This window comes from Nostoc sp. (assembly GCF_036917095.1).
In the GTDB taxonomy this organism is placed as follows: domain Bacteria; phylum Cyanobacteriota; class Cyanobacteriia; order Cyanobacteriales; family Nostocaceae; genus Nostoc.
In genome coordinates this window covers 57,672-115,131 of sequence record NZ_JBALFH010000034.1, presented here as the reverse complement: position 1 = coordinate 115,131, position 57,460 = coordinate 57,672, and the positions used below count along the sequence as shown (strand labels likewise).

General features: G+C 40.9%; 57 protein-coding genes, 3 tRNA genes and 4 pseudogenes (1 of these 64 running past the window's edge). 28 read left to right on the top strand and 36 right to left on the bottom strand.

Annotation, left to right across the window (positions count from 1 at the left end; translation table 11 throughout):
• A protein-coding gene (locus tag V7L01_RS17835; protein WP_335036919.1) for a type II toxin-antitoxin system HicB family antitoxin crosses the window boundary here: on the bottom strand, window positions 1-143 show its 5' portion. Its footprint begins 67 nt before the window's first position; 143 of the gene's 210 nt are visible here — the first part of the coding sequence; the start codon lies at window positions 141-143; its stop codon lies beyond the left edge, outside the window.
• Between the two features lie 103 nt (window positions 144-246).
• On the bottom strand, window positions 247-450 hold the full coding sequence (locus V7L01_RS17830; RefSeq protein ID WP_335036917.1) for a hypothetical protein: 204 nt from the start codon (window positions 448-450) through the stop codon (window positions 247-249).
• A gap of 239 nt (window positions 451-689) precedes the next feature.
• On the opposite strand from V7L01_RS17830, the gene V7L01_RS17825 reads away from it, so the two are divergent.
• Window positions 690-1,112 (top strand): hypothetical protein, encoded by a 423-nt coding sequence (locus tag V7L01_RS17825; RefSeq protein WP_334696642.1) that lies wholly within the window; start codon window positions 690-692, stop codon window positions 1,110-1,112.
• 144 nt (window positions 1,113-1,256) lie between these two features.
• Here the strand turns inward: V7L01_RS17825 and V7L01_RS17820 are convergent, their stop codons facing one another.
• Window positions 1,257-1,751 (bottom strand): hypothetical protein, encoded by a 495-nt coding sequence (locus V7L01_RS17820; protein WP_335036915.1) that lies wholly within the window; start codon window positions 1,749-1,751, stop codon window positions 1,257-1,259.
• 176 nt (window positions 1,752-1,927) lie between these two features.
• On the opposite strand from V7L01_RS17820, the pseudogene V7L01_RS17815 reads away from it, so the two are divergent.
• The 3 genes and pseudogenes from V7L01_RS17815 to V7L01_RS17805 all read left to right on the top strand — a co-directional run bounded on the left by V7L01_RS17815 (window position 1,928) and on the right by V7L01_RS17805 (window position 3,162).
• A pseudogene (locus V7L01_RS17815) lies at window positions 1,928-2,344 on the top strand (XisH family protein).
• On the top strand, window positions 2,332-2,673 hold the full coding sequence (locus V7L01_RS17810) for a XisI protein (protein WP_335036913.1): 342 nt from the start codon (window positions 2,332-2,334) through the stop codon (window positions 2,671-2,673). Before V7L01_RS17815 ends, V7L01_RS17810 begins: the two are co-directional and overlap by 13 nt.
• Window positions 2,674-2,691: 18 nt before the next feature.
• Complete coding sequence (locus V7L01_RS17805; RefSeq protein WP_335036912.1) at window positions 2,692-3,162, top strand: hydrogenase maturation protease; 471 nt, start codon at window positions 2,692-2,694, stop codon at window positions 3,160-3,162.
• A 26-nt stretch (window positions 3,163-3,188) separates the two neighbouring features.
• Here the strand turns inward: V7L01_RS17805 and V7L01_RS17800 are convergent, their stop codons facing one another.
• From V7L01_RS17800 to V7L01_RS17790, 3 genes are read right to left on the bottom strand one after another with little or no spacing between them, the layout of a single operon-like run.
• Window positions 3,189-3,563 (bottom strand): hypothetical protein, encoded by a 375-nt coding sequence (locus V7L01_RS17800; protein WP_335036911.1) that lies wholly within the window; start codon window positions 3,561-3,563, stop codon window positions 3,189-3,191.
• A gap of 18 nt (window positions 3,564-3,581) precedes the next feature.
• On the bottom strand, window positions 3,582-4,868 hold the full coding sequence (locus V7L01_RS17795) for a nitroreductase family protein (protein ID WP_335036910.1): 1,287 nt from the start codon (window positions 4,866-4,868) through the stop codon (window positions 3,582-3,584).
• The gene (locus V7L01_RS17790) at window positions 4,855-5,319 is read right to left on the bottom strand and encodes an ankyrin repeat domain-containing protein (protein ID WP_335036908.1); all 465 of its coding nucleotides are present in this window, start codon (window positions 5,317-5,319) and stop codon (window positions 4,855-4,857) included. The genes V7L01_RS17795 and V7L01_RS17790 overlap by 14 nt, the downstream gene beginning before the upstream one ends.
• Before the next feature lie 649 nt (window positions 5,320-5,968).
• Between V7L01_RS17790 and V7L01_RS17785 the strand changes: the two genes are divergently transcribed.
• Complete coding sequence (locus V7L01_RS17785; RefSeq protein ID WP_335036907.1) at window positions 5,969-6,178, top strand: TOBE domain-containing protein; 210 nt, start codon at window positions 5,969-5,971, stop codon at window positions 6,176-6,178.
• Between the two features lie 144 nt (window positions 6,179-6,322).
• Here the strand turns inward: V7L01_RS17785 and V7L01_RS17780 are convergent, their stop codons facing one another.
• From V7L01_RS17780 to V7L01_RS35480, 13 genes and pseudogenes are all read right to left on the bottom strand, one after another.
• Window positions 6,323-6,631, bottom strand: coding sequence for a FeoA family protein (locus tag V7L01_RS17780; RefSeq protein ID WP_335036906.1), 309 nt, complete (start codon window positions 6,629-6,631; stop codon window positions 6,323-6,325).
• 47 nt (window positions 6,632-6,678) lie between these two features.
• The gene (locus V7L01_RS17775) at window positions 6,679-6,978 is read right to left on the bottom strand and encodes a 2Fe-2S iron-sulfur cluster-binding protein (RefSeq protein ID WP_335036905.1); all 300 of its coding nucleotides are present in this window, start codon (window positions 6,976-6,978) and stop codon (window positions 6,679-6,681) included.
• Window positions 6,979-7,169: 191 nt separating this feature from the next.
• Window positions 7,170-7,541, bottom strand: a complete 372-nt coding sequence (locus V7L01_RS17770) for a HesB/IscA family protein (protein WP_181928157.1) — start codon at window positions 7,539-7,541, stop codon at window positions 7,170-7,172.
• Window positions 7,542-7,655: 114 nt separating this feature from the next.
• Window positions 7,656-8,462 carry a HesA/MoeB/ThiF family protein gene (locus V7L01_RS17765; protein WP_099099962.1) on the bottom strand — a complete coding sequence of 269 codons (807 nt, stop codon included), beginning with the start codon at window positions 8,460-8,462 and terminating at the stop codon, window positions 7,656-7,658.
• A 10-nt stretch (window positions 8,463-8,472) separates the two neighbouring features.
• Window positions 8,473-8,790, bottom strand: a complete 318-nt coding sequence (gene nifW, locus V7L01_RS17760) for a nitrogenase-stabilizing/protective protein NifW (RefSeq protein ID WP_334717879.1) — start codon at window positions 8,788-8,790, stop codon at window positions 8,473-8,475.
• Entirely contained in the window at window positions 8,787-8,987 is a 201-nt protein-coding gene (locus tag V7L01_RS17755; protein WP_185580868.1) for a CCE_0567 family metalloprotein, read from the bottom strand. The genes nifW and V7L01_RS17755 overlap by 4 nt, the downstream gene beginning before the upstream one ends.
• Window positions 8,988-9,071: 84 nt before the next feature.
• On the bottom strand, window positions 9,072-9,548 hold the full coding sequence (locus V7L01_RS17750) for a NifX-associated nitrogen fixation protein (protein ID WP_118163723.1): 477 nt from the start codon (window positions 9,546-9,548) through the stop codon (window positions 9,072-9,074).
• Window positions 9,545-9,958, bottom strand: a complete 414-nt coding sequence (nifX, locus tag V7L01_RS17745; RefSeq protein ID WP_292819426.1) for a nitrogen fixation protein NifX — start codon at window positions 9,956-9,958, stop codon at window positions 9,545-9,547. The genes V7L01_RS17750 and nifX overlap by 4 nt, the downstream gene beginning before the upstream one ends.
• Window positions 9,959-10,310: 352 nt before the next feature.
• Complete coding sequence (nifN, locus tag V7L01_RS17740; protein ID WP_335036904.1) at window positions 10,311-11,648, bottom strand: nitrogenase iron-molybdenum cofactor biosynthesis protein NifN; 1,338 nt, start codon at window positions 11,646-11,648, stop codon at window positions 10,311-10,313.
• A gap of 130 nt (window positions 11,649-11,778) precedes the next feature.
• Window positions 11,779-13,161, bottom strand: a complete 1,383-nt coding sequence (nifE, locus tag V7L01_RS17735; protein ID WP_335036902.1) for a nitrogenase iron-molybdenum cofactor biosynthesis protein NifE — start codon at window positions 13,159-13,161, stop codon at window positions 11,779-11,781.
• 155 nt (window positions 13,162-13,316) lie between these two features.
• Window positions 13,317-13,664, bottom strand: a complete 348-nt coding sequence (locus V7L01_RS17730) for a Mo-dependent nitrogenase C-terminal domain-containing protein (RefSeq protein ID WP_335036900.1) — start codon at window positions 13,662-13,664, stop codon at window positions 13,317-13,319.
• A 158-nt stretch (window positions 13,665-13,822) separates the two neighbouring features.
• Window positions 13,823-15,358, bottom strand: a complete 1,536-nt coding sequence (gene nifK / locus V7L01_RS17725; protein ID WP_292819415.1) for a nitrogenase molybdenum-iron protein subunit beta — start codon at window positions 15,356-15,358, stop codon at window positions 13,823-13,825.
• Between the two features lie 206 nt (window positions 15,359-15,564).
• A pseudogene (locus V7L01_RS35480) lies at window positions 15,565-15,732 on the bottom strand (nitrogenase molybdenum-iron protein alpha chain); the annotation flags it as partial.
• 225 nt (window positions 15,733-15,957) lie between these two features.
• Here V7L01_RS35480 and V7L01_RS17720 point away from each other — a divergent pair.
• The 4 genes from V7L01_RS17720 (at window position 15,958) to V7L01_RS17705 (ending at window position 19,183) form a co-directional block, all read left to right on the top strand.
• Window positions 15,958-17,259 (top strand): site-specific integrase, encoded by a 1,302-nt coding sequence (locus V7L01_RS17720; RefSeq protein WP_442936987.1) that lies wholly within the window; start codon window positions 15,958-15,960, stop codon window positions 17,257-17,259.
• A gap of 89 nt (window positions 17,260-17,348) precedes the next feature.
• Window positions 17,349-17,612 carry a hypothetical protein gene (locus V7L01_RS17715; RefSeq protein WP_335036898.1) on the top strand — a complete coding sequence of 88 codons (264 nt, stop codon included), beginning with the start codon at window positions 17,349-17,351 and terminating at the stop codon, window positions 17,610-17,612.
• A complete protein-coding gene (locus tag V7L01_RS17710; RefSeq protein WP_335036896.1) occupies window positions 17,613-18,077 on the top strand; it encodes a type II toxin-antitoxin system VapC family toxin in 465 nt (154 codons plus the stop codon). It begins immediately after the preceding gene.
• Window positions 18,078-18,385: 308 nt separating this feature from the next.
• Entirely contained in the window at window positions 18,386-19,183 is a 798-nt protein-coding gene (locus V7L01_RS17705) for a hypothetical protein (protein ID WP_335036895.1), read from the top strand.
• 46 nt (window positions 19,184-19,229) lie between these two features.
• On the opposite strand, the gene V7L01_RS17700 is transcribed toward V7L01_RS17705, so the two are convergent.
• Both V7L01_RS17700 and V7L01_RS17695 read right to left on the bottom strand, forming a co-directional pair.
• A complete protein-coding gene (locus V7L01_RS17700) occupies window positions 19,230-19,799 on the bottom strand; it encodes a Uma2 family endonuclease (RefSeq protein ID WP_335037005.1) in 570 nt (189 codons plus the stop codon).
• Window positions 19,800-19,900: 101 nt separating this feature from the next.
• On the bottom strand, window positions 19,901-20,503 hold the full coding sequence (locus V7L01_RS17695) for a hypothetical protein (RefSeq protein WP_335036893.1): 603 nt from the start codon (window positions 20,501-20,503) through the stop codon (window positions 19,901-19,903).
• Between the two features lie 173 nt (window positions 20,504-20,676).
• Between V7L01_RS17695 and V7L01_RS17690 the strand changes: the two genes are divergently transcribed.
• Window positions 20,677-21,093, top strand: a complete 417-nt coding sequence (locus tag V7L01_RS17690; protein ID WP_335036892.1) for a XisH family protein — start codon at window positions 20,677-20,679, stop codon at window positions 21,091-21,093.
• A pseudogene (locus V7L01_RS17685) lies at window positions 21,081-21,440 on the top strand (XisI protein). The gene V7L01_RS17690 and the pseudogene V7L01_RS17685 overlap by 13 nt, the downstream one beginning before the upstream one ends.
• A gap of 65 nt (window positions 21,441-21,505) precedes the next feature.
• Here V7L01_RS17685 and V7L01_RS17680 read toward each other — a convergent pair.
• Window positions 21,506-22,045 (bottom strand): DUF2267 domain-containing protein, encoded by a 540-nt coding sequence (locus tag V7L01_RS17680; RefSeq protein WP_335036890.1) that lies wholly within the window; start codon window positions 22,043-22,045, stop codon window positions 21,506-21,508.
• Between the two features lie 263 nt (window positions 22,046-22,308).
• On the opposite strand from V7L01_RS17680, the gene V7L01_RS17675 reads away from it, so the two are divergent.
• Entirely contained in the window at window positions 22,309-23,106 is a 798-nt protein-coding gene (locus tag V7L01_RS17675) for a dienelactone hydrolase family protein (protein ID WP_335036888.1), read from the top strand.
• Window positions 23,107-23,394: 288 nt separating this feature from the next.
• Window positions 23,395-23,697 carry a hypothetical protein gene (locus tag V7L01_RS17670; protein WP_335036886.1) on the top strand — a complete coding sequence of 101 codons (303 nt, stop codon included), beginning with the start codon at window positions 23,395-23,397 and terminating at the stop codon, window positions 23,695-23,697.
• 174 nt (window positions 23,698-23,871) lie between these two features.
• On the opposite strand, the gene V7L01_RS17665 is transcribed toward V7L01_RS17670, so the two are convergent.
• Together V7L01_RS17665 and V7L01_RS17660 are read right to left on the bottom strand one after the other, a co-directional pair.
• On the bottom strand, window positions 23,872-24,519 hold the full coding sequence (locus V7L01_RS17665; RefSeq protein ID WP_335036884.1) for a class I SAM-dependent methyltransferase: 648 nt from the start codon (window positions 24,517-24,519) through the stop codon (window positions 23,872-23,874).
• 449 nt (window positions 24,520-24,968) lie between these two features.
• Complete coding sequence (locus tag V7L01_RS17660; protein WP_335036882.1) at window positions 24,969-27,158, bottom strand: ATP-binding protein; 2,190 nt, start codon at window positions 27,156-27,158, stop codon at window positions 24,969-24,971.
• Between the two features lie 557 nt (window positions 27,159-27,715).
• On the opposite strand from V7L01_RS17660, the gene V7L01_RS17655 reads away from it, so the two are divergent.
• A complete protein-coding gene (locus tag V7L01_RS17655; protein ID WP_335036880.1) occupies window positions 27,716-27,883 on the top strand; it encodes a hypothetical protein in 168 nt (55 codons plus the stop codon).
• Window positions 27,884-28,313: 430 nt separating this feature from the next.
• Here the strand turns inward: V7L01_RS17655 and V7L01_RS17650 are convergent, their stop codons facing one another.
• Together V7L01_RS17650 and V7L01_RS17645 are read right to left on the bottom strand one after the other, a co-directional pair.
• Entirely contained in the window at window positions 28,314-29,273 is a 960-nt protein-coding gene (locus V7L01_RS17650) for an orange carotenoid protein N-terminal domain-containing protein (protein ID WP_335036878.1), read from the bottom strand.
• 598 nt (window positions 29,274-29,871) lie between these two features.
• Window positions 29,872-30,627, bottom strand: coding sequence for a TraX family protein (locus V7L01_RS17645; protein ID WP_335036876.1), 756 nt, complete (start codon window positions 30,625-30,627; stop codon window positions 29,872-29,874).
• Window positions 30,628-30,987: 360 nt separating this feature from the next.
• Between V7L01_RS17645 and V7L01_RS17640 the strand changes: the two genes are divergently transcribed.
• The 8 genes from V7L01_RS17640 (at window position 30,988) to V7L01_RS17605 (ending at window position 40,782) form a co-directional block, all read left to right on the top strand.
• The gene (locus tag V7L01_RS17640; RefSeq protein ID WP_335036874.1) at window positions 30,988-31,566 is read left to right on the top strand and encodes a hypothetical protein; all 579 of its coding nucleotides are present in this window, start codon (window positions 30,988-30,990) and stop codon (window positions 31,564-31,566) included.
• An 863-nt stretch (window positions 31,567-32,429) separates the two neighbouring features.
• A complete protein-coding gene (locus V7L01_RS17635) occupies window positions 32,430-35,222 on the top strand; it encodes an ATP-binding protein (protein WP_335036872.1) in 2,793 nt (930 codons plus the stop codon).
• 12 nt (window positions 35,223-35,234) lie between these two features.
• On the top strand, window positions 35,235-36,524 hold the full coding sequence (locus V7L01_RS17630) for a sensor histidine kinase (protein WP_335036870.1): 1,290 nt from the start codon (window positions 35,235-35,237) through the stop codon (window positions 36,522-36,524).
• A 178-nt stretch (window positions 36,525-36,702) separates the two neighbouring features.
• A tRNA-Met gene (locus V7L01_RS17625) sits at window positions 36,703-36,778 on the top strand.
• Window positions 36,778-36,852, top strand: a tRNA-Met gene (locus tag V7L01_RS17620). Before V7L01_RS17625 ends, V7L01_RS17620 begins: the two co-directional genes overlap by 1 nt.
• A gap of 458 nt (window positions 36,853-37,310) precedes the next feature.
• Window positions 37,311-38,360, top strand: coding sequence for a retron St85 family RNA-directed DNA polymerase (locus V7L01_RS17615; RefSeq protein ID WP_335036868.1), 1,050 nt, complete (start codon window positions 37,311-37,313; stop codon window positions 38,358-38,360).
• Window positions 38,361-38,576: 216 nt separating this feature from the next.
• A tRNA-Ile gene (locus V7L01_RS17610) sits at window positions 38,577-38,649 on the top strand.
• A gap of 609 nt (window positions 38,650-39,258) precedes the next feature.
• Window positions 39,259-40,782: a slipin family protein gene (locus tag V7L01_RS17605; RefSeq protein ID WP_335037003.1), complete on the top strand. Its 1,524-nt coding sequence runs from the start codon at window positions 39,259-39,261 to the stop codon at window positions 40,780-40,782.
• A gap of 30 nt (window positions 40,783-40,812) precedes the next feature.
• On the opposite strand, the gene V7L01_RS17600 is transcribed toward V7L01_RS17605, so the two are convergent.
• Window positions 40,813-41,280: a GNAT family N-acetyltransferase gene (locus V7L01_RS17600; protein WP_335036866.1), complete on the bottom strand. Its 468-nt coding sequence runs from the start codon at window positions 41,278-41,280 to the stop codon at window positions 40,813-40,815.
• Window positions 41,281-41,522: 242 nt separating this feature from the next.
• On the opposite strand from V7L01_RS17600, the pseudogene V7L01_RS35475 reads away from it, so the two are divergent.
• From V7L01_RS35475 to V7L01_RS17575, 6 genes and pseudogenes are all read left to right on the top strand, one after another.
• A pseudogene (locus tag V7L01_RS35475) lies at window positions 41,523-41,663 on the top strand (hypothetical protein); the annotation flags it as partial.
• A 216-nt stretch (window positions 41,664-41,879) separates the two neighbouring features.
• Complete coding sequence (gene ppk2, locus V7L01_RS17595; protein ID WP_335036864.1) at window positions 41,880-42,803, top strand: polyphosphate kinase 2; 924 nt, start codon at window positions 41,880-41,882, stop codon at window positions 42,801-42,803.
• 22 nt (window positions 42,804-42,825) lie between these two features.
• Window positions 42,826-43,425, top strand: coding sequence for a hypothetical protein (locus tag V7L01_RS17590; RefSeq protein ID WP_335036862.1), 600 nt, complete (start codon window positions 42,826-42,828; stop codon window positions 43,423-43,425).
• Window positions 43,426-43,728: 303 nt separating this feature from the next.
• A complete protein-coding gene (locus tag V7L01_RS17585) occupies window positions 43,729-43,929 on the top strand; it encodes a hypothetical protein (protein WP_190939051.1) in 201 nt (66 codons plus the stop codon).
• A 345-nt stretch (window positions 43,930-44,274) separates the two neighbouring features.
• Window positions 44,275-45,708: a DNA methyltransferase gene (locus V7L01_RS17580; RefSeq protein ID WP_442936984.1), complete on the top strand. Its 1,434-nt coding sequence runs from the start codon at window positions 44,275-44,277 to the stop codon at window positions 45,706-45,708.
• A gap of 11 nt (window positions 45,709-45,719) precedes the next feature.
• Complete coding sequence (locus tag V7L01_RS17575; protein WP_335036858.1) at window positions 45,720-46,688, top strand: type II restriction endonuclease; 969 nt, start codon at window positions 45,720-45,722, stop codon at window positions 46,686-46,688.
• Between the two features lie 353 nt (window positions 46,689-47,041).
• Here V7L01_RS17575 and V7L01_RS17570 read toward each other — a convergent pair whose 3' ends face one another.
• From V7L01_RS17570 to nifB, 9 genes are all read right to left on the bottom strand, one after another.
• Window positions 47,042-47,815, bottom strand: coding sequence for a hypothetical protein (locus V7L01_RS17570; protein ID WP_335036856.1), 774 nt, complete (start codon window positions 47,813-47,815; stop codon window positions 47,042-47,044).
• A 241-nt stretch (window positions 47,816-48,056) separates the two neighbouring features.
• Complete coding sequence (locus V7L01_RS17565) at window positions 48,057-48,440, bottom strand: hypothetical protein (protein ID WP_335036854.1); 384 nt, start codon at window positions 48,438-48,440, stop codon at window positions 48,057-48,059.
• A 411-nt stretch (window positions 48,441-48,851) separates the two neighbouring features.
• The gene (nifD, locus tag V7L01_RS17560; protein ID WP_335036852.1) at window positions 48,852-50,234 is read right to left on the bottom strand and encodes a nitrogenase molybdenum-iron protein alpha chain; all 1,383 of its coding nucleotides are present in this window, start codon (window positions 50,232-50,234) and stop codon (window positions 48,852-48,854) included.
• A 150-nt stretch (window positions 50,235-50,384) separates the two neighbouring features.
• Window positions 50,385-51,278: a nitrogenase iron protein gene (gene nifH / locus V7L01_RS17555; protein WP_190730906.1), complete on the bottom strand. Its 894-nt coding sequence runs from the start codon at window positions 51,276-51,278 to the stop codon at window positions 50,385-50,387.
• 349 nt (window positions 51,279-51,627) lie between these two features.
• Window positions 51,628-51,984, bottom strand: a complete 357-nt coding sequence (locus V7L01_RS17550; RefSeq protein ID WP_094327393.1) for a globin domain-containing protein — start codon at window positions 51,982-51,984, stop codon at window positions 51,628-51,630.
• Between the two features lie 222 nt (window positions 51,985-52,206).
• Window positions 52,207-53,106: a Fe-S cluster assembly protein NifU gene (nifU, locus tag V7L01_RS17545; RefSeq protein WP_069073113.1), complete on the bottom strand. Its 900-nt coding sequence runs from the start codon at window positions 53,104-53,106 to the stop codon at window positions 52,207-52,209.
• Window positions 53,107-53,231: 125 nt separating this feature from the next.
• Window positions 53,232-54,440, bottom strand: coding sequence for a cysteine desulfurase NifS (nifS, locus tag V7L01_RS17540; RefSeq protein ID WP_335036850.1), 1,209 nt, complete (start codon window positions 54,438-54,440; stop codon window positions 53,232-53,234).
• A gap of 34 nt (window positions 54,441-54,474) precedes the next feature.
• Window positions 54,475-54,831, bottom strand: a complete 357-nt coding sequence (locus tag V7L01_RS17535) for a 4Fe-4S binding protein (RefSeq protein WP_334843529.1) — start codon at window positions 54,829-54,831, stop codon at window positions 54,475-54,477.
• 118 nt (window positions 54,832-54,949) lie between these two features.
• Window positions 54,950-56,401 carry a nitrogenase cofactor biosynthesis protein NifB gene (nifB, locus tag V7L01_RS17530; RefSeq protein WP_334897350.1) on the bottom strand — a complete coding sequence of 484 codons (1,452 nt, stop codon included), beginning with the start codon at window positions 56,399-56,401 and terminating at the stop codon, window positions 54,950-54,952.
• Window positions 56,402-57,460 lie beyond the last annotated feature (1,059 nt).

Here is a 57,460-nt window from a genome sequence, read left to right as displayed (position 1 = left end):
AGCATCTCAATAACTTCACGCAAATTTTCCTGCAATTCATCCAAGGTTTCACCTTGAGCATGCGCTCCAGGAAAGCCAAGGACATAGCCAACATAGAACTTAGTGTCAGGATATCTTTGAGCGATCGCAGTAAAAGTTTTCATACTCATAATCATAGACAAGGCACACTTTACAGCTTACTAGATTGGTCATCAACCTGAGCGTAGGCGTAGCCCCTCGTAGACATCGCTCTTAATTTAGTCAGACCTAATCTTCCTGTTTCAAGGCTTGCATGAGAATTTCACCTGCACCAAACGAATTGTACGGTGTAGGCAAATCATAGGTTTTAAATGGTTCGAGAGATGAAATATCTTTGTTGGTATCCAATTCTTCCGCCAAAATGCGGATTAGCTTAATTTTTTCTGATATAGAGAGTTTTCTGACAGCAGGAAGTAGCTCAGTGAGTGTCATGTTTCGCGCTCCATTTCTCCAACTAGGGTTACTTACAGCTTACTGGATTAACCATCTACCTAAGCGATTGCCCAAAAGATAAATTTGGGGAAAATGAGGGATAAATAACCTATTCCTAATGTCCTATTCCCAATGTCTTATATTCAAAACTCGTAGCGTAACACACTAAAACTTATAGAAATAGTGGGTTAGGCTTGCGTTAATGCATTTGCATAAACAGCAATTTACACGGTAAGCTTGTGTCTGATTTAGCGCTACATAATTATCTCCCTCGCGTTCCCGATGCAGCATTGCAAGAATACATAGAATGGTGTGTTTTAGAGCAAGCTCAAGCCGCAGAATGTAACTTTACTCCTGATAGAAGTAAGTTAGATAATTTGCCACCAGAAGACTACGTTCCTAAACTTGTCGAGCAGTTCATGAAAGTAAAACCAGACCCAATCAAAGCTGGTTTAGTGGCTGCGATCGCTGGCAAAGAAGCTGACAAACATGCTTTATCTGGTTTAGCGATCGCTGCTGATTTTGTATCTCTTTATGTCAAGTATTTAATTCCTAAAGAGGGAAGTACTAAAGAACAGGCTGAAGAGATATTAACTCAAGCATCACAACATCAGTATGAGAAGCTGACTGAAGTTGCCAAGAAACATGGTGTAGCTTTATAGTTTCCTGCTGATAAATTCTTTTTCAGAGGCTTTGTCTGTATTATTAGTCAAAGCCTCTATTTTAGTCACTACTAATTGCCTGAATTACAAACTTTACTTAGCGTTAATTGTTGAATTGCGATCGCTCTATAAATAAATTTCCACTTACACCCCACGTAAAGTAATACCAGTTAGATGCTGAAAACAAAATACTAGAACAGTCAAAATTACACTGTATAGAAACATTACAATTGCTTCGTTTAAAGCTTTTTCAACCCATTCAGGTGACTTTTCAGACAGATATTGACGTAAAAGCAACAAGATTGGAATGAATGAAAAACTTATCCAGCCAGCTACACCACCAATTAAAGGAGTCAGGAGAGAAGTTAAAATGCTTATAATACTTCCTCCCAGGAAGACAAATACCCAGTTTAAAAATTTTAGGGTGCCTATTGCAGTTAAAATACCTAGAGCGAGGATACTGCCTAGAATAACACCTCCAAGTCCGAAAAAAATCACACAGATGACTACTGTAAATATTGAATCTCCAACTCCAGCATAATTTGAGAATACAAAAAATAAACCTGCTAGAATGCCCAAGCCCATACCTAGCTTAAATCCCCAAATTGCTCCCTTTTTTAGTGCATCCAAAGAATCCATAATCTTAAGTTCTTGAAATTAGTAAAAGTCAGTAAGCTGACTACATTATTCCCAAATCTAGCAGAGATATAACTAGCTAACTGGCTGTCTTCACGCTTCTCGTCTCACCAGCAACCTCACAATTACATGTACACTGTGGTATTGCTAGAATATACTTACTATAATTTTGTGACTCTATGCCCGCTAGGGATCTCTATCATAATTCTGTAAAAGCAGCCCTCATCAAAGACGGTTGGATAATTACAGATGACCCTTACATCATCAAGTATGAAAATACTAAGCTATTTGCTGACCTAGCGGCTGAGAGAACACTTGCAGCTGAACGCAACGGAACTAAAATTATTGTTGAAATTAAAAGCTTCCTGGGAAAATCGCCAATAAATGATTTTGAAAATGCTTGAGGTCAATATATTCTTTATCGTAATCTGATTAAGGTTACAGAACCTCAATATCAACTTTATTTAGCAATCAAGCAAAGCACTTATGAAAATTTTTTCCAGCTAAAAGCAATTACATTAGTAGTTCAGCAGAATCAACTATTATTAATGGTTGTAGATGTCGAAAGTGAGGTTATAGTTCAATGGATAAACTAAGTCACTACAGAAATATTATTAAAAATATTCTCATAGAATATGACCGCATCTGCAACAGCTCGCCTGATGACGATTTAGAGAGCCTTTTAGCACTGGATGATAAACGCGATCAATATCTATGGTTTCAGATTGGCTGGCAAAAAAATCGCCGAATTAAAGGTATTACTGTACATATTCGGATTAAAAATAACAAAATTTGGATCGAAGAAGACTGGACTGAAGAAGGTATTGCCACCGAATTATTAAACGCCGGGGTTCCCCAAAGTGATATTGTGTTAGCTTTCCATCCTCCCAGCGATCGCGCTTTAACTGAATTTGCAACTGCTTAAACAATTAAATCTCATCCCATGCTAACTATTATTGGTTGCGGCAATCTCAATCGCAATGACGACGCTGTAGGCGTAATCATTGCCCAACGCTTACAAAAATATCTAGCTGAAAATCCTCATCCTCATGTGCGAGTTTATGACTGTGGCACCGCAGGGATGGAAGTAATGTTTCAAGCTAGAGGTAGTAAAGAATTAATAATTATTGATGCAAGTTCAACTGGTTCTGAACCTGGTGCTGTGTTTAAAGTTCCAGGAAAAGAACTGGAAGCTTTGCCAGAACCTAGTTATAACTTGCATGATTTTCGTTGGGATAATGCTTTAGCCGCCGGACGGAAAATCTTTCAAAATGACTTTCCTGATGAGGTGACAGTTTATTTAATTGAAGCGGCAAATCTTGGTTTGGGACTAGAGTTAAGTCCTGTTGTCAAACATTCTGCTGATTTAGTTTTTGAAGAGGTAGTTGCACTTATAAAGCAGAATATTAATTAATCCAAAATCCAAAATCTAAAATCTAATCACGCCCAATCGCGATAAACAGAAAGTTCATCTACCCTCATTTCAAAAGGTACGCCTTGACTCTCTGGCGGACAAACACGGATTTTAGCACTGCTAACAATTCCATGTAGCAATGTCCCCATTGGTACGATTTTTTGCAAAATACGCCAATTAGTAACTTGATCGGGACATTCAATAACCAATGTTAGAGCATTGGCATGAGTTGTGACATACCACCGACAATTAGATAGAAGATTTTGAATTGTGCGATCGCAAGCGTCATAAAAGTATCTACTAATAGAATACTCTAGTTGCTGCCGTAGTATAATATCTGCCGATGTCGGTTGTATCGGATGTGAGTCATCACCATTAAAGTAATACATCTTTCTAGCCATCTCTCTTTAGCTTCCTGCTTATATTCCAATCACCATTCCATAAAGTACATCTTTATTTGTTTCTAATAATTCTTTGGTTTCGTCATCATAATAAGCACCAATCCCACTACACTGAATTCCCAAATAATTACTAGTTAAATAAAGCTTCTGTCCAAGAAAACCAGCTATTTGCATAGCAGTTTGATAATTTAAATAATCTGACACAAAAAATAAAGTTACAGCGCCATCTCTAGCAATAGCTTGATTAATACATAAGTAACCTGTCTTTTCACTAAAGTTACCTGCTTTAACCAGATACGTACCTTTATATAACCCAGGTGTCATTCCTTGTACTCGATGCACCACTGAGTAAATTTCTATTTCCTCATAATTTTCTGTCGGTATTGACTGCTGAAGTTGTTGCACTACATATAAATAATCTTCTTGAGAAATAGACTCTTTCCGGAAACGTCTAATAGAACGTCTATTCAAAACAGTTTGATAAAATTTATCCCGATCGAAGTCAAATTGAGGATACTCTAATTTCTGCTGGCGACTCTTTTGGAGAGCAGTTGCTTGATAGGCATCTTCAATAAATTGATTGGGTTCAAAATAATCAGTACCAGACACAAAAGGAACTTTCAGCCTTAAGCTTCTGATTTTTTTGTCTTGTACTTCTCCTGACACTGCACAAGCCGCGATAAACTCCTTATTCTCAAATCCCAAATCCGAATTGAGAGCGAATTTATCAAAGTCGAAAATTAGTTGTATATCTCGGTTGTGGAGAAAAGCTGAAGCTGCGATCGCACCTAAATGGTGTCCGCTATCTAAGAAGCAATATCTCATGCTTCTATTTTGATATTTCCAGCTAGACCTATAATAAACACAACTAATTAAAAAGATGAATCCATTGATACTTTTTCCCGGTATAATATAATTCTCCAACCCATCATCAATTAATTCATAGATGAGAGTTAGACAATTATTCTCAACTTCTAGATGGTATATACCATCTATCATTCCCTCAATTCCGCGAACCTGTACGTAAACTTCCGTAGGATACAGAGCGCCTGCTGATGGATTCACCCGCAGTTTATAGGGGCCATCTTTATATACTTTTTCTAGTGTTATCGCACTGGTTAACGAGATAAAAGAATGAACAGGATTATTGAGATTTAATTTCACTCTCCGATAAAACTTGGGATAAACTTTAAATGGAGATGGCTGTGTTGAAGCATCTACATAATTGGGATCGATTTGTACTGATAAGTAAGAATGTTTGGTAGCGTCATGATAATCTTTCCCTGATATCTTACCTTGTGGCATTTTTAAGTATCCTTAAAACTTCTACATTGCTGGCAAAATCGATAGCTTTATAGTCGTCTAAGTTTTTCAAATCTAAATTAGGATGATGTTGTAAAAGTAACTTGACGACTTCTGTCTTTCCGGCTGATGCTGCATACATTAAAACGGTTGCACCGTTATCATTTTGGTTGTCAATGTTGATGTTGACAGCCAACAGAAAATTAATTAAATCGTAGTGATTGCCAAAACAGGCAAACCACAAAGCATTGTTGCGATCGCTATTTCGAGCATTGATATCCGCACCTGCATCAATCAGTTCTTTGACGACTGGATACACTCCCTCTCTCGTAGCTTTCATCAAAGCTGTATCGCCATTTTCACCTGGCTGATTTAAATCCCTAGCACTGTAGCCTTTCGCTATTAGCCATTGGGTTGTTGCTTCACTCAAATTCTGACTATTTACTTGACTCATAATTTTTATTGAAATGTCACAAAACTAAGCAATTCTCAAGCAGAAATTTGCTTGAAAAACTTAATGGTGGGCATTACCCACCATTATTTTAAGATGCTATATGAGGAACTGAAGTCTAGTAGTTTACCAAAGCAACGTTGCGAGATATTCAAAAGTTAGGTAAACAAAAAATCTTTCCCCATTGCCGATTTTCTGCCTTCACCTAGCAATTTTGGGTTGCTCAAGTACTAAGTTGACTAGCAACAATTTAGCTTAGTTATATATTATCACTATGATAAATTTTAATTATGAATAATTTATAAATATCCCCAGATATATCTAATAAAAAATATTGAAATAGAATAAAAATGCAGTAATTTTTACAATTTTATTTTACAATTTAGACTAATAGCAGATATAACTTTAGCGTCAATATCCGCTAGTGCATTGTTGCGGAAGTTTATTTAGCGTTAACAATTTCTTCAAGCCCATTGTCTTGCTCAAATTTGATTTGACCTTTCCATTAAATCTTGTGTTTAATAAAACAGGTCTATTATAGTGAAGTTGCCTTTATATGCATGGTACTTATTAAGAAATCTGAAATATTTTCCTTTTTCAATCAAAATTTGCTAGTTTATTTAAGTAAAAACAAGTAAAACACAGACGGAAAATGGAAATTAGCGCTCGTAATTCTCTCAAAGGCACTATAAAAAAAGTTGTGCCTGGTACAGTTAATACTGAGATAACTTTAGAAGTGGCACCAGGAGTAGAGTTAGTGTCAATAATCACAAAATCATCAGCGGAAAAGCTGGGACTTGCAGAAGGTAAGCAAGCTTATGCCGTAATTAAATCATCAGATGTGATAGTTGCTGTTGATTAAAAAATAGGCAAGTTGTCTTTTCTTGCAAGCGGCTCTATCCCTAATACCAAATTGCATTCATATCTATAAATTGAGTGACCTCACTCCTATATTTAATTAGGAAAGGAGTGAGGTCAAGAAGATATTATATAGATGTCAATTAATTCAATTATCAATAATACGGACATAAATAGCACGAGTACTTACTATATCTAGTGCTACAGATGTGTTTCCTATTTTAATACTTAATGATGGAAAGCTTTGTTCTAAAGTTATAGTAGTTCCTGGCGTTACACCCATCGATCTCAGTTTTGCCAAGATTGTTTCATCTTGAGTTTTACAGAAAGTTACGATTCCTTGCTCTCCCGTTCTCAATAATTCTAATGAACAGCCAGTCACACTAAAGCGGGTAAACATTTTAATTATAAATAATGAATTGAGAAGGGAAGAAGGAAGTATATTTTCATCCTTCATCCTTCATCTTTTATTTGATTGCTTAAGGCAGCAACCAAAATAATAGTTTAGACGAGATAGGGTTCTTGATGTGTCTTAATTGTGCAATTAGAACGAGGATAAGTGACACAAAGTAGAGCAAATCCTTTAGAAATTTGCTCGTCATCTAGGAAGTTTTGATCTTCTTGATTAATTTCACCTTCAACAACCTTGCCTACGCAACTAGAGCAAGAGCCTGCTTGGCAAGAAGCTGGCAAGTCAATATCGTTTTCGTGCGCTGCGTCTAAGATGGTAGTCTCTTCGTCAACTTCAATTGTGGTGTCGAGGTCTTCTTTTTTGTTGATTAATCTAACTTGGTAGGAAGCCATTTTCCGATTCTCCTCAAACGTTATACAGTTGGTCTAATTTCCGAATTTTTTGAGCAACCTATCCTACTTTTTGCTTCCCTATAGGAGTAAGGGATGCAACCCGAACTAGAAGCTACCTCAAGGGCATTTAAACTCTGCGGAGTGCGTCTATGGGAAGCCTCTATAACTGACCTAGCGCTAACGCAATGATGTTAGCTGCAAGGTACACCAGTAGGCGTACCGTCGTCTGTTTTGAAGGACTTTCCACAACCGCAGGTATCAGTTGCATTGGGGTTGATGAATTTGAAACCGCTTTCCATCACTCCTTCAACGAAGTCAACGATAACTCCATCTAATAAGGGCGCACTTTTGGCATCAACGTAAACCAGCACTTTGCCTTGCTGACTTACCAAATCATCTGGTTGGGGCTTGCTGGTGATATCGATCGCATATTCATAGCCACTGCAACCACCATCTCTTACAGAGATGCGGACACCTTTAGTTGCACCATTAGCATCGGATGCGGAACCTTTAAGGAATGCCCGCAGATGAAATTCTGCTTTTTCTGATAAAATAACGGCCATGAAGTCTCCTGATTTGTAGCGATTAGTTGTTCTGATTTCAGGTGTGGGTTGTCATTTGTCAGTTGTCCTTCGTCATTTGTCCTTTGTTATTTACTAATGACCAATGACTAATGACTAATGACTATTCTGTGTAATACCTGTGGGTTCCATCGAATTGGATTGTGCGTGTCTCCAAGGCGCACTATTGCCGCATACTGGACAAGAGCGATCGCGGTGAGAACGGCGTTTAGCAAATTCCATCCGATTCAAGTCGATTGTCAGCAATTGCGACAATAGAGGCTGACTAAACCCGGTGATCAGCTTGATAGCTTCCAAAGCCGTTAGACAAGCTAGTGTCCCAGAAACAGCGCCTATAACTGAAAAGCCGCGCTGATCCCAATCAGGCTTTTCTGGAAACAGACAAGATAAACAAGGAGTCACACCAGGAATAATCGTCGTTAGATAAGCCTCCATCCCATTCATTGCGGCTTCCACCATCGGCTTACGCGATCGCACACAGGCTTCATTTAACAAATTGCGCTCTGTAAAATTGTGGGCGCAATCAAGAGCCATATCAGCCGACTGCACTAACGAATCTACATTTTCCGGGGTGATGTAATCATGAACAGCTTCCACTTGGACATCAGGATTAATCGCATCCAGAGTTTCTTTAGCTTTGAATACCCTTGGCTTACCTACCCAATCATCAGTCATGAGAACCTGACGATTCATATCATCTTGCCGCAAATCACCACCCCGGACTAAGATTAGCCGCCCAACGCCTGCTACTGCTAAGTAAAGCGCCGCCGTACCGCCTAATCCCCCCACACCTGTAACCAAAACTGTCGCTGACTTCAGGCGTTTCTGTGCTGTTTCGCCAAAATTTGGAAGCATCATTTGGCGACGATAGCGTTCTAATTCGGTAGGCGTCAGGTTAACCAATTTATACCTCCTAATCAGAAGTGATTTCTGTCAGTGTGACTACATTTTTCGGCTTGTCGTTAAACACTTTGAACAGCTTTTGTTCATAAGCCGTCGATTCGGTAAATAACTGATAAGCTTTTTGCAAAGCCAAAGAATATTGATTTAATTTCTCTTCTGGACTCAAGTCAGGAGAATTATCATCAATTTCCTGCATGTGCTGAGAAAACTTTTTCAGAATATGTAGACGATGCACATTCACAACTTCTAAGTCGTAGGACATATTAAAGAATTGAAAAAATTCTTCTGCATCTACGAGCTTCTTGAATTCATCAATAGTTCCAGTCATTTGGCATTCTCCAATTGTTTCAGATGTTGCTTAAGTTCATCTAACTGGCGATAGATTTCATAAGTTGCAGCGGCAACATCCATAAGTTGTGTATAATCTGTTGGCAGACCTTCAGCTAAATCATGCAGATCCATTTTCATTTGACCTGCTTTGCTGTTGAGGCGTCTGATTTGTCCCTGTAGTTCCTCAATTGTCATTTGTCCTTCGTCCTTCGTCCTTCACCTTTTGTCATTAGTCATGTGTCTTTTACTAATGACCAATGACCAATGACTAATGACTAATTAAATTTTGCCAACTTCAGGAAAGCGCTTCGCCAAATCAAGACCTTTTTTGACGTAGTTTTCTCCCTCTTCTGCCAGTTTCTCTAGCGAGTCAAAGCCAAAGCGATGAGCATCTCGCAAGGTTTTTACAGCTAACAAAAGACGACCAGAAAAAACTAGCGCCCAGCCAAATCCTTCATGGCTCAAATCAACTACAACTTGGGATATCAAACCTGTTTCTTGTTCAATCCCAGCAGCTACAGCCCGAAAAAATGCCATAATCCGGGCTTGAGTTACTGCATCGACTTCGCCCTCAACGGAGATTTCCCGTTTCTTTTGTTTGGTGACAATAAAGGGTTTGAGAATCAACTCATCCGACCAAGTACGATAAACTCCATAGCTGTCTTGACCACGAATTTGTTTGATTAATACCTTAAGAAAAGGTGAGTTCAAGACTTCAGTTGTAGCGGTTCCGTTAACACTATTATTTGCGGTCATACTGTTGCTTCGTCTTCAATTTCATCAGCAAAGTTTGTGGTTTTTGGCTGCAAAGCTTTACGCAACCAAGGTGGAGGATTACCTTTGAGGGTTTTTACTAGCTTATTTAGCACTTCACTAATTTCTTCTTCTTCCGATCGCGCCTTCACTGGGGTGACACCTTTCTTGATTAACCGAGCGGCGGCGCTACCACCAATTGCTGTTACGTAAACAATCGTACAGTCGCCTATTGCCTCAAGTTTTGGGTTGATTTTATCTTCATTACCATCTTCCTTGAGTTCCCCTTCAAAATTGAGGGTTTCTACGAAGTGATATCCCTCATCGGTAATTTCGTAAACATCAATCATTTTTGCCCATCCGAAGTGAGCATTAATATGAACTCGGTCACTCGTCGTGAAGGCTATTTTCATTGTAATTCTCCTCTCTAAAGTTTTGAATTTTGAAGCAATACGGTTCAGTTAGTGATATTTAGCCTCGGAAGATCCCCCTTAAAAAGCTACGGTGTATACACAAGTTGGAAATAGCTGATTACTGATTAACCAAGGTTTTACCCCACCCTAACCCTCCCCTTATAAAGGGGAGGGAACTAGATTTAATTTATTGTTTCCCCCTTATAAAAGGGAGAAAACTAGATTTGATTTATTGTTTCCCCCCTTTATAAGGGGGGATTAAGGGGGGTAATTCGACTTGTGTATACACGCCTTAACGAGGGTTAGGGAGGATCAATTCTTAACTGAACTGTTTTGAATTTCAAGTGTGAATTCAAAACTCTGCGCTCACAGTTCCGAACTCTTGGAACTGCTTAACTCTCGCTTCTTCTGCCTCTAAAAACAGGTTGCCTATGCCAAACAAAAGTTCCATCGTGCCTCGATAGCCAACTTTGGTAAATTGACCATTACCTAAGCGGTCATAAATGGGCAATCCTAAACGATAAAGAGGAATCGAGAGGCGTTTTGCGATCGCACCCACATTCGAGTTACCAATCAGCAAATCAGAACCGCCCGCTAAACCCTCAAAGTCTTCCAAATCGCCGATGGTGATACTTTTTACCGGGAGTTGTTCTAGTAAGTGCGATCGCGTGGTTGTCACCGCCGCATGAATTTGCGCCCCCATCGATTGCAGGAAATGCACTGTTGACCACAACAAATCTGGTTCCAGTGCTAAGGAAACTCGTTTTGCACCGAAGTAAAAGTGGGTGTCCAGCATCGCATCTTGCAACTGACGACGTTGGCGGCGGTATTTTTCGGGTACGCTATTACCGCTCAGAATCGCCAATGCTTGGATAAACTCATCTACTGGTTCTAATCCTGTCAGTTCGCCAAACACCTCATAAGGTGTGCCAAAGCGTTCTTCCAGAATCTTGGCAGCCCCCCGCATACTTTCACCCAATGCCAGGGTAAAGGCAGAACTACCTACTTCTCGTAGCTGTTTTAAGGTAGTTCCACTGACTGTAACCGCACTATAATTATCCTCTAAATGTCCATCTAGAGAAGCGCCAAGGTCAGGTACAAAGATCGGCACTAATCCAAAGGACGTGACTATCTCTTTGATTTCCTGTACATCCCCAGGTGTGAAAGCAGAACCCGCCAAAACGGTGACTTGTTCAGTTCTGAGTCCACCCGCGCGAGGAATTTCCTTAACTATGCTTTCCACAGCAACGGCAAAACCATCTTGCAACGCACCTTTAAAATCTGGGGTAGGTGCAAAAACGATCGCTAAATCATTCAATTCGGGATGGCGATCGCGGATTTCCTTCAGAAAACCCTCGATGTCATCGCCTCTAGTTTCAGTCAATCCAGTACTACATAAACCAATAATTTCTGGATTAGCCTTTTCCACCAGAGTCAGAATTGCTTGCTCCACATTCTCTTCACCACCCAAGATTGTAGTGACTTCCGTCATCGCTGTGGTAGCTAAAGGAATCGCTTCCCGGAAATGCCGCACGAGGACAACTTTGGCGAAAGCAGTACAACCTTGGGAACCGTGGAATAAGGGCATTGTCCCTTTCAATCCCAAAAAGGCTAAGGTTGCGCCCAAAGCTTGACTTTGCTTGAGGGGATTAACTGTCAGTGCTTTGTTAGTAACGGTAACGATCGCCATTAAACTACCTCCTCGCCCCATGTCCTACATAATTGACTCTGCGCTCTCTGCGCCTCTGCGGTTGAAAAATGATTTTTTTGAACCACAGAGGACGCAGAGGACACAGAGAGAAAAAGATGAGAATTCGCCATTAAACTTCTTCCTCTTCTTCCCAAGGAGCGGGTTTGCGTATTTGTTCCCAAATTGGGCTGTAGAGAGCTTCGTACAGTTCCCGCGCCATCTCAATCATTCCCACATAACCTGCATAAGGATGATGGCGTTCTTGGTTGATATCAAGGAAAGGAATCCGAGCTTTCAAAGCTGTGTATTGGTTACGTCCACCAGCAATCAGCATATCTGCGCGAGTGTCTTTAACCAGTTGTAGCAATTCTTGAGCGTTGCCTTTCTCTAGCATGATGCCATCGTTGCCAATCAACTTCTTGATTTTGGCTTTATCTTCCTCAGTACTTTTCCGAGTACTGGTAGCAACAACTTCAATGCCTAAGTCTCTAGCTGCCGAAATAATCGACCAACTCTTGACACCACCTGTATACAACACAACTCGCTTACCTTTGAGTCGAGCGCGATAAGGAGCAAGTGCCAAATCTAAAGTCGCCGTTTCTTCTGCAATTAGCTTTTCTGTGCGTTCTTGTAAATCAGCGTCGCCTAATTTAGCAGCGATATTTCGCAGACAGCGATTCATATCATCGATGCCGTAGAAAGACTCTTCAATGTAGGGGATGTTGTAACGCTCCTCCATCTTTCTCGCCATATTCAGCAACGCTCGTGAGCAGATCATGACGTTGAGCTTGGCGCGGTGGGCGTAGCGAATTTCATCGTAGCGAGCATCGCCCGTAATTTTAGACAAAATACGGATGCCTAATTTTTCTAACAGTGGTGTTACTCCCCACATTTCACCGGCGATGTTGTATTCACCGATTAAGTTAATATCATAAGGCGTTGTATGTTCCGGTTCTGCTGTTCCGACAACATATTCTAATAAAGCTTCACCGCCAAAACGGTTGCCGAGATTTTTACTGCCAATAAATCCTGGGGCAATGACGGGAACAACAGGAATACCAATTTTCTCAGCCGCCGCTTTGCAGACAGCATCCATATCATCGCCAATTAAGGCTGTAACGCAAGTGGCATAAACGAATACTGCTGCTGGTTGGTAGCGCTCTTTGAGTTCCAGAATCGCTTTGTAGAGTTTCTTTTCGCCACCGAAGATGACATCATTTTCACCCAAGTCAGTGGTAAAGCCCATTTTGTAGAGTAGAGGGCCAGACGACAGACTACCACGACTGCCCCAGGAATTACCAGCACAGGCGATCGGCCCGTGGACTAGATGCGCTGCATCTGCGATCGGCACTAGGGAAATCATTGCACCATCAAAAGCGCAGCCCCCTTGAGCCGCGCCAGGTTGTGCCTGTTGAGCGCAAGACTTGTTTTTCTTTTCCGTTTGTTTGTGCTGATTATGCTCGCATCCTGTCTCAGTCAGCAGCTCGTTGATTTTGCCTTGGGTGCTTTTCATCTCTCTTCTCTTAATTGTTAATTGTCCTTTGTCATTTGTCATTTGAATTGACTATTGTACAGACGCGTAGACGCTCGAAGAGCGGCTTCTCGCAGAGTATAATCGCGTCTCTACCAATGACTAATGACTAATGACTAATGACCAATGACCAATGACTAACAAATGTATCTTGTGACATCCTCTCCACATACATCAGCGAGGTAAGATAGAGCGCGGAAACGCAATCCTACAAATTCGTCATATAAAGGATTGAGTTTACATAGTGGTGGAATATCAATAGACTTCCCAAATAATTTAATTTGTCGCTCAAAGGGACAACAACAAGGAATTGTTTGGCAAATTAGATGAGCGAAGCGATTATTTTTAACCTGAATTCCATCCACTACACGCCGCAACGGATTAAGAAGATTGTGTAACCACCCTGGTTTTTTCTGATTAGGTGGATGGTAATTAGGATGAGGATGAGTGTGAGTGTGTTCGTGAGTGTGATTGATGGTTTCCATTTATCAATTCCTTGGGTAAATGCTATCAAGAAAAAGGGGAGTTGGGGATGGGAATTGGGGATTGGGCATTGGGTTTGGATATTTCCCTATTCCCTATTCCCTATTCCCTACTCCCCTTCTTTACCCTTTAATTAACACGTTGTGTTTCTACGCAATTTCTAACGAATCAAGTCGTAGGAAATATCTGTCTTAGAAGGAATGTTGGTGTTGCGATCGATTTCTTCAAACAGGGTGTTTACAGTCCAGTTGAGGAGGTTGATTATACCTTGATAACCAATGGTGGCGTAGCGGTGTAGGTGGTGGCGATCCATGATGGGGTAGCCGATTCTCACGAGGGGAATCTTGGTGTCGCGCCACAGGTACTTACCGTAGGTGTTACCAACTAAGAAGTCTACTGGTTCTGTGAACAACAATGAACGCATGTGCCACAAGTCTTTACCAGGCCAAACAGTTGCATGTTGACCGAAGGGGCTAGAAGCAAGCAATTCTTTGATTTCTGCTTCAAATACTTCGTTGCTGTTGTGAACCAAGACATGCACAGGTTCAGCACCCATTTCTAGCATAAAGCCAACTACGCTGTATACTAAATCTGGTTCGCCGTAGATAGCGAAGCGCTTGCCGTGAATCCATGAGTGAGAGTCAGTCATGGCATCAACTGCACGACCGCGTTCGATTTCCAATTCTTGAGGAATGGGGATACCACTCAATTCGCTGAGTTTCATCAAGAACTCATCAGTACCCTTAATGCCCCAAGGACGGGAAACTGAGGTTGGTTGCTTCCACTCTTTTTCAATATACTCGCGGGTTTTGAGGGTAGAGTGTGCTTGCAGAGCGATCGTCGCTTTAGCATTGATTGAATCTTCTGCATCTTCCAGCTTTGTACCACCTGGGTACATATCGAACTCACCTGTGTTGGGTGAATCCAAGTAGTCGCTGTTGTCGGCTAGAATTGTGTAGTCAAAGCCGAACAGCGAAGCAATCCGCTTGATTTCGCGGTTGTTGCCTACGTAGGTGTCAAAACCTGGGATGAAGTTGATTTTACCATTGCTGGTTTCTTTCTTATGACCTGCGGTCAAGTTAGAAAGAATTCCCTTCATCATGTTGTCGTAACCAGTGATGTGGGAACCGACAAAGCTAGGGGTGTGAGCGTAGGGTACTGGGAAATCTTGAGGAACTGAACCAGCTTCCTTGGCGTTGTTGATGAAAGACTGCAAGTCATCACCAATTACTTCTGCCATACAGGTGGTGCAGACAGCGATCATCTTGGGCTTGTAGAGTTGGTAAGAGTTCGCCAACCCGTCAATCATGTTTTGCAGACCACCAAACACGGCTGCATCTTCAGTCATTGAAGAAGATACACCAGAGAATGGTTCTTTGTAGTGACGGGTTAAGTGGGTGCGGAAGTAAGCAACGCAACCTTGAGAACCTTGAACGAAAGGTAGAGTACCTTCAAAACCAACAGCAGCAAAGATTGCTCCTAGTGGTTGACAACCTTTAGCAGGGTTAACGGTTAAAGCTTCACGAGCGAAGTTCTTTTCACGATAATCCCAACCCTTTGTCCACTCTGCAACCCGTGTTACTTCTTCGGGTTCGTGACCATTTTCAAACTGCTTTTTGTTTTCAAATAGCTGTTGGTACTCTGGTTGGTGGAATAACTCAACGTGATCTTGAATTTTTTCTGGATTCTGAGGCATTTCTGGATCTCCAAGCTTACTGAATTCTTTTACTGATTAAGGAATAAGGATTTGAGGCGGGGGTGGGAGATGGGAATATGATTCAAAATTCAAAATGCAAAAATCAAAAGAAATTTTTAATTTTTCAGTTTTGAATTTTGGATTCCCAACTCCCCCCTGGGGTTTTAGCCCCAGGTTATCCTTACTTATCGCTCTCTCCCATTTCCCTAGACGGCAGCCTTAGCCTTAGCTTCAGCCTTTTTAGCCTGAGCTTTTTCATTCCAAGGAGCGCCAATTAATGACCAGGTTGGGCTGTTGAGTGCCAAGTCCATATCACGAGCGAAGATGGCGAAGCCGTCATAACCGTGATAAGGGCCGGAGTAATCCTTTTTGTGGTTTAATTCTTTTCAACTGTCTAATGTTTGCAGTAAGCAATGTCTCTGCTAAACATTGTTTTCTGAGAACACATTTATTTTTAGCCTAAATATAGGCTAAAAACACAGCGATGCATAATCAGGTTTAGGACTCACCCATCATCTAAATGTTGTCCTGAGCCAAGGCGATTAAAAAATCGCCCATTTTTTTGCTCATCTCTGCAAGCACAGCAGCAAAAAGAACACATGAGAACGAAAGTACTACTAGAATTAGAGAAAGTTAATCTGCGTTTGAAGTCTGCAAAGGCAAAGGTGACAATTAGAGAATCGAATGGAAGTCTGCAATTACGGGCGACGTTACCAATTAAACCGGGAGACAAAGATAGTAATGGTACTGGCAGAAAACAATATAATCTCAGTTTGAATATTCCCGCTAACTTAGATGGACTCAAGACGGCTGAGGAAGAAGCTTATGAATTAGGGAAGTTAATTGCTCGTAAAACTTTTGAATGGAATGATAAATATTTAGGTAATGAAGCAATTAGAAAAGATTTTCAATCTATAGGGGAATTACTTGAAAAGTTTGAAGAAGAATATTTTAAAACTCACAAACGCACAACTAAAAGCGAACATACTTTTTTTTATTATTTTTCGCGTACCAAGAGATTTACCAATCCTCAATATTTGGCAACTGCTGAAAATCTGATAAGTTCAATTGAGCAAATCGATAAAGAATGGGCTAAGTATAATGCAGCTAGAGCGATCGCAGCATTTTGTGTGACATTTAAAATCGAAATCGATTTATCTAAATATTCCAAAATGCCGGAGAATAATTCCCGAAATATACCGACCGATGCAGAAATATCTGAGGGAATTATCAAGTTTGAAGATTATCAACATAATCGAGGTAATCAAGTTAATCAAAATTTTCAAGATAGTTGGCAACTTTGGCGCTGGACTTATGGAATGTTAGCAGTTTTTGGTTTACGTCCACGGGAACTTTTTATTAATCCTGATATTGATTGGTGGTTGAGTCAAGAAAATTTAGATTTGACATGGAAAGTTGATAAAGATTGTAAAACTGGTGAGAGAGAAGCATTACCATTATATCGGCAATGGATTGAGGATTTTGATTTGAGAAATCCGAAGTATTTAGAGATGTTAAGGGGTGCGATCGCTAAAAAAGATAACACTAATCATGCTGAGATAACGGCGTTAACACAGCGAGTTAGTTGGTGGTTTCGCAAGATAGGATTGGATTTTAAGCCTTATGATTTACGTCACGCCTGGGCAATTCGGGCGCATATTTTGGGGATACCAATTAAAGCGGCGGCGGATAATTTGGGGCATAGTGTGCAGGTTCATACGCAAACTTATCAGCGTTGGTTTTCGCTAGATATGCGGAAGTTGGCGATTAATCAGGCGTTGAGTAAGAGGAATGAAGTTGAGTTGATTAGAGAGGAGAATGCAAAGTTGAGGATGGAGAATGACAAATTGAGATTGGAGGTTGAAAAGTTGAAAATGGAAATGGTTTATAAACAAAGTTAAACTTACTGATAAATCATACCAATTTTAGATAATTTGCTATGATTTATAGGTGAAAAATCATCAAGAATAGAAATATACATTACAAAAGTATGGCAATAGAAACTCTGAACCAAATACTTCAGCAGCTTGAGACACTTGAACTAAAAGAGCTTCAGCAGCTTAATCAGACAATTCAAAAGTATCTTGCTAATAAAGAAGAAACTGTTAAACAAGCAGCATTCCACCAAGCCCTGATCGATTCTGGCTTAGTGAAGCAGATCAAGCATCCTGCTTACGAGCCAATAATTGAGCGACGAGTAATTCATGCTGAAGGAAAGCCTGTTTCTGAAAGTATCATTGAGGAACGCCGTTAGATGGCAGTTTATTTTCTAGACAGTAGCGCATTAGTTAAGCGTTATATTGTCGAAACTGGATCAGTTTGGGTTCTGGGGCTATTTGATCCGGCTCTCAACAATGAAGTATTTATTGCTGCAATAACTGCTGTAGAAATTATAGCGGCAATTAGCAGGCGATCGCGTAGTGGAAGTATTAGCATTACAGATGCGACAATAACACGCAATCAGTTCAAACGTGATTTACAGAAAGACTATCAAATTGTTGAAATCACAGAAAATATCATTAATTCTGGAATGGTATTATCTGAAACTTATGGTTTAAAAGGTTATGATGCTATCCAACTAGCAGTAGGTCGTGTAGTCAACACCATTTCCATTGCTCATGGATTACCTCCTATTACCTTTGTGTCCGCAGATAATGATTTGAATGCAGCAGTTGTAAGTGAGGGACTAATGATTGAAAACCCTAATAGTCATCCATAATGCAGACTCACTTATGATATTTGCTACTGAGATTGATGTAGTGCGTTCTACTATACGGCAATAATATTGACTATTTAGGAAAGACAAGTATTAATATTACATCAATAAATGAATTGAAGATTTTGATTTGAGAAATCCTAAATATGTAGAGATGTTGAGAAGTGCGATCGCTAAAAAAGATAACACTAATCATGCGGAGATAACCGCGTTAATACAACGAGTTAGTTGATAGCTATGTATAAATGAATCCATACATTATTAGTAGCCATTATCCTGAGAGAGTTAGCTTACTAGTTTCTTTATTTACAATGAAATCTAAACAGCCATGTGCATACTGTGGTCGTACAGATACAAAGCTTACCAAAGAACATCTTTGGGCACGTTCTTTGCATCAACGGCTCCAGAAGTCGAGAGGAGATAAGCAGCACTCTTTCTGGCTTTCCCGATTGGATAAAGTAGTTGAGACTGAACCCAAACTTAGAGATGTTTGTGATGTTTGCAACAATGGTGTATTGTCTCAACTTGATGCTTATATATGTGCTTTATGGGATAAATATTTTTTTCGTATTCATGAGCGTGGAGAGTTCGTAAATTTCTCATACAATTATGATTTACTATGTCGATGGCTTTTAAAGCTGTGTTACAATTCGGCACGAATCCATAAATTTGATGATTTTGTATATCCACCGCTAGTTCCATACATACTTAATGCCTCTAGTCCTGTAGTTGAATTCGAGCTTTTTCTACAAATTGTACCTCCTGGCTTCCTCTCGGTATCGGAACTTAAGGAAATGGGATTACCAGACGACAAAGCATTGCGCTGGGAACCGGATATCCATAGAATTGGTTTTGCACAGTTTATATCAAATGATGGGCGCAAAAAAATTCTTCGTGCGATTCATTTGAGATCGTATTCTTTTTTCTTAGCATTTTTTCAGCCAGGAACCACAAAATCTGAAATCAACGAGTTCATCTCGATTTTTTTACTGCAAAAGCAGGAGGTCAAACACATATCACCTAGATCAGATTCTGTTGTATTGCTTTGCGATGGTATGGATGCACTAGAATCTTTTCAAGGTTCTCATAGTAAGTTTATAGCCGGATAACCTGCGATCGCACCCCTCCCAAAGCATACATCGTCACAAAGCTGATTTACTCAAAAACAACGCCGCGATAAATTTCTGCCATCGGCAATTCAATATTAACTGAATCCAAAGAAATAGATAGCTCTAAACCGCTAAAATCACTGATCAACCAACCTTCAGCTTGTTTACTATAGCGTTCCACAAAAGGTTCATCCCGCTCGACTAATAAATATTCGCTAAAACTTGGAATTGATCTATACATCCGAAATTTACTTTGTCGATCGCAATCTGCGGCAAAAGGAGATAGAACTTCAACAATCAGTACGGGATTTAATACTTCATCTAAACGATCGCCATTTAGTTGCGGTTCGCCATCAAAAATCATTACGTCTGGATATACCCCGCGTCGATATTCAGGAATCCACACCCGCAAATCGCTGTTAATTGGCTCGAATTGAGTATCGCGCAGCACAATACTAAAATAAGTCAGAATGTTCCGACCAATACGGCTGTGTTTGAGTGTTCCTCCAGGCATGGGTACAATTTCTCCATCTCGATATTCGCTGCGTCCTTCGGCTTTTTCTTCGATCGCACGATATTCATCCAAGCTGTAGCGGCGCGAGATGGTAGAAATCATAGGTTGTAAGCGATCGCATTGGCTATCAAACAACAATATTATTTTGTCACATATTTGCTTGTGAGGTGATATCATGCTGCAATGCCATGCCTACGTATCTATCAACTGTTTTGAACCATCCAAACTAAAAATCCGAGAATTTGTTCCACAGGTGGAAGGGGATAATCCGTCAAGTCGATGGTGACAAGATTATCCTCCAGCTTCAGGAATCGCCATTGTGTACCACTGCTAATAGAACCATAGATTACAGCAACAGGACGATTTTTGGTGACGTTGAATCTTTGTGCAGCAACCATTTCTGCAATACATTGTCCAAACCCAGTTCTTAAATCTGCTTTTTTTGCTTCTACAATCACAATTGCAGGTGCTTCAATTTCTAGCACTTCCGGCGAACGACTTAAAAGAAAATCACACATTCCATTAAGTCCAACTGCCTCATCAACTGTAAAATCTTCCCCAGAGAATAAGCTAATTTGGCGATTTAATATTCGTCTAACTTCTAATAATACTGGGTAAATAATTCCTTCTGAACGCGCTTTTTCACTTGCTGAAGAAACAAGTGGCAGACTTTCTTCAAGATATGCCGTCAGTGTAGCAGATACTTCAATTGGTTCAATAACAGGAATAAATCGCCCACCTTCTTGCGTTTTTAACCCGAAAGCTTCTTTAACTTTACTGATAGTTGTAAATTGACTATAAGGCATAATTGGTAGAAATCATAGGTCATAAGCCTTCGCATAGCCCGCCGGAAGCATAGCATTAGCTATAAAACAACAATATTATTTTCTCACAGATTTACTTGTGAGGTGATATAATCCTCCGCTATATATATTCTTTTTTCTACAAAAGACTTTATCCTTCTGGTTAGCTGTCTACGATGTCTGCAAGAGATAGGTTTCATGAACTGGTTAGAACTGCCCTTGAGAAAGAAGGATGGCTAATTACTCACGATCCATACCACATTGATTTGGGGTTTGTTGATTTTTATATCGACTGGGGTGCAGAACTGTTGCTAGCAGCGACAAAGGATGAGGAAAAGATTGCTGTTGAAATCAAAACATTTTTAGCACCCTCAACAATTTCTGAGTTTCATACTGCAATTGGACAATTTATTAACTACCGCATTGCTTTGGAAGATGATGATCCAGAGCGGTGGTTGTATTTGGCAGTTCCGCTCGACGTTTATAAGCGATTTTTCAGATATCCATTTATTCAAACGGTTATTGTCCGCAACAAAATTCCCCTTTTGGTGTACGACACAGAAAAACAGGAGATTGCAGAATGGATAAGCTAATTTTGTATCGTGAACTAATTCAGAAATTATTGACGGCGCGAGGAAAGTTACGTTCTGAGAGCGATCCCATAGAAAGTCAAACAATTTTTGATACTACAAAAGACCACTATCAGCTTGTGCATGTGGGATGGAAGGATAGTAGTACCCGAATTTACGGCTGTGTGCTGCATATAGATATTAAGGATGGGAAGATTTGGGTGCAGCATGATGGAACGGAGGATGCGTAGGCGTAGCCCGTCGTAGACATCGCAGATCAACTCGTGAGGGAAGGAGTGCCTAAGCAAGATATTGCGATCGCATATCATGCACCTCATGTACGGCAGTATACAGAATTTGCTGTAGGCTAAACCTATTTAAAAAGCCTGTTTGCGATCGCTACTCGCAAACAGACTTAACTTTTTCACGTTTCTAATTAAGCTTGCTCCCAAAGCTGACGTACATAATCAGGGAGCGCACCAGCAATTTCTTGAATCCGCTCTTCGGAAAGTTCGTCTTTGGTAGCAGAAAATACCGCTTTAACTGCCTGTTCTGCCTCGACTGATCCTGGAACTCCTCCTTCATTAGCAACCCGCGTTAGAAAGAGCTTGGAATCAATTCCAATGGGAGCCGGGCCTTTTAAAGGTTGACGGATTTTACTTAAAAATCTCACAATGGGATTGGTGTCTTTCCAGAGTTCAGCCACTTCAAACTGGAGTGCTTTTTCATCTGTAGGTATAGCTTCTGTATGCAGTTCTGACTCGACGCGATCGATTGTGTCCGCAGTCATTAAGTCACGCATAACGCGATACACAACTTCGGTAAAGTCTCTTGCGTCATACAAATCCGCAAATCCGCTCCGAACCATGACTTTTTCAAGAAATGAGTGATGTTCGTCAGCGATCGCAGTTCGAGTATCTTCAATCTCTGTTGGGTCAACTTCTGGAATATTTGTTCTAAAACTTTGATCTGGCATTGTTTTTCTTGTGGTTATTAATTTTGAGTCTTTATGCTTACTTTATGTAAGGTCGCACAAATCAAAAACCCTTGGGATCTCCCAGAAGTTTGAGATACCATCTATTCAAAAGTTAGAAATTCATCTGCTCTCAGATGTAAAGTCATGGTTGAGGGTAAGTAATTTACCTTCATTGAGGAGAGCAATACTTCTGATGTTTGTGCCCGTCTGTGTCGAAAACCAGTCAAAATAAATGAGTTGGTATAAAATCAGGCGAAACGAAGATGGTAGAAACAACAAACGTCGAAATTAAAACTGCAAAAGTCAAAGTACCCAACGATGGCTTAGAAATCGATGCTTACTTAGCTCAACCAGCACAAAAGGGAACCTTTGGCGCAGTTATAGTTTTTCCAGAAATTTTTGGAATTAATAGTAATATTCGAGATATCACCGAACTAATTGCTAAACAAGGATATGTAGCGATCGCTCCGGCGATGTATCAACGTATTGCTCCCGGTTTTGAGGCTGATTTTAGCGCTGAAGATGTTGGGTTTAGTCCAGAAAGCTATAGGTTGGGGTTGGAATATTATCAACAAGTAAAGTATCAAGATATCTTAAGTGATATTCAAGCTGCGATCGCCTACCTTAAAAGTTTACCCAATGTCAAAGATGATGCGATCGGTGTGATTGGTTTCTGTTTTGGCGGTCATGTTGCTTATATGGCTGCAACTTTACCGGATATCAAAGCCACAGCTTCGTTTTATGGTGGCGGGATTACCACTCCTAGTTATGGTGAAGACACTCCAACCATTAATCGCACCTCAGAAATTAAAGGTACTATTTATGCATTTTTTGGTACAAGAGATACATTAGTTTCTCAGGAAGAAAACGAGCAAATTGAAGCAGAATTAAAGAAACATCAAATCAATCATCGTGTATTTCGATACGATGCCGGACATGGATTCTTTGCCGGATTTTTCAAAGACAAGTACCCATTTATGGAACAACACCCAAGTTACAATCCTGAAGCTGCTCCTGATGCTTGGCAACATGTTTTAGAACTGTTTCAAAATCACTTATAAAACTAAATAATGTAGATTGTGGTGTCTTTTTATCAAGTGTAACGCACCACAATTTTAGAGGTAATTTGTAAATGAAATCTAAAGATAACTGAAGATTGATTTAGTCAGCGATAGGCTAAAGTTAGTGTATTTGTATAGTATTTTCTGCTAGTATAATTTATAATAAATGTTGTTATGTAAGCAAAAATTTTTAATTTATTTTAAAAAATAAGGAATTTATAAATAATTGGTTCTCTTATTTTATTCTTTATCTCGGTACTAATAATTCCCTTTGTTATTGCTCTGATTATGCCTAATATAAAGTGGCTAATAGCTTATGCTATTTTTTTTGGGACTTTAGCTATTTGGCTGTATTATGAGCATATAACAACGCCAAGCTATCGCCAAGGAAATGGTTTTTCTCACCTGTTTGGAATAGTAGCTGCTTGTTTATTTGATACATCAATAATTGTAGGGATTATTAATAAAGCTATTGTGTTATATTTTAACTCAGAAAGTTATACAATTAACATCTGGCTTATAGTTAGCTTAGTTTTCCTCGATCTGATGGTTATTGTACTAATTTTTCCTGCATTGTTGACAGTCTATTAATAAAGTAAATATTAAGTAGATTATGTTACGCCTATGCAAGGATTTGAGAGTTTGAGAAAGTCAGGATTAGCCGTAACACACTAGATATGTTGGTGCGTTAAGCATTGCTATAACGCACCTTACAGTTTAAGGTTTACTACAAAACAAAATTACAAGACTGCGATCCTGTTGGCTTTAAGCTTTGGAATTTTTCAGCAGTAATTGACAACCACATAAAAATGGGTTTGGACTTTCTATGCGATTGTCCGCCAGCACTTCAATGGCAAGCTTGCTGTTGTAAATCAATTCGTCATAATCCATCAATGCATCCCACTTAATTTTGCCAGTGGGGAAACCTAGCTGTGAACTACTATCAGCGATTAATTCTTGCCATTTTTGAATCTCTGGATCTTGCGATTTACAGTAATCGAGAATGGCAATAAATGCGCCAGGCTTGGTAACTCGTAGAATTTCCTTAAGAGCAAGAACTGGATCGTCAACGACACAGAGGGTAAATCCCGACGCTGCTGCATCAAAGCTATTATCAGGAAAATCAAGATTGCAGATATCCGATACCTTGAAGCTGATGTCTGCGGATACGCGCTTTTTACGTGCTTCATCCAGCATCTTCTCAGAAAGATCGACACCGACGACATGCACGCCTTCAGGATAGGCTGAAAGGTTAAGACCTGTTCCTACCGCAGCATCTAGTACAGTTTGTCCTGACTTAAGCTGCAAAGAAGCAATTAGAGGTTCGCGCTCGATGTGCCAGTAACGCTTCATAATTGCGTCATAATCAACTGCTCCGCGATCGTAGGCTTCAATTACCTGGTGTATTTGCATAGATTTTTTAACAAACAGAACTGCTGATTTGAACTATCTGTTCAACTGTATAATCTGTTAGCGCCCAAAACTTGTATATTCTCTTACCAACAAAAAAACTTCATTGTATATTCTTTGACCAATAAAATAACTTCATAATAGATATATTCCCTGATATACTTTGACCGAACAATATCTATAGCAGCAAAGTGACAAGAGCAGTTGGTGTATTATCAAAAATAGCGATGCCTCCGGCGGGCTACGCCTACGCACCAATGGCACTGTTGTGATAATGCAGAGTGATTCCTCCTAAACAGGATTGTTCAAGCTTCATAAATTAGTAAAGGTATTGTTACTTACAGCACTTTACAAGTCAATGAAGTATAGCCCTTCTCAACTTAAAATCTGCTGTATAATCCAAAACTCTCTACATCTTCCTGTTCCCCCAAGCCTCAGCCATAATTCATAGTTCAACCATTCGTGAGCCGCAGAGGAATCTGAATGATAAACTCGGTTCCTTTTCCAGGAGTTGAGAAGCACTCCAGTTTGCCGCCATGTTTTTCTGTAATGATTTGATAGCTAATAGACATACCCATTCCGGTTCCTTTGCCAACGGGTTTAGTGGTGAAAAAGGGATCGAATATTCGTTGCTGTAAGTCTTTGGAAATACCGATTCCGTTATCTGCGATCGCCACTTGTAACCACGTTGAATTAACTACCGATGTGCGAATCCTAATTCGACTGGGATTTTTCTCGATATCCTGATAAGTACGCTTGATATTGCTTTCTTCTAATGCATCAATTGCATTGACTAAAATATTCATAAATACCTGGTTGAGTTGTCCGGCATAGCATTCTACTAGGGGTACATTGCCATACTCTGTAATCACCTCAATTTCAGGTTGCTCCGGTTTAGCTTTGAGACGGTTTTGCAAAATCATCAGGGTGCTGTCGATGCCTTCATGAATATCGACCCTTTTGAATTCTGCTTCGTCCATGCGGGAGAAGTTTCGCAGCGATAGTACAATTTGGCGAATGCGATCGGTACCGACTTTCATGGAAGACAAAATTTTCGGCAAGTCTTCTTGCAAAAACTCCAGATCCATATCTTCGGCAGCGGTATGAATTTCAGGAGTAGGGTTAGAATCATGCTCCTGATACAACTGCACAAGCGCTAATAGATCCTGGGTATATTCCTGCACATGGTCGAGGTTGCCATGAATAAAGTTGACTGGATTATTAATTTCGTGTGCGACTCCAGCAACTAGTTGTCCGAGACTAGACATTTTTTCACTTTGAATAACTTGAGATTGAGTGCGCTGCAATTCCCCTAATGCATTTTTGAGTTCAGTGGTGCGCTCTTCTACCCGATCTTCTAGTTCTTCCTTGCTTTTCTCTAGGGCAGTAAACGATTCGTGCAGTTGCCCTGCCATGTGGTTGAAAGAGTTGGACAGGGTATTAAGTTCTTGAATGCTGCTAGTTTCTACTGTCTGATCTAAATTGCCGGATGCCATTGCCTCACTTGCCCAATTCAAGCGCAGAATCGGGCGTACAATCCAATGAGAGGTGAATACGCCCATTACCGAGGCAAGAACCAATGCGCCAAAACACAGTGCGATCGTAATATATGTGTTGGCGTTAATTTGCGCCATGAATGCGTTTTCTGGCACACTCACTACTACCAACCAATCTAAGCCATACTTGTCACGCCAAGGTGCAACATCGACAAAATACCGTTTTCCTTGCACCTCAAGCTTAAAATCTGTGTCTTGATTAATGGATGCAAACCCGTTGAAGGTTTGGAGGTGTCTGGCAATGTTCTGTATCATTGGGTTGGGGCTGTCGATCGCCCGCAATCTCTGAACTTTTTGATTAACGATCGCAAAGGGTTTCTCTGTGCCGGAACTGGCGACTAACATCCCATCCCGCTCTAAAAGGAATACTTCCCCAGACTGACTGACATCTAAACTGCGTAAAAAATCGCTGAGTTTCAACAGATGAATATCGCAGGCAATCATTCCTAGCAAGCGATTTTGTGGATCGTAGATCGGACGACTAGCAGAGGCGGCAATGTAGGGGCCCGTGGGATAATTTCCAGTTACAATCTTTGCCCAAATAGGTTTACCTGCGGTAATGGGTTGAGTATACCAAGATTCTTTAGAATTTTCCCAATTCCATCGAGCATTTACCTGAGTTCGATTACCTTGATTATCGGTAGCGTAGGTGTAGGTATTGTCTGGAGGCTTGGCAGTCCAATCATCAATGGTAATTGTCTTGCCATCATAACGAGCAGCACCTAGTCCCTCACCCGTAGTTAGTCCGATGCCAATATAAGTAAGTTCATACACGCGGATCTGATCCCAGAAATACTTCCCAATGGTTTTGCGATCGCGCACATCTAATATTCCCCTGCGGATGGCATCTGCGTTCATCTGATTAAGGGTTTGTGGAATAGAAAGATGAGACTTCAAATGTTCATCCACTACCTCGCTGGTGCGATCCATCAAATGCTCTGCTAAGTCGTTAACTGCTCTTTGTCCATTTTTAAAGGACAAATAACCCACTAAACTGACCGCTCCAAAAATTTGGATAAGGAAGGGAACAACAAGAACAATCTGTAATGGCAAGGCCTTAGCTTTGCTGAGGTAGTGAGTCTTCATTGCTGGAAGCTGAAACTTGTGCTACTTTGATTTGCTTATATAGTTCCCAAGATGTTCGGATACTTACGTTTGTTTAAATTTTTTTGCCAAGTAAGGGAACTCCAAATAAAAAAATACTCAACTACTTTTTGTGGGGTGGGCGACACGATAGCCCAAGGCTTGGGGCGGACAAGATGTCTACCCCACAAGATTGGATAATTTATTTGTTGGAAGTCCCTAAAAGGCGGCTTTAGGGAGAATGGTACTTTCTTAAGCAAAAATTGCTGTCCAAATCCCGAACTTCTGCAAGATGTCACTTACTAAATCCAGCGATTTAGTAAGTGACATCTAGATTTAGAGTGCGTTGTCTCAGGCTGTTGGAAACGATCCATTAGTACGCTCAACAGTCAGGCGAGGAATTCCCAAGGACATCGTTTATATTATTTTTCCAGGTTCTGGGAATAGACAGCCAAGAACAATTTCAGAGATAGAAGCTAAAACTAAACAGTTCTTTAAAATATGGGGTGGTGTAGAACGGATCGAGCCTCTATAAAAGTGTACCTGATGGAAAATCTTAGGTGCGATCGCAGCAAACAATCAAAGCTACCCCTGCTGATAAAATTGCAAATAATCTCTCTAAAGCTCAAGCTGAAGCAGTTAAAAACTGTGAAAAAGAACTTGGATTGATGAGTTTAGCACAACTATGGAAAGTACCCAACTTAGACGAGACTGGATGCAGAGAATAGGCGAAGTCGATCGTGTAAAGCAGTCAGATGCACTAAACTTTTTACGATAAGTTGTTGTGAGCCAAAATTGACGGAGAATAACGCGGCAGCATAACGTTTTTTTAAATCAGCAAGACTGGGGGAGGTGGTTGACGTTGATTTGAGTGAACAGCCAATTTACACTAGTTTGCCTACATTTGACTGAAGCTCGGTTCTACGTGAACCGAGCTTCAACCGAGGTTTATTTGATACTCGTTGTGTTGCTTAGAGGATGTTTTAAAAGCCCCGAAAGTTATAATTTTCCAGTTGTAGCATGGGCTAAGTACAACGCCAAATTAAGGTTTTAGCTATGTACTAAGGTGCAATGCTTTGCTAACTATAAGAGCAAAAAATCCTTTTAAAACATCATCTTAGATAAACACGATTGCTTTTGTATTAAGACAAAGAAATTTTACTTGCGAGTTAGATTCAGCAGTTCTTTGGGAGAAGCAAGTAAATCAATAGCCACAAAGTAAATTTGACCTTGAGGATCGAGTAAAAATCGCCAAGCAATGTTCATCCCAACATTACCTCCAAACCAAGGAGTTTCGACTGTACCAGTAATTTTATGCTGTGTATAACCATCTTCTATAGTTTCTGAAACCCCTTTGGTTGGCTTCATCACTAACCCTTGTCCCTCATCTCGTAGATAAGAAGTGATCGCTTCTCGACCAACAATTGGCTTTTGGAAAGGTGGTTGCAGCGCACCGTTGTTAGCAAATAAAGCAACAGCAGCTTCAAAGTTATCTGCATTCATAGCTTCAATGTATTTCAGCACTGTTGGCTCTGTAACTCCCTCAATAGTAAATTGAGGACTTAGGGATGCACGGGGGAACTTAAAGTTTATGACTTCTGCCTGTTGTTTATCAGCCAGAGACGGATCGAATCCCATATTTACTACAGTATTGCGTAGTACAGTAATTTGCTGACTCTGATCGATTCTCTGAACAGCTTCTAGCACTGCTTTAACTTGGGTTGACATTTGATAGCCTGCTGGCATAGGAGCGACGATACCCTGTTTCATCCACTCTCCTAACTGCCACCAGAATCCCAATTTGGCGTTGACACCAAAGTATGCATAAGAACGGCTGATAGGAGTGTCAGCATTACTCGCTAAATCTCTCATTAATTGCGTTTGTTCTTCATGAGACATCCGCTTAATATCGTTGAATATACCTTCCATTAATTGGAGATTTGCTTTTCCGGGAGCAGCTGGAGTAATTGTCCGACCTAGTTCAGCGTAAGCATACCAAAGAAATGCCAATTGATCGTCAATGTTGAGTTCAGCAAACATTGCTGTAGTGGCTGGAACAGCATCTGCTACTTGAGTGCTAGAAAAAATATTCCGTGCGGATTCGATAGTATAATTCATGTTTGTTACCTTAAATATTTACCTATTTAGTAGTTGCTTTCGGCTACATTTGACAACTTGATGGATAAATCTAGGACATTTTTATTTGATGACACAATTATCCCTAGATATCCAAATTTGAATTATTATCATTCACTACTCTGGTATCATAACTGGCAAACGTTAACAAAAGACTAAAATTTATAAGATTTATCTGATGAATATCATTGAATCAAATGTATATCTACTATTTATTTTTCAAGCTTTGAGTGAATAAAAGTAGTTTTTGGAAAAGTATATCTTCCTTTAGGAAGATATTTAACGATATATCATCTATATATATAAATATATCTACGTTTTGAACTTTTTCGGAATAAAAATAGAATTTATTAATTGCTTAAATTAGTTTTTTTAATTACTGTATATGTTGCAGCAGGTTTATCTTTAGCCGTAGGTTGAGCTAAATAAACTGAAGTCTGTCTAATGCAAGCCGTTGGTTAGTTTATTAGTAAGACGTAACTTAGAAATTTTTTGCGATCGCCATTTGTTTAAGGGATGACTTTGCCTCAATCCGTGCAGACAATCGCCTGGAGGTTATGTGTAGGTCAGTTGCTCAATCCTACCTAGACTGGATTAAATAATTGATTACACCTAAAATTATTAAATGGCCCGGGTAGAACACATAAAACCATCTAGCCCGCGAACCTTGTCTACCATTGAATTGAAAAACAATCAATCCTGCAAAAACTGCCCAAATTTGAAATATATAATTAATCGATAGAATTACTAAAATAAAGTGCAAGATGCACCAGTAGAGCAACCATACACCGGGTCTCAGTTTGTCTATTAAAGACATCAATAAAATTACTCCAATCCCATATCCTCCATACTCAAAGCCCAAGACCTCAGAAAGTGCTGCACACAATCCAGTAATTATTAATTGTTGCCATAATTGCGGGCAAAGCTTTACTAAGCGCAACATCACAAGTCCAAGAAGAAGCGTGAAGAGAATATTAAACGAGTACTTTTGGAAAACAAAAGTATAGATTGGCTGAGATATAATCGCTGTAATTAATAGCCTGCTTCCATAGCGGTATACATTTTGGGTGTGTTTTTCGCCTTTAGCCAGAAGCCATGCAAAGAGGGGAAAGCTCAATCGCCCAAAAAAGTGCAATATTAAGAAGTCTGGCATTAGCAAATAGCACACATGATCCATAACCATGAACACTGCTGCTAAAACTTTAATGTTGAAAGCTGAAACTTTAATCATAACGCTGAGTTTTACCGTCAAAATTGCCAAATAGGTTCTTAACGATCGCTTACAGGTTCCAAAAATATCCTGAGTGAAATCTTCCGCTTCTTGGGAGTTGTCCAAACCTTCAACGTCAGTCCGCCGCCGAAGGAGAATCTTAGCTTGCTGGGCTGATTGTGGCTCCCCAACCTACCCATATATTCATAAACCCAATGAAAATCAAGGTTTCTAATTTTTATTTGGTAAGCTAAAAAACATCTAACTTGCATAATCGAGTTAAATATAACTCTTGTGGGGTGGGCATCCTGCCCGCCCAGTATATGCAATTTAAATGTGGAACAGCTTAACAGTAATAAAAGAGCGCTACTAAATACTAGCAATTTGATAACATTAACAAAGTTGATGATTGTCTACGATCCAAATAAGGCGATGTCTACGACGGGCTAACGCCTACGCCCACTTCAGCAGATTGGCAAAAACACTATGGCAAAGCGTAAGAAAAGCAATCTCCAGTGGATAAAAGAAACGCTTGAACTAAAACCCGATCATCGCTGGGAATCTCCATCAGGCTACAAAATATTTGTAGGAGATCGAGGCGCTATTCGCTTGAATGTTCCCCAGGACTGGGTTTTGGAGCCACAAGAAAAATCTTTCAAGTTCCTCGATAAAAAACCGCCTAACGATGATTGCTGTCTGGAAGTATCTTTCAATCGTCTGCCACCCAATGACTGGAGCCAGTTTCCGCTAAAATCCACGTTGAAGAAAGTCCTGGAAGACGACAGCCGCAACATCATTGCCAAGGGAGAAATTATTACCGTCAAGCGCCAAACTGCCAGAATTGTCTGGACAGAGATGAAGTTTATTGACACTCAGGAAGAACCACGGGAAGCTTTTTCGCGGACTTGCATTGGTTTGGGGTCAAATGTTCAATGCTTAATTACATTCGATTATTGGGCAGATCAAGCAGAACAATTAATACCTGTTTGGGATGAAGCAATCCGTAGCCTCACGCTAGGGTTGTATATTCGTGACCCCATGACTGGTTTGGCTTTTCCAGACTGAAGCCCAAGAATGATTTGTCACACTCACCGACATCCCGCCCAAAACTGAAGTTCAGGGCTGATAGCTGAAGTCCACTCAAGTGGACTGAATTAATTATTTAGTCTAATACGCTTGGGTTAAGAAGAATCGTAGGTTGGGTTGAAGCTTTATTTGTTAGCCTTAACCCAAGCGTATTGTCATTTAGTCCACTTGAGTGGACTTGGGCTATGAGACTCTGAATTTATTCCGAGGCGGGATAGAAACGCAGTGCGAGATTTATTAATTTATTAATAAAGAAAGATATGGCTGCGACAAAACTTGTGTATACACGGTAGCCGTAAGCGGGGAGGGGTGTTAGGAACATATATGCAGTGTTGCGTTGTCGTTCGTGCAACGCATCCTAGCTAACTACGATTCTATCCAATTCATTTTGAACCATTTATTACTGAACTCTTCATTAATTAGAGTGGTAATTCTATCTCCATAGGGTTCCGCATTATCTAACAAATAAACAAAGACTTCTTGGCATTCTTGTTCTTCATGCTCATCTGGATAAGATATATAGCAATCTGATTTAATTTTTGAAAAAATACTGCACACCTGAAAGCAAGAGGCAATTAATCTTTATCTATTGCCTATTTTCCATTGCCTCACTCTACATAGAAGTTTTAATGTATAGCGATCGCCCCAGCATAACAATTACTCTAATCCTGTGTTCTCTGTGTGACTAAGCTTAAGTAATTTCTGTGAGTTTCCTCTTCAGTCTGGGTATTCTAAAGAAGGTTTTTTCACAATTTCATCTAAGAGTAGGGAATGAAGAGTTAGGGATTTTCTGATTATCGCCCTGCAACTACAAATAAAAAGTGTTGATTGGAGTTTGTTTTATGCCCCTTGCTAATCATATACCTCACAGTCAGCGGCGATGCCTACGGCGGGCTGCGCCAACGCTCCGTACTTGGCTAGTGGTTCCTTTTGTGCTACAAATCTTTACTGCTGTGGGATTAGTCGGTTATCTGTCATTCCGCAACAGTCAACAAGCGGTGAATCACCTAGCTCATCAGTTGATTCGAGAAGCCAGCTTACGAGTCGATCAACATTTAGATACCTACTTAGCAAGTTCTTATCAAATTGCCCGCAGCAATGCTGAATTAGTCGAGTCAGGGTTACTTAACCGACAAGATTTAGACCTGGTTGGCTATCAGTTTTGGCAGAAAGTGAAATTGCATCAAAAAATCAGCTATATGCACTTTACCCAAACTAATGGCAATTATTTAGGAGTTGGGCGATGGTTGCCGGGTGAAGGAATCACAGTCGATGAAGTTTCCCCTCGAACGAAGGGAAAAAACGTTGTCTATAAAATTGATAGTCAAGGAAAGCGAACTCAGAAAATTGGTGCTTATGACTTTAATCCGCTGACTTATCCTCCATTCGTCCGAACCTCACAATTGCGTAAACCCAATTGGTCGCCTGTGAAAGTTTTGCAAGAAATTGACGGATATGTTGCTCTTGTTTTTGGTCATCCAGTTTACGATCGCAACCAAAAATTCATCGGTATGATGGCAGCCGATCTCACACTGTCTCAAATCGGTGACTTCCTTCAAGATTTGCAAGTCAGTCCCTCTGGAAAAATTTTCATTATTGAGCGGGATGGAATGTTAATTGCTCACTCAGTAAAACAGCCGATTCTCAAAGCAACTGCTAAAGATAAGCAACGCCTGAATATTTTGGAAGATCCCGATCCGCAGATTAAAGCAACTGTGCAATATTTGCAGCGTAAATTTGGCAGCTTCGAGCAAATCAAGAATGCACAAGAATTTGATTTTCAAGTAGGTGGCGATTCTTCTTTACTGACACAAAGCGAACGTCAATTTGTACAAGTGACTCCGTGGCGCGATAAATTTGGTCTGGATTGGTTGGTAGTCGTGACGATTCCCGAATCAGACTTTATGAAACAAATTAATGCCAACACTCGCACCACAATTTTACTAAGTTTGGCTGCTTTGTTTATTGCCACAATGTTTGGAATTTTTACGGCTCGTTGGGTAACTCAACCCATCCTCCGCCTCAATCAAGCCGCCAAAGACATCGCCAAAGGAAATTGGCATCAAACAGTTGAACTCAATCGCACCGATGAACTAGGAGAGTTAACCATCTCTTTTAACCAAATGGCAGGCCAACTCAAAGAATCATTCGAGACACTAGAACAGCGAGTTAGCGATCGCACTGCTGCATTAGCTGAATCCAATCACCAGCTAGAACACGCCAAAGAGAAGGCAGAAGTGGCAAATCAGGCTAAAAGTTCTTTCATTGCTAACATGAGTCACGAACTCCGTACCCCTCTCAACGGCATACTGGGGTTCGCTCAACTAATGACTCGCAGCAAAACTCTGTCCACCGAACACCAAGAAAATATCAGCATCATTACTCGTTGTGGAGAACATCTATTAACGCTAATCAACAACATCCTGGATTTGTCCAAAATTGAAGCAGGAAAAACTACACTCAACCTCAAGCATTTTGATTTCTATCGCTTGTTGAGCGATTTAGAAGATATGTTTCGCCTCAAAGCTGAAGATAAAAGATTACAAATGTTGTTTGAATATCTACCAGATGTGCCGCGCTATGTGGAAACTGATGAAGTGAAACTGCGCCAAGTTTTAATTAACTTAATTAGTAATGCAATTAAATTTAGCGATGAAGGTGGTGTATCGCTGAGAGTTAAGGCCATTGCTTCCTCTGAAGCATCACCCACGCACACTCTATATTTTGAGGTAGAAGATTCTGGCCCCGGCATTGCTGCTGATGAACTTGATAAGTTGTTTGAAGCCTTTGCTCAAACCCAAACCGGCAAAAATGCCCAAGAAGGAACAGGATTAGGATTACCCATCAGCCGCAATTTTGTACAACTTATGGGTGGCGAGATGAATGTCAGTTCTCAAGTAGGGTATGGCACGCTTGTTAAATTCCAGATTCAGGTGACGGCTGTTGAGGCAGCTGATGAAGAAACTGTGCGGTTCAAGCGACAGATTATTGCTTTGGAATCCAATCAACCCCGTTACCGCATCTTAGTTGTGGATGATAAAGATATCAATCGCCAGATTCTAGTAAAGTTGCTCAGTCCCTTGGGCTTTGAAGTGAAGGAAGCCGAAAATGGTCAAGAAGCGATCGATATTTGGCAACAATGGCAGCCCCACTTGATTTGGATGGATATGCGAATGCCAGTGCTAAATGGCGTAGAGGCCACACAATACATCAAAGCCCAAGCCAACGGCAACAGCCCAAAAATTATCGCCTTGACTGCTAGCAGTTTGGAAGAAGAACGCGCTGCAATTTTGGCAGTCGGTTGCGATGACTTTATGCGAAAGCCGTTTCGAGACTACGAAATTTTCGACGCGATGGCAAAGCACATTGGAGTGCTATATGTATATGAAGAAACTCAAAATCAGCCACAAGTGTATTTGCCCACGGCTAAATTGCAACCATCCGATCTCAATAGCATGTCTAGCGAATGGCTGAGTGAATTTCACGCTGCTGCTACCGCCGGACGGGATCAACGACTGATGGAACTGATCGAAAAAATTCCTGAGCAAAACTCAGCGATAGTACAAACTCTCAAGCATTTGGTCGATAACTTTGAGTTTGATGCACTGATTGAACTTACTCAATCTATTTCTTAATTATCTTTATATATGAAAACTCTATCCAAAACCGAAATCCTTGTAGTTGACGATCTGCCAGACAATCTCCGCTTAGTATCTAACCTGTTAGTAGAACAGGGTTACGTAGTACGTAAAGCTACAAATGGTACGATGGCATTGCGATCGGCTCAGGCAGAACCTCCAGACCTGATATTATTAGATATTAATATGCCCGATATTGATGGCTATGAAGTATGTCGCCAACTCAAAACCTTTGATAACACTCGTGCCATTCCTGTGATTTTTCTCAGTGCGCTTGATGACGCGATCGATAAAGTAAAAGCATTTCAGGTAGGTGGCATAGACTACATTACCAAACCCTTCCAAGTTGAAGAAATGTTGATTCGCATTCAAACCCAACTGACAGTACAACGCTTCACTCAAACTCTAGAACAACAAGTTGAACAACGAACTACTGAACTTTCCCAAGCCTTGCATCATCTAAAGGAAACCCAACTCCAGTTGGTGCAACATGAGAAGATGTCTGCGTTGGGTAATCTTGTGGCTGGCATTGCTCACGAGATTAACAACCCTGTTGGCTTTATTGCTGGGAATTTACAACCTGCAATTGATTATATTAACGACTTGTTTAGATTGATTGACTTTTATCAAACTAAGATACCCGATCCTGAACCAGAAATTGCAGACATTGACTTGGAATATCTGCGAGAAGATTTGCCTAAATTAATTAATTCACTAAAACTCGGAGTTCAACGCATCCGCCACATCAGCACGAGTTTACGTACTTTTTCCAGAGCCGATCGAGACTACAAAGTACTATTTAATATTCATGAGGGTATTGATAGCACAATTATGATTCTCAAACACCGCTTGAAAGCTAGTGACGATCGTCCAGAGATCGAAATTGTCAAGGACTATGCTAATTTACCTCAAATCGAATGCTTTCCGGGGCAACTCAATCAGGTATTCATGAACATTCTGGCAAATGCGATCGATGCTTTGGAAGACTCAAATATCGGACGGAGTTTCACAGATATTGAAATGAAGCCAAACCTGATTACAGTGAAAACTGAACTGTCAAATGATAGCCAATTGGTCAACATCCGCATTCAAGATAACGGCATCGGCATGAGAGATGATGTCAAAGAGAAGATTTTTGAGCATTTGTATACTACAAAAGCTGTTGGGAAGGGAACAGGATTAGGATTAGCGATCGCTCATCAGATTGTAGTCGAAAAACATGGTGGAGCGATCGCTGTCAATTCAACTTTAGGTGATGGTACTGAATTTATAATTACGCTCCCAGTAAAAGGGGGATGAAGGGGTACAGGGGATAATTCCTAACTCTTAACTCAGCACTCCCAATGCCCAATCCCTTTATGCTAGATTTGAAGTGGGATAGTAATAAAGTTACAAAGCTATGGTTTAGGTTCTAATGCCTAACTGGTGCGCCATCCTTTAGTATGAGCGTATACCGCCGAGTACTTTAAACTATATTGCTTGATTAGCTCAGTTGGTAGAGCAATCGACTCATAATCGATCCGTCACAGGTTCGAGTCCTGTATCAAACCCCAGGAAGTTAGCTCACTGGTAGAGCAATCGACTCATAATCGATGTGTTGTAGGTTCGATTCCTATACTTTCACCCAACCCTGTCCGGGTCAAAAGACAATACCCTTCCAAGGTAGCCAATATGGTACGGGAGAAATCCCAAAACGGTTCAAGTCCGTCATTTTCCAAACTCTGCGGTGTAAGTGTTCTGCTGTCGCTCATTACTCGTAAGGGCGATCTTCGGTAGCCACAGTCAAGGAGTAAGCGCAACTGCATTTCTTCCTAACTTGAGTATGTCCCTTCGTTTTCTACATCTAGTTTTCCTTTAGGATTCTAGATTGGTAAATTGAACGGTATATTTGAGCGCGGTTCTTTTTCTAGATTGCCATTGAGCAGTCTGGTAAAAGTAACAGCAATCTTAATCCAGTTTTTGAGAAGCTTTTGCCCACACCTAAACTGTAAACACTTGCACTTGCAGAGTAAAAAAAGCTTTTGTATTATGTACAGCAAAAATCTAACCACTACCCCATTAGCGGCTGAAAGTAATCTAGAAAAGTTGCAAACTGATAATTTAGCACTTTTGCGATGGCTACGCCCGCCGCAGGCATCGCATGGTTTAGCTGAATATAATACTGCCGAAGAAATAGCCTTTGCAATGGGAATCAGCCTGGAAAAACTGCACTCTTTAACAACTAGTACATCCCTAACTAAACATTACCTCCCTTTCAAAATTTCAAAAAAGACAGGTGGAGAAAGAATGATTTCTGCACCAAAGCCCGAACTTAAAGCTGCTCAAAGATGGATTCTAGAGAATATTTTAGAGAAATTAGAAGTTCATAATGCAGCGCACGGCTTTTGCAAAAATCGTTCGATAGTCACCAATGCTAAACCCCATGTTGGTGCAAATGTAATAGTCAATATTGATTTACAGAATTTTTTTCAGTCAATTTCTTACAAACGTGTCAAAGAATTATTTTCTGGGTTTGGTTATTCAGAACCTATGGCGACAATTTTCGGATTGATTTGTACAACTGCTGAAATAGCAATAAATGGACAAATTAACTATACAGCTTCAGAAAACCGCCATTTACCTCAAGGTTCGCCTGCAAGTCCTGCTATTTCTAATCTAGTTTGCCGTAATCTCGATAGCCGTCTTGCTGCGATCGCTGAAAATCTTGGGTTTTGCTATACGCGCTACGCTGACGATTTAACATTTTCTGCTTCTGAGGATGCATCGTCCAAAATATCTAATTTGATTAAAAACACTAAATTTATTATTCATAGTGAAAATTTTACTGTGAATGATAATAAAACCAAGATTTCCGGTAAATCAGTGCAACAAGAAGTAACAGGTGTTATTGTAAATACGCAATTAAATATATCTAAAAAGACATTAAAAGCCTTTCGTGCAACTCTATATCAAATAGAACAAGAAGGCTTATCAGGAAAAACTTGGGGAAAATCAACTAATTTAATTGCCGCAATTACCGGGTTTGCAAATTATGTAGCAATGATTAACCCGAACAAAGGTGCAGAATTTAAATCAAGCGTGGAACGCATCAAGCAGAAATATGGTGACTCCCAAACAGATGAAGTACGTTTTTAAAGCTGCTTATTTAGCTAGAAAAGACTTATTTAGGTGTACCTCAGCCAATAATAGCCAGCGCGAATGGAATTCACTCTTTTAACTTTTTTCCTGTGCTAGATTTGAACCGGGATAGTAACAAAGTCGCAAAGCTGTAGTTTGGGTTCTGTATACCCGACTGGTACGCTAACCTCTGGTAATAGCGTATACCGCCCAGTACTTTCAACTATTTCACCATGAAAGTTAGCTCATTTGGTAGAGCGGTCGGTGTATCGCCGATTAGTTGTAGGTTCGATTCCTATACTTTCGGGCAAAAACCCTCGCCCTGGGTACGGGCACCTTGTTAGGGACAAGACCGCAGAATTATTGGGTATTGGAAAAGACCCAATCAAAAAACTTCTTGTTTTTTCTACTCTGTCATGCAGGTACTTATAACAGTAAAAGAGCTAGCGCAACTGTATCTCTCCCTAACTTGAGTATGTTCCTTCCTTTTCCTACATCCGGTTTTCCTTTGGGGATTCTAGATTGGCAAAGCGAACGGCATATTTGAGCGCGGTTCTCTTTTTTTAGATTGCCATTGAGCAATTTGGGAAAAGTAACAGCAATCTTAATCCAGCTTTGGAGAAGCTTTTGCCCGCACCGTAACTGTAAAAACCTGCACTGGCAGAGTAAATAAATCTTTTGTAGTATATAGTAGTACAAGATGCTAAAACTAATCTTTTAGCCTTTGTTTAAAGGGTTGTAAAGCCTAAAGAACCTCTAGAGAAATTCTCTATACTCCACTCCAGTAGTTAAGCCGTGAGACACTGGTGGTATTTGAGTTCAAGCAAGGTTATAAATGTGTTGTTCTAATCTTCTTAGCTAGTTGTAATTGCCTAGTTTACTTAAACTATCACACAAATTATTTATGCAAATCACTATGTGGGAAACGTTTTATATCAAACCTAACGAAATCGGTATCTTATATCACCGCAGTGACTTTAAGAAAATTTTGCAGCCGGGTACACATACATATTTAGGTCGGCATTGGCAAGTAAAAATTTATGACCTCAATCAGCCACTAACTCAGATTGAGAATATAGAACTGTTGTTGCGAAATCACGAAGCCGAACTACAAGAACATTTATTGATTATCAGAACTGCATTCAATCAAGTTGCATTAGTCCGCTACGGTCAAAATTGGGTAAGCGTTGCACCAAATAAATTGATTGCTTTTTGGCGTGGTTTTATTGAAGTAGAGTCTCATATCTTCAACTTAGAAGAAAGCTTAGAATTACCTAGTTCCTTTGTACAGCAATTGCGCTCAGTTTCGTTGAATGGAGTGAAGAAGTTCCAAATCTCAGAGTCTGAGATTGGTTTACTATATCTGCAAAACAATTTTGTGCGACCTCTAGAACCAGGAGAGTATGCTTTTTGGTCGGTAGATAGAGATGTTACAGTCCGAATTCTCAGCCGGATTATCCCTAATCCAGACTTTCCTCTAGAAGATGTACTCATTGAAAAACATCCCGACTTTATTGCTGCCTACTGTCAAACAGTGCAATTGCTGACTTCGCAAGTAGCAATTGTGAGATATCGAGGTAAAGTGATTTCTATTTTGCCACCCACCAGCCGCAAGTTATTTTGGCAGGGTGTTGAAGTGGAAATTCTCGACATCAGCGCTGATGCTCAGTTGCAGCCTGCCTTAGTCGCTGAGTTGGTCGAGGGTTCAGCAGAAGTAAAATTGCTCAGTCGCAACTGTTTGCATATTTGCCAAGTTCCCGCCCAACACGTGGGACTAGTATACATTAATCAAGAGTTTCAAGGACTGCGATCGCCAGGAGTACATGCGTGGTGGTTATTTGGCCGCTCTTTTCAAACCGAAACCATTGACCTGCGACTACAAAATATGGAAGTATCTGGTCAAGACATCCTCTCTAAAGATAAAGTACCTCTGCGGTTGAATTTAACGGCTGGCTTCCGCATACTCGACCCATTGAGGGCAAAAAACGGGTTATCAGATATTTCTGGTTACTTGTACAAAGAATTACAGTTTGCTTTGCGTGGTGCAGTCGGCGAACGTAACTTAGATGCTTTATTAGAAGATAAAGGTGCAATTGATAGAAGTATCTCTGAATACATCCGCCAGAAAGCCGCAGACTATGGAATTGAAGTAGATTCTGTAGGTGTCAAAGATATTATTTTACCTGGTGAGATTAAAACTATCTTGAGTAAGGTAGTGGAGGCAGAAAAAGCTGCTCAAGCAAACGTAGTCAGACGTAGAGAAGAAACCGCTGCTACCCGCAGTATGCTAAACACTGCCAAAGTGATGGAGGATAACCCCGTCGCATTGCGTTTAAAGGAACTCGAAGTATTAGAGCGGATTGCAGAGAAGATCGATCGCATTCAAGTTAACGGCAGCTTGGATAGTATTTTGACGGATTTGATTCGGATGAACCCGTAGCAATCGGGGTAAATGCTCACACAGGAAAGCTCACAACTTCTTTGGAGGCCGGGCAATAAATCCGGTTTTCACTCCACTCTTGAATCCTGCACGTTCATAGAAGTGCAGCGTTTCCTCGCTTTTTGAGCTAGTCAAAAGCATCACTTTGTAACACTGTTGCTGCCATGCTAAATCCAAAGCATAATGCAGCACCCGCGTACCAAGTCCCTGTCGTCGATAATCGGGGTGAGTGACAACATTTTCAATAATGGCGTATGGATGTGCGCCGCGTGTCAAGTTGGGAACAATGGCTAAGTTACATGTAGCTACTAACTTGCTACCAATGTCAGCAACTATGTAATACAGACGTGGATCGTCCAGAATTTCATCCCACATCGACTGTAACACCTCCTCAACAGGTAGAGGCGCATCAACGGGATTAAGGTGCTGATACAATGCCAGAAGTTGGGGAAGTTCGTTGTGTGCAATTAAGCGAACGGTGATTGCGGGTTTAGACAAAGCTGTAGTCAGTAATTATTGGTAATTATGCCAGGAAGTGTATTTGACAATTTGCATCTTCACCAAATGTCAAATCACATCAATATCAATTCAGTATTGTTAGGGTGTTTATACCAATTTAATATGAAGCTGCATATATTGGTAGAGGAAGCACACAGTCACAAAAAATTATTGAGTTGCAAGCTTTACCATCAAACCATCCATTACTGCTAGAGATCGCGTAGGCGTTAGCCCGTCGTAGACATCGCCTCAGACAACAGCTGCTTGAAAGGCTTAGTTGGAAAATTCACCGCATTTGGTCAACGGACTGGTTTCGTAACAAACCTGTTCAAGTTCGTCTGTTGATAGAAAAAATTAAACAACTACAACAAATAAAAAGCTAAAAGGTTCGTCCGGCGAGCGATCGCTTTTCGATAGATTTTGCTCCACTGTGCCATTAAACTAAAAATTGAAGTTGACCATAACAGCGATGATAAAAATTTTACAACTTCAGTGTTGTGATACTGCTGAAAGTGTACATTTACACTCAGCCCGCATTAAACTATATACTTGATAGATAAACTCTCATTATGCCGATTCAATGGCATGGAGTCACTGCAATGTCAATTGATGAAGTTGAAACCCAGCAAAATAACGATCTAGCTCAACCCGCTACAGACTTAATAGAAAAACTAGTAAAGGCAAAAGACAAGAAAAAACCTAAAAAATCCAAACGAATTTTCGATGGTAGCACAGAAGTTTTTGCCAAGAAAATTCCCAAAAAGACTTTTGAAACTGAACTAGAGCAACTCCAGATTGAACTAGTCAAAATGCAATACTGGATTAAGCACACTGGCTATCGGGTTGTCGTCATATTTGAAGGGCGCGATGCAGCAGGCAAAGGAGGAGTAATTAAACGCATTGCCGATCCACTCAATCCTCGTGGCTGTCGTGTAGTTGCACTGGGAACCCCCTCCGATCGCGAGAAAACTCAGTGGTATTTTCAGCGTTATGTGCAACATCTGCCGACAGCAGGCGAAATTGTCCTGTTCGATCGCAGTTGGTACAATCGAGCCGGAGTTGAACAGGTAATGGGTTTTTGTACTGAAGCAGAATATCAAGAATTCATGCAATCTTGCCCAGAATTTGAACGAATGCTGGTGCGATCGGGCATTGTTTTAATCAAGTATTGGTTCTCCGTCAGCGATGATGAACAAGAGGAACGCTTTCTCTCTCGCAGTCACGATCCTGCAAGGCGCTGGAAACTCAGCCCAATGGACTTGGAGTCACGCGATCGCTGGGTGGAATTCTCAAAAGCAAAAGATACCATGTTTGCTTACACAAATATTCCAGAAGCTCCCTGGTTTACCATTGAAGCAGATAATAAAAGACGGGCGCGGCTCAACTGCATTCATCATTTGTTGAGCAAAGTTCCTTACGAAGATATGACACCTCCTCCCTTAGAGCTTCCGTCTAGACCTGTGGCTGAGGATTATGTTCGCGCTCCCCGCAATGAGCAGTTTTTTGTGCCTCAAGTGTATTAAGCAACATTCCTGAGTCGAAACTATGGAGTACAGCGACTTTACTCTAGAAAAAGTTTCGGCTGTTTTGGGAATTACCACCCAAGAAGCCGATTTGTTTTCCAAGCTTGCACCTCTTTGTATTCCTTCCTGGTTAAATGAAACTTTAGGAAAGCGAACCCAATTAGCTCTGATTAGTGAAAAGGCTCGGAGCGAATTTATTATTGTACCGATTTTACTAGCTTGTCGCGATCTCAGCCAAGATAGCTTGGCTATTTTCTCTGGACAAAGACTTGACGTTGATCCTGTACAAGGCTTAATTGGGGAATGTGATTTTATTTTAGCAATGGCTCCACCTTTACCACCGTTGCGTAGCCCAATTATCACTGTTGTAGAAGCGAAGAAAAATGATGTTGAAGCTGGTTTAGGACAGTGCATCGCCCAAATGGTGGCAGCGGATTTATTCAATCGTTCATCTGGACAAGCAGAAATACCTGTGTATGGATGCGTGACAACAGGAGAAGTATGGCAGTTTCTTCAACTTTCGCAAAAAGTGGCTTTGCTTGATAAGCAAAGATATTACTTGGATAACATAGGAGCTATTTTGGCAATTGTACAGACAATTGTTCAGCAATTCAGTAGTTAATTTGTGTAATACTTGCAAGGAATAATGCAAAGCTTAAACCTAGAGAAAACCATCATTGAAAATTCTATGATTCATAACGTATTTTTTGGAACGATGATAACCACAATTTAACGTACTGAAAGATGAGTCATTGGAGATGCACTACATCTTGCCTTAGCTTCCTATTATAAATGTGATTTTCTCTTGACTTGGAATTGTCGTCACTTGGCAAATGCCAATAAGTTTGGGCATATCCGACGGCTGAACGTTATGCTGGGGTTATACGTTCCAACGCTACGCCGTTAGAGTTGATAGGAGCGCAAAATGACGAAGAATGATGAGGCAATTAGCCAAATACGTAAAATTCGCCATATTATATCTCTAGAGAATGGACACAACCCCCAGAAGTTGGTGAATTACTATATTCAACTTCAGAAAGAATATCCCCACCTTATACAGTACAAAGAGCAGCAGACAAAAGTTCTAGAATCCCCAACACAACAAGGTATTGAAGCCGAAGCATAGAAGCGCTCGGTTAAGTTTGCATTATCTGCGGGGAATGATAGGGAATGTTACTGCGATATCTACGACGGGCTATTCAGCGTCGCACTATCTCGTAAATTAGTTTTATTAACACGCAACCATTGGGATTTGGGCAAATTACCTGGATTGTTAATAGAGGATTGGAGGGTTTAATGCGTAGGCGCAGCCCGTTGCAGACATTGCTAAAACGGTCTACTTCTTGTGCATATCGCACATCATTCCTAAATATACAGTGACTTTTTGTAAAGTTTGGGCGAATCATATATCTAACCCTAAAATTTAGAACTATACTAACTTGACTAGTTAATTCTCTAGGAAAATTCATCTGTGATCAGCCTAGCAAGTGTTTCCAATACCGTGTCCGAAGTGGAAAGTGATGGTTTAGGTGAAATTGACAACCTTGATAGGCAACTGCATCAGTGCTTCCAGAGTAAATTTTTAATTCATCATTCATTGACACGACTTATAGTTAGTTTTCAAGCTAACAAAACTAGACCTATCTATCGGTGGTATAAATATAAAGAAGCTTTCTCTGCATCTCTTATAGAATATCTATTGCAACAATATAAAATTACTAAAGGTAAGGTTTTAGATCCATTTGCAGGTAGTGGAACTGCGCTATTTGCTGCTAGTGAAGCTGGAATTGATGCTGACGGTATTGAATTATTGTCCATTGGTCAACAAATAATTAATGCTAAAAAGCTTTTAGATTCTGAATTCACTCCTGAAGATTTTGAGAGGATCAAAAATTGGTCAAAGTTACAGGTTTGGAAGCAGTGTGAGCAGAAACAAGACTTACCAGAATTGAGAATCACCAAAGGAGCTTATGCTGAACTAACTATAAATGCAATTGAGCAGTATCTTGCAGCTTGCAAACGAGAAAATTATAGAGTCCAAGCAGTTTTAAACTTTGCCTTACTGTGCATTTTAGAATCCATAAGTTATACACGTAAAGATGGACAGTATCTGCGTTGGGATTATCGTTCCGGTCGTGGACAGAGCAAGAAACCTTTCAACAAAGGCGAAATTCTAGAGTTCGATAATGCGATCGCCAATAAAATAAGTGAAATTATTGATGATTTACTACCTTCTACACAACAAATTGAGCTTTTCCCAATTAAAAACTCTCAAGGTCAAATTCATCTTTATGGAGGATCTTGTCTTGAGATTATGCCGCGCCTAGCCAATTCCGTATATGATGCAATTATTACATCTCCACCTTATTGCAATCGATACGACTATACTCGCACTTATGCACTGGAACTAGCTTTACTTGGTATTTCTGAAAAGGAGTTAATTAAACTTCGTCAGGAAATGCTAAGTTGTACAGTTGAAAATCGCCCCAAAGATTTATTGACTATCAACTCAGATTGGAAAACAGCCTTAGCTATTGCTGATTCACAGAATTTGTTGCAGGCTATCTTGAAATATTTAGATAACCAAAAAGCAAAGGGTGCATTAAATAACAATGGTATACCAAGAATGGTCAGAGGATATTTTTATGAGATGGCGTGTGTAATACAAGAATGTTTTCGTGTTCTTAAACCAGGGGCACTTTTATTCATGGTTAATGACAATGTTCGTTATGCAGGCGTAAGCATTTCAGTAGATATGATTCTCTCTGATTTCGCCGAACAGCTAGGTTTTGTTATTGAAAATATTCTTGTTTTGCCAAGTGATAAAGGTAATAGTAGCCAGCAAATGGGAAATCATGGACGCAATCCATTGCGTAAGTGCGTTTATGTATGGAAAAAGCCATAAATTGAATTTCTATGTGTTCCTATCAAAATCATCTTCAATCCATTGATGATCTTATAACTACTTATGAAGCAATTCGTGCAGGTTTTGTGGCTCTTGCACTGGAGAAAAATCGACGTGCTACGCCATTCGTCGCAGAAGCAAGGGCACTTAAAGAAGCTGCTACTCAAGCTGAGAGTCCTATTGAATTGCTAAAGATTAAGGGCATTGAGATGGGATTGTTAACTGCGGCAGGCTTATCTGATAAATCTCTAGCGCACCTGATGTCAGAGGATAAGGTAGAGGCTGTAAATGGTCTGATCAAAAATTTTCTTGAACCAGCAGGTGCAAACTTTCCAGAAGAATTGGTTTTTAGATTTTTACTGACTCGTGGTGACACACTTGGTGGTTCAATGCGAAATGTTGGAGGCGTGTTGGCACAAAGAAAGCTGACTCGTGCAATTCTCTCCACTCTCACGATCGCAGGTACAAAATACCACTGGCAACACTCAAAAAGTAAAAAGTGGATAGCCATGACAAATAATGACTCAGAAATTGAGTTATCTTTACGAGGAATAAGCTGGGAAAGTGAGATTGGTAATCGCACACTAATTTATAACCTGACTGTCCCGCTAGTTAGAAGTAATGTGGATCTATGTTTGTTTAACCTGAACCGAGCAGAGTTAGTAGCCAACAAATCTAATGCCATTGAACCATCTGTAGTTGCGCCATACGTTATCGCCCTTAGTGAACTTAAAGGCGGTATAGATCCCGCAGGCGCAGATGAGCATTGGAAAACTGCACAGGCAGCACTAAATCGTATACGTGAAGCATTTTCGAGAGTAGGGCATTCACCTCTGACTTTCTTCGTAGGATCAGCGATCGCTAGAAGGATGGCAGGCGAAATCTGGAATCAATTGGAAAACGGCACTCTCAGTAACGCTGCTAATTTAAATCAAGAGAACCAAGTCGCATCTATTTCTCGTTGGTTGTGCAGTCTATAAACACGTATCTGAGTTTGTTGATAGTGTCTCTCCATCATGTGATCGCTACAACGTCTACTTCTTGTCCATCTCACAAATAATCCCTAAAGGCGATCGCACTATCTCGTAAATTAGTTTTATTAACGCGCAATCATCGGGATTTGGGCAAATTACCCGGATTGTTAATTGAGGATTGGACGGTTTAATGCGACACCGAACAGCCCGTCGTAGACATCGCCTAGTTTATTGTCGAGTCAGGGCGATCGCACGAACGGTCTACTTCTTACGGATCTCACACAAAATCTCTAAATATGCAGTGGCGTGTTGTTGAGTTGGGGCTTTGGAGATATGCGGCTTTTAAAGTTAGCGCCAGCTTATTCACTCCTAATAATTCTCTTGCAACTTCCACATAAATCTAAATTTTCCGCTTTGGCTTCTTCAATAGTTTTGAAAAATAAAATTGTTTTTCGATGTTCAGGTTTTTCTACACGAGGGTAATGACTGCAACCATTAGGTAGATGATAACAATATCTTCCCCGTTTAGCTCTAACTGGATAATCTCTGTAAATGGGGTCTTCGTTAATATTCGTACTCAAGTTTCCAATATATGAGTAAACCCAATTGAGTAGACGTGATGTTTGGTATAAAGTTTTGAGCCTTGGATTTTTTGCAATTTTTTCGTCCAAGACTTCCAGCATTTCCTGTATATTTTCCTTGGAAGATTCTTGATTTATATAAGAAACGATCAAATTTGTTAAAATTTTCTCAATTTTTCTGAAACTCTTTTCTCGTCTAATTGCTTCAAAAGTAAAAATTGCATAACATGAATGCCAAGTGTCTTGAATTTTACTTAACAAGCCATAATGTTTTTTCTTAAGAGGATCTAACCTATCAAGAATAAAATCTTTTTGTTCATCTAATTCACTTAATTTCCAATCAACTAAATCCCTGTCAGAGCTATTAATGCCTATTGTAAGTAACTCAATAGCTCTCAGGAGCAACCAATACTCTGAGTCAAGTCTGTTTAGTTTATTAGCTTCTCTCTTATCTGCTGTAGCAATTACTGACTCAGAGGTAGCAATATGATGAAGTTTTGCTCTAACTTCCTGCCATATTGAGTTAAGAGACTGATCTACTGCCTTATTCAACTGCCATTTATATGTCTTAAACCCACTAAATAGGTAGTTGGTCAGAGATTGAACAAGGTTTATAGGAAAAGCATGGCTTGCAGTGAGTCCAAGAAAAAACCATGCTAAAAATACTACAAAAAAGAGTAGTAAAGTCGTTATGTAGTTCCAGAGCCTCCTCCAAAATGACTTTAATCTTAAGTGTTTAGGAAGCTCTGTTGCTAATGATTCAGAATTTGAAGAGAAATGTAAGTGAAGTTCTTCAGCCCCGAAAGTACTGATTTCCTCCTGCTATATTTCCTGTATTTTGTGGAGCATTAATATTTGATCCAGAACCAGTAGAAACCTGATTAACAGTTCCACTATTTTGATTTCCCTCAATCTCGATCAGCTTGCTAACTACACTTTCCAGTTCTTCACGAAAAGCGACATTGTTCGGAGCCTCTTTAATGATTGCTGCTTTCAAAGCTGCTGGATTTTGTGTAGCTTCCTGAATTTCTTGTCTCCCAGCAAAGTGAGAGTATATTACACCCACTAACTTTTGGAGGTAGTCTTTTGCATCCGCTCCCAACTTTTGCAAAGCACCACCTGTAACTTGCAGTGTAAAATACTCCACAGCCTTGGTTGCTAAAGTCTCTAAAAGCATAGTTTGGGTAGATGTCTCAGATCATAGGTGAACAAGAGCATTGGTTTTGGTTATACCTTGCTCTTTGCGTGTAATATTGTTATTTTTATCACAGACCCAGAAATATGGCAATATAGAATTCTTTAACCTTATGCGCTTTTAACAGATTTATTGGTTGCATCTCAAGCAAGTTAACAATTCTGCTGCAAGCAACGGCTATTTAATCTAAAAAATCTTCATTAAAAATAGTCTTTCATTTTACAGTTATTATTTAAGCAAAATGCCAGTAAATCCTAAAAACCAGATTCCATAAGAGTTATACTATCTAAAGCATCAAAACAGATTGTTCCTAAATAATCCTGCAACTTGCATTTAGGCTAGAAATAGAATCTTTTTTATCCCGCCACCAAAAAACCTTGCATTATATGATGTTTAGGAGCGATCGCTAGGTTCGGAGTAATCCCAAGAGTGCATTTGACGGAAAGGAAGACCCATCTTTTGGAAGACGTACTTCTCTTTCACACCAGAAGCTACTAGGTCAGGCTTCAGCGCTTTGATAAATTCCTCGAATTCGTAAGCGGTAACGTCGTCATAAACGATGGTGCCGTTTTCGATGTAGTGAGTGGTACGTTTGTAATCGTCATTATGAGCGAACTCATAACCTGTACCAATCATCTTCATGCCCAAGTCTAGGAAAGCTGGGACAACGTGGCGAGGACGTAGACCACCAACCATGATGGCAACGGTCTTACCATCCAAACGGGGGCGGTACTTAGCAATTACCGCATCCATTGTGGGCTGATACTTGGCGATAACTTTCTCAGCGTTTGCTTGGATTGTTTCGTCAAACTTGGAAGCGATTTCCCGTAAAGATTCAGCAATCTTGGTGGGGCCGAAGAAATTATACTCAAGCCAGGGTATCCCATAAGCTTCTTCCATGTGACGGCTGATGTAGTTCATCGACCGGTAACAGTGGATGAGGTTCATCTTCACATTGGGGGTCATCAACATTTCGTTGATGGTGCCATCACCAGACCACTGAGCGACTACGCGCAAGCCGATTTCTTCTAACAGGATGCGGCTAGCCCAAGCATCTCCACCGATGTTGTAGTCACCAATGATGGCTACATCATAAGGAGTACCTTCAAACTGAAGTGTACCGTCTTTTTTCGCTTGGTCTGCTCTGGTGAAAACCCAGTCACGAACCATGTCGTTAGCGATGTGGTGTCCCAAAGATTGAGAAACACCCCGGAAGCCTTCGCAACGAACGGGTACAACTGGCTTGCCGATTTCTTTCGATGTCTTCCGAGCAACTGCTTCGATGTCATCCCCAATTAGACCGATGGGGCATTCAGATTGAATGGAAACACCACGGTTGAGTGGGAAAAGTACATCAAGTTCTTGGATTAACTTGGTAAGTTTCTTGTCACCACCAAAAACGATATCTCGTTCTTGGAAGTCAGAGGTGAAGTGCATGGTACCAAAGGTATCAATACCTGTGGTGCCGATGTAGTAGTTACGACGACCAGACCAAGACCAGTAACCGCAACCTACAGGCCCGTGGCTGATGTGGATCATGTCCTTGATAGGGCCCCAAACCACACCTTTAGAACCGGCGTAAGCACAACCACGAGCGGTCATTACCCCAGGAAGGGATTTGATGTTAGACTTAACGCCGCAATCGGACTTACCTTCTTCGTATACGCCTAAGTGCTTTTCCCGTTTTTTCTTAGCTTTATCGGGGTAAGCGTTTAGAACTTCTTTAATTAGTTCTTTTCTTTCTTCGATGATGTTTTGATTTTCTGGAGGTGTCATATTTAGCCTCTGTGACTTGTAAGGATCGGGGCATAGGGGGACTAGGAGTCCCCTCTAAGGTTAGGGGGGAGATGCAAGTGAGAGGGGAAAAGGTAAGATATGGAACTCTTCCTTTTTCCTTGTGCTAAAGCGTTATTTATTAGCAGCGAATTATACTACAGGAGCTTCAGCAGCACTCTTACCAACCAACATTGCGGTATTTTCGTCGCTTTCGAGGATACCGAATTCAATCAACAATTCTTCTAGTTCTTCCATTTCGATGGGTGTAGGAATAGCTAGATTCTTGTTGTCGATAATTTTTTGAGCCAATGTCCGGTATTCGTTAGCTTGGTTGCTTTCTGGTGCGTACTCGTTAACTGTCATCCGGCGCAATTCTGCGTGTTGAACGATGTTGTCACGGGGTACGAAGTGAATCATTTGGGTGTTCAACCGTTTTGCCAAGGTTTCGATTAATTCGATTTCCCGGTCAGTGTTACGGCTGTTACAAATCAAACCACCCAAACGCACGCCACCGGTGTGTGCATACTTAAGAACACCACGAGCGATGTTGTTAGCAGCATACATCGCCATCATTTCACCTGATGTTACGATGTAGATTTCTTGTGCCTTGCCTTCACGGATAGGCATTGCGAAACCACCGCACACAACGTCACCTAATACGTCGTAAGATACGAAGTCTAGGTTTTGGTAAGCACCATTTTCTTCTAAGAAGTTGATGGCGGTGATAATACCACGACCGGCGCAACCTACACCGGGTTCTGGCCCACCAGATTCTACGCAACGAACGTCACGGAAACCGGTTAACATTACTTCTTCGAGTTCGATATCTTCTACTGCACCACGTTCTGCGGCGAGGTGAAGAACGGTTGTTTGAGCCTTGCTGTGCAGCATCAAACGGGTGGAGTCAGCTTTAGGGTCGCAACCGACGATGAGGATGCGTTGACCCATTTCTGCCATAGCTGCCAAGGTGTTTTGGGAAGTGGTAGATTTACCGATACCGCCCTTACCGTAGAAAGCTATCTGTCTAATGTTTTCGTCTGTCATTGTTCGTGTTTCCCTGCAATTGGTTGGTTGGTGGGTCTGTGCGTTTGTCAGTTGCGTTCACGCCAGTTGAGCGACAGTAGTGAGCGCGTGTAGAGCATCGTTGATAGCGTTGGCATAAATGCCTGCTGGGGGCGATCGCTCCACAGCCAAAATTATTGACAGTAAGTTCATCGATCTTCCTCGTTAAAATTTTTTTCTTTTGGTTTTTTGTCCTTTGTCCTTTGTCATTTGTTTTGACAAAGAACAAAGAAAATTACGCGATTTACAAATACGTCATAATGTGTTTCAGCTTGCAAGATTCCATAGGACTTGATGTTGTTATTTGTCAACAATCAATACATAAGTCCTATTACTTGTTCAAAATAGCGCCCTTCATATTTGTGACGCGATCTAGTGCAGCTTTGGTATCTTCTGCTGACACTCCACGCACAGCCATTGCTTCACCGAGATGCTTGGCGATCGCATCGAAGTGTGGTTGCTGTAGGTTCATTCCAGCGTGGGTTTTGTCCATTGGACGACCGCCGTATTGCTTTGGCCCTTCAAATATTTGACCTAAGAAAGCAACTAGATGATTGCGTTGCTTCGCCATGTCTGTACCAGCAAAAATGGGGCTGAGGAGGCTGTCTGCGGCAATGCGTTTGTGGAGTTCATCTACTACTTGTTCAATAGCTGGTTGTCCACCAATGTTGTCGTACAATGTGCTCATATCCTGTTCCTTTGAAGCGAGTTGGATGATGAAATTTGCAAGTAGGCGCTTAATCTTTTTGCCTATATGCTGTTAGCCGTCATAGCTAATTTAGCTATCGGTTGTCGGTAGGATTGAAGCATTGATGTGGAGACAATTATATGGTTCAAATCCTACTTTCTGTTCCTGGCTGAATGCATATTAGAGCGTATTTGTAGAATACGTTAAGTCCTACAGCAATTCCTAAACTGCTTCGACTACAAGGCTCTTGCTGACACGATCTTGTAATCTGGCTTCGATCGCAATTTTCAGAGTTGCTGTACTACTAGAACAGGAACCGCAAGCACCTTGCAGTACAACTTTAACGCGATCGCCTTCTACATCATAGAGTTCTACATCTCCCCCGTCTGCAATGAGTACGGGTCTGACTTCTTCATCAAGAACCTTTTGAATTAGAGCAATCTTTTGGACGTTTGTTAGCGCTCGTTCCTTAGATGTAACAATTTCTGTGGCAACTTGTACGCCGTAATTGTTGAGAGCAGGTGAGGCGTATTCCTGTTGAACTGATCTAATAATATCATCAATGTTCGCCAGACAGGAACCGCATCCGCCACCAGCTTTTACATAATTTGTTACTTGCTCGGCATCCGTAAGATGATTTTCTAGAATCACGCGACGAATCTTAGACTCGCTGATGCCAAAGCAACTGCAAACTAATGCACCTTCATCATCATCATCGTGGGTAGCTAGAGGTATGCCACGATAATTATAGATAGCGGCTTCTAGGGCTTCTTGTCCCATGACAGAGCAGTGCATCTTTGCTTCTGGTAAACCACCCAGGTAATCTGCAATGTCTTTATTGGACACTTTCAAGGCTTCGTCTAAGGTTAAACCTTTGACCATTTCGGTTAATGCACTAGAAGATGCGATCGCACTAGTACAACCAAAGGTTTGAAAGCGAGCATCTAGAATCTTATCAGATTCTACTTCCACTTTCAGGTGCAATCTCAGAGCATCGCCGCAAGCAATGCTGCCGATTTCACCCGTTGCAACCTTAACTCCAGCTTCGCCCGTTTCTTCAATTTCTCCCTGATTCTTGGGATCGTAAAACAGTTCTAATACTTTATCGGTGTAGTCCCACATAATGAATTTTAGATTTTAGATTTTGGATTTTAGATTGGGGGATTGGGTACTGGGCACTGGGTATTGGGAAAATTCTTCCTTAATTCCCAGTCCCTAATCCCCAGTCCCCAGTCCCTATTCCCTAATTAACGATGCGCTAGTGCTTGTTCTTGTCCTTGCAACCAACCTGCTTCATCATTTTTGAAGGGTGAGAGGGCGCGTAGACGTTCTACAATACTGGGCATTACCTCTATTACTTGATCGATTTCGGCTTCGGTGGTGTAGCGACAAAGACTGAAGCGGATAGAACCGTGCAAAGTTGTGTAGGGTAAGCCCATTGCCCGCAGGACGTGGGAAGGTTCCAGAGAACCGGAGGTGCAAGCAGAACCGGATGATGCACAGATACCGTATTTGTTCAATAACAGTAGGATTGCTTCACCTTCGATGTACTTGAAGCCGATATTTGTGGTGTTGGGCAATCTCTGCGTAACATCACCATTAACGACACAATCGGGAATTTTAGCAAGTAAAGTTTGTTCCAAGCGATCGCGCAGCTTTCTTTCTTTTGCCGTCGCTTCTTCTAAGTGTAACATTTCCAGTTCCGCAGCTTTGCCCAAGGCGATAATTGCTGGAACATTCTCAGTTCCCGCCCTACGTCCGCGTTCTTGGTGTCCCCCAAGAATGAAGGGACGGAACCGAACCCCGCGCCGAATATATAAAGCACCAATTCCTTTCGGCCCGTGTAGCTTGTGACCAGACAGGGTTAACATATCGATGGTGCTAGTCTTCATATTCAACGGGATTTTTCCCACTGCTTGCACCGCATCTACATGGAAGATAGCGCCATATTCTTTGACGCGCAACCCAATTTGTTCAATCGGGAAAATCGTGCCGGTTTCGTTATTAGCATACATAATTGTCACCAGGGCGGTGTTACCCGTCAAGGAAGCTTCTAGTTCATCTAGATCCAGCTGCCCTTGATTATTTACTGATAAATAGGTAACACTATAACCTTGGGTTTCTAATTGTTTGCAGACATTAAGTACTGCTGGATGTTCAACTTGGGTAGTGACGATGTGGCGCTTTTCAGGTTGCGCCAACAGTGCGGCTCGAATCGCCGCGTTATCTCCCTCAGTACCGCAACTTGTGTAGACAATTTCTGACTCATCGGCTCCCAGCATAGCTGCAAGTTGTTCTCTTGCTGTTCTCACTGCTTTACCGACTTGCCCACCAAAGGTATGCATACTGGAGGGATTGCCGTAATAATCTGTGAGGTAAGGTAACATTACCTCTATAACTTCTGGGTCTACCTTAGTGGTAGCATTATTATCAAGATAGATGCAGTTATTTTGCATTGTTGTCTTCAATTAAGAATTACGAATTATTTAATTAAGCTTCAGAACCCACTGATTGGGATTGACGCTTTTGCAACTGCTCAGAGTATTTCTGGGAATAGCTTTGAAACCAACGTTCCCAGTAATCTTGTTTATTTGTTAATTTAGCGACTACACGGTTGTAATTGGTAAACCAGCCTTCCCAATAATCGCTAGGCTGCTTAATGCAACCGTCGCAAGTGGGACAACCAGCTTTACACTGAGGCACAGTATGAATGCTACCAATACAGTTTGTACAAAGTTCAGGGTCAATCCAGTGCTGTCCGTCAACCACTTTAACTGCATTTGTGGGACATACCGTTAGACAGAGATTGCAGGAAATACACTGGCTAGTAAGAATTTTGTAAGCCATGATTTATTCTCCTTTTTTGGGAATGGGGCAGTGGGCATTGGGCATTGAGGATTGGGTTTAGGGGAGGGCATTAGGGATATACTTCTTATCCCATGCCCCATGCCCTATGCCCCATGCCCTATTCGTTATTCCCTAATTCTTTAACGTATTGCTCGTAGAACTCCAAAGCAACCTTTTCAATCACGTCGTAAGCTTCAATTGTCTTGATTCCAGCTTCTTGCAATTTTTCTTGAGGACAGTTACCAATCTTGGAGACTAAAACTGCTTTGCAATCTGCGATCGCTTTCATAATATGCTCAAAAGAAGCTTCTTCGCCGTATCCACCTTGGCAGTATTGGTCAATTTTGCGATGGCTGACAAAGCGAACTTCGTCCCCACCCACTTCGTAAATTTGGAATTCTTTCGCATGACCGAAGTGTTGGTTAACCAATCCGCCGCCTTTGGTTGCTACTGCAACTAGGACTTTAGGACTGTTGGCAAATTTCTTGCCGGCAAGCGCCTTATCTTTGGCTACTTTCAGTTCTTCTTTAAACTTCTCAATCCCGTCATGAACTTCTTGACGTTTCTCCATGTCATAATCTGGAGTCATTTCCAAGAATTTCTCTTTAGAAAATTCTTGGCTGCGGTCTTCTCCCAACAATCCGACTGCATCGGCACGACACTGGCGACAGTGGCGCATCATTTTCATGTTACCGGAGCAATTGTCTTGAACTTCTTTGAGTTCTTTGGGTGTGGGGCCGCGTTGACCGATTAAACCGAAGTGTGTGCCATGTTCTGGTGCAGAAATCAATGGCATGATGTTGTGCAAGAATGCACCTTTCTCACGAATGACTCGATTCACTTCAACTAAGTGATGGTCATTAATTCCGGGAATCATCACTGAGTTAACTTTGCACAAGATGTCAGCATCTTTCAGGGCTTGCAATCCTTCCATCTGTCTTTCGTGGAGGATTTTCGCACCTTCAAGACCTCTATAACGCTTGCGTCTGTAGTGAACCCAAGGATAAATCTTAGCACCGATCTCTGGATCTACCATGTTAATGGTGATCGTAACGTGATCTATATTTAATTGTTTAATGCGATCGATGTAGTCAGGCAGCATTAAACCATTGGTTGATAAGCACAGCTTGATGTCTGGTGCTTGTTCTGCAATCAACTCAAATGTGCGGAAAGTCTTATCTGGGTTCGCCAGAGGGTCGCCAGGGCCGGCAATTCCCACAACTGTCATTTGGGGAATCTTGCCGCCAATGACCAAAGCTTTGTGTGCTGCTTGTTCTGGTGTTAGCAATTCGCTAACTACTCCAGGACGGCTTTCGTTAGCGCAGTCATATTTGCGGTTGCAATAGTTGCATTGGATGTTGCAAGCTGGTGCAACTGCAACGTGCATCCGGGCGTAGTGGTGATGAGCGTCTTCGCTGTAGCAGGGATGTTTCGCAATACGTTCTTCGAGCTTTTCGTCCCTTTCCACGGTGGCGCTACTCGGGCTGTCGCAGCCGCAACCACCTGATTTTGCTTGGGTTGGCGATTCCGTAGCGTTGGAGTTGAGGAGTCGTGTAGACGGTGATGTCATTTAGTTTCGCAAAAGGTCGGTGGACTTGGCTGCCACTGTGGGAGATGCCGTTGCTACTCTTTCATGCCCAGAATTGAAGTCGCGTCTTCCACACTGCCTGCAAACCCTTGGGTGAGGGCGACTTGTTTTCAAGTCAGGCAGGCGATAGATATCTGATGTTCGGCTGGTGTGTGTCAACGTTCGGTTCTTGGGTAGAATTTGTGCTTACAGCCGCGACTTCTCTTCACTTCAGGCATGGTGCTATGTCATCCCTCCACTCACTTTTCGCTTTGTTTTGTTTCAGAGCGTTAGGTGATTGGCGATATAAGATTTATAGCAGCCGTCTCCCAGCCAGATGTTGCGTCTCTCTAGGATAGAATTTATTGGATTTATTACTTTTGTACTCAAATAGCAAAAACCCTAATTCTTCAAGCATTACAAGAATTAAAAAAGTTTTTTTCAGGTAGGGGTTCTAGTATTTTTTGGTTGGGGTTCTAGTGTTTATAGATGGGGGTTCAGGATTTCTTTGTACTCAGCCACAACCCAATCCCAGCAAAGAATTTAATCTATTTGCAACTTGGATTTTGGTTATTTAAATGTGTACTCAGATTGCCCTCAATTTGCGTCAAAAGCAATAAATGCCAAGGGTTTGAGGGTGAAAAACTGGAGTAATCTATATTGTTTTACTCCAGAAACGTGCGAAATTCAATTCTGTATCTAACATATCATTTTTTTGAGGGTAAAAATGCACTTCATATTCTTTTAATTTTTCTTTGAGAATGATGTTCAATTATGTCTTGAAGCCTTGTCTGGCAAGCCGTAGAAGCTAATGGAAATAGGTGTGTTGCTGCATATCATTTTCAAAAAACTTAACTTTTAACTCTTTTTTTTCATTCCCACAATGAGGAGATGGGTAGGAAACTCTCAGGTTTTGTGTTTGAGAGAAACAACAAACTATAATCTAACATGATTGAGCGATCGCAATGAATTTTCTGAATTGCTCACTACAAACCTTAGCAAAAAACCCCATTCCCAACACGGGAATGGGCAAAATTTAAAATATTTCTTCTTATAGGAGAG

What these genes read in the sequence shown, in the direction of transcription:
- nifD (WP_335036852.1), bottom strand. Translation starts at nt 50,234, where the DNA reads ATGACACCTCCAGAAAATCAAAACATCATCGAAGAAAGAAAAGAACTA.
- V7L01_RS17730 (WP_335036900.1), bottom strand. Translation starts at nt 13,664, where the DNA reads ATGGAAACCATCAATCACACTCACGAACACACTCACACTCATCCTCAT.
- V7L01_RS17790 (WP_335036908.1), bottom strand. Translation starts at nt 5,319, where the DNA reads ATGAGTCAAGTAAATAGTCAGAATTTGAGTGAAGCAACAACCCAATGG.
- V7L01_RS17650 (WP_335036878.1), bottom strand. Translation starts at nt 29,273, where the DNA reads ATGAATTATACTATCGAATCCGCACGGAATATTTTTTCTAGCACTCAA.
- V7L01_RS17535 (WP_334843529.1), bottom strand. Translation starts at nt 54,831, where the DNA reads ATGGCTTACAAAATTCTTACTAGCCAGTGTATTTCCTGCAATCTCTGT.
- V7L01_RS17690 (WP_335036892.1), top strand. Translation starts at nt 20,677, where the DNA reads ATGTCTGCAAGAGATAGGTTTCATGAACTGGTTAGAACTGCCCTTGAG.
- nifN (WP_335036904.1), bottom strand. Translation starts at nt 11,648, where the DNA reads ATGGCGATCGTTACCGTTACTAACAAAGCACTGACAGTTAATCCCCTC.
- nifB (WP_334897350.1), bottom strand. Translation starts at nt 56,401, where the DNA reads ATGACATCACCGTCTACACGACTCCTCAACTCCAACGCTACGGAATCG.
- V7L01_RS17720 (WP_442936987.1), top strand. Translation starts at nt 15,958, where the DNA reads ATGAGAACGAAAGTACTACTAGAATTAGAGAAAGTTAATCTGCGTTTG.
- V7L01_RS17565 (WP_335036854.1), bottom strand. Translation starts at nt 48,440, where the DNA reads ATGCTTTTAGAGACTTTAGCAACCAAGGCTGTGGAGTATTTTACACTG.
- nifS (WP_335036850.1), bottom strand. Translation starts at nt 54,440, where the DNA reads ATGCAAAATAACTGCATCTATCTTGATAATAATGCTACCACTAAGGTA.
- V7L01_RS17780 (WP_335036906.1), bottom strand. Translation starts at nt 6,631, where the DNA reads ATGAAGGATGAAAATATACTTCCTTCTTCCCTTCTCAATTCATTATTT.
- V7L01_RS17830 (WP_335036917.1), bottom strand. Translation starts at nt 450, where the DNA reads ATGACACTCACTGAGCTACTTCCTGCTGTCAGAAAACTCTCTATATCA.
- nifW (WP_334717879.1), bottom strand. Translation starts at nt 8,790, where the DNA reads ATGACTGGAACTATTGATGAATTCAAGAAGCTCGTAGATGCAGAAGAA.
- V7L01_RS17795 (WP_335036910.1), bottom strand. Translation starts at nt 4,868, where the DNA reads ATGCCACAAGGTAAGATATCAGGGAAAGATTATCATGACGCTACCAAA.
- V7L01_RS17755 (WP_185580868.1), bottom strand. Translation starts at nt 8,987, where the DNA reads ATGACAATTGAGGAACTACAGGGACAAATCAGACGCCTCAACAGCAAA.
- V7L01_RS17585 (WP_190939051.1), top strand. Translation starts at nt 43,729, where the DNA reads ATGACGAAGAATGATGAGGCAATTAGCCAAATACGTAAAATTCGCCAT.
- V7L01_RS17695 (WP_335036893.1), bottom strand. Translation starts at nt 20,503, where the DNA reads ATGCCTTATAGTCAATTTACAACTATCAGTAAAGTTAAAGAAGCTTTC.
- V7L01_RS17750 (WP_118163723.1), bottom strand. Translation starts at nt 9,548, where the DNA reads ATGACCGCAAATAATAGTGTTAACGGAACCGCTACAACTGAAGTCTTG.
- V7L01_RS17660 (WP_335036882.1), bottom strand. Translation starts at nt 27,158, where the DNA reads ATGAAGACTCACTACCTCAGCAAAGCTAAGGCCTTGCCATTACAGATT.
- nifX (WP_292819426.1), bottom strand. Translation starts at nt 9,958, where the DNA reads ATGAAAATAGCCTTCACGACGAGTGACCGAGTTCATATTAATGCTCAC.
- V7L01_RS17640 (WP_335036874.1), top strand. Translation starts at nt 30,988, where the DNA reads ATGGCAAAGCGTAAGAAAAGCAATCTCCAGTGGATAAAAGAAACGCTT.
- ppk2 (WP_335036864.1), top strand. Translation starts at nt 41,880, where the DNA reads ATGTCAATTGATGAAGTTGAAACCCAGCAAAATAACGATCTAGCTCAA.
- V7L01_RS17710 (WP_335036896.1), top strand. Translation starts at nt 17,613, where the DNA reads ATGGCAGTTTATTTTCTAGACAGTAGCGCATTAGTTAAGCGTTATATT.
- V7L01_RS17550 (WP_094327393.1), bottom strand. Translation starts at nt 51,984, where the DNA reads ATGAGCACATTGTACGACAACATTGGTGGACAACCAGCTATTGAACAA.
- V7L01_RS17635 (WP_335036872.1), top strand. Translation starts at nt 32,430, where the DNA reads ATGCCCCTTGCTAATCATATACCTCACAGTCAGCGGCGATGCCTACGG.
- V7L01_RS17605 (WP_335037003.1), top strand. Translation starts at nt 39,259, where the DNA reads ATGTGGGAAACGTTTTATATCAAACCTAACGAAATCGGTATCTTATAT.
- nifE (WP_335036902.1), bottom strand. Translation starts at nt 13,161, where the DNA reads ATGAAAAGCACCCAAGGCAAAATCAACGAGCTGCTGACTGAGACAGGA.
- V7L01_RS17805 (WP_335036912.1), top strand. Translation starts at nt 2,692, where the DNA reads ATGCTAACTATTATTGGTTGCGGCAATCTCAATCGCAATGACGACGCT.
- V7L01_RS17770 (WP_181928157.1), bottom strand. Translation starts at nt 7,541, where the DNA reads ATGGCCGTTATTTTATCAGAAAAAGCAGAATTTCATCTGCGGGCATTC.
- V7L01_RS17680 (WP_335036890.1), bottom strand. Translation starts at nt 22,045, where the DNA reads ATGCCAGATCAAAGTTTTAGAACAAATATTCCAGAAGTTGACCCAACA.
- V7L01_RS17800 (WP_335036911.1), bottom strand. Translation starts at nt 3,563, where the DNA reads ATGGCTAGAAAGATGTATTACTTTAATGGTGATGACTCACATCCGATA.
- V7L01_RS17590 (WP_335036862.1), top strand. Translation starts at nt 42,826, where the DNA reads ATGGAGTACAGCGACTTTACTCTAGAAAAAGTTTCGGCTGTTTTGGGA.
- V7L01_RS17785 (WP_335036907.1), top strand. Translation starts at nt 5,969, where the DNA reads ATGGAAATTAGCGCTCGTAATTCTCTCAAAGGCACTATAAAAAAAGTT.
- V7L01_RS17715 (WP_335036898.1), top strand. Translation starts at nt 17,349, where the DNA reads ATGGCAATAGAAACTCTGAACCAAATACTTCAGCAGCTTGAGACACTT.
- V7L01_RS17665 (WP_335036884.1), bottom strand. Translation starts at nt 24,519, where the DNA reads ATGCAAATACACCAGGTAATTGAAGCCTACGATCGCGGAGCAGTTGAT.
- V7L01_RS17705 (WP_335036895.1), top strand. Translation starts at nt 18,386, where the DNA reads ATGAAATCTAAACAGCCATGTGCATACTGTGGTCGTACAGATACAAAG.
- V7L01_RS17820 (WP_335036915.1), bottom strand. Translation starts at nt 1,751, where the DNA reads ATGGATTCTTTGGATGCACTAAAAAAGGGAGCAATTTGGGGATTTAAG.
- V7L01_RS17675 (WP_335036888.1), top strand. Translation starts at nt 22,309, where the DNA reads ATGGTAGAAACAACAAACGTCGAAATTAAAACTGCAAAAGTCAAAGTA.
- V7L01_RS17700 (WP_335037005.1), bottom strand. Translation starts at nt 19,799, where the DNA reads ATGATTTCTACCATCTCGCGCCGCTACAGCTTGGATGAATATCGTGCG.
- nifU (WP_069073113.1), bottom strand. Translation starts at nt 53,106, where the DNA reads ATGTGGGACTACACCGATAAAGTATTAGAACTGTTTTACGATCCCAAG.
- V7L01_RS17775 (WP_335036905.1), bottom strand. Translation starts at nt 6,978, where the DNA reads ATGGCTTCCTACCAAGTTAGATTAATCAACAAAAAAGAAGACCTCGAC.
- nifK (WP_292819415.1), bottom strand. Translation starts at nt 15,358, where the DNA reads ATGCCTCAGAATCCAGAAAAAATTCAAGATCACGTTGAGTTATTCCAC.
- V7L01_RS17670 (WP_335036886.1), top strand. Translation starts at nt 23,395, where the DNA reads ATGCCTAATATAAAGTGGCTAATAGCTTATGCTATTTTTTTTGGGACT.
- V7L01_RS17810 (WP_335036913.1), top strand. Translation starts at nt 2,332, where the DNA reads ATGGATAAACTAAGTCACTACAGAAATATTATTAAAAATATTCTCATA.
- V7L01_RS17630 (WP_335036870.1), top strand. Translation starts at nt 35,235, where the DNA reads ATGAAAACTCTATCCAAAACCGAAATCCTTGTAGTTGACGATCTGCCA.
- nifH (WP_190730906.1), bottom strand. Translation starts at nt 51,278, where the DNA reads ATGACAGACGAAAACATTAGACAGATAGCTTTCTACGGTAAGGGCGGT.
- V7L01_RS17575 (WP_335036858.1), top strand. Translation starts at nt 45,720, where the DNA reads ATGTGTTCCTATCAAAATCATCTTCAATCCATTGATGATCTTATAACT.